Annotated in this window: 51 protein-coding genes and 1 riboswitch (1 of these 52 running past the window's edge); of the genes, 23 read left to right on the top strand and 28 right to left on the bottom strand. The window is 61.9% G+C overall.

What is annotated here, in order from left to right; translation table 11 throughout:
* Window positions 1-442: 442 nt before the first annotated feature.
* From ACE3PP_RS17770 to ACE3PP_RS17755, 4 genes are all read right to left on the bottom strand, one after another.
* Window positions 443-1,366, bottom strand: coding sequence for a DMT family transporter (locus ACE3PP_RS17770; protein ID WP_374384594.1), 924 nt, complete (start codon window positions 1,364-1,366; stop codon window positions 443-445).
* A 51-nt stretch (window positions 1,367-1,417) separates the two neighbouring features.
* A complete protein-coding gene (locus ACE3PP_RS17765) occupies window positions 1,418-1,909 on the bottom strand; it encodes a hypothetical protein (protein ID WP_374384592.1) in 492 nt (163 codons plus the stop codon).
* A gap of 104 nt (window positions 1,910-2,013) precedes the next feature.
* Window positions 2,014-2,736, bottom strand: a complete 723-nt coding sequence (phbB, locus tag ACE3PP_RS17760) for an acetoacetyl-CoA reductase (protein WP_374384590.1) — start codon at window positions 2,734-2,736, stop codon at window positions 2,014-2,016.
* 202 nt (window positions 2,737-2,938) lie between these two features.
* On the bottom strand, window positions 2,939-4,123 hold the full coding sequence (locus ACE3PP_RS17755) for an acetyl-CoA C-acetyltransferase (protein WP_374384588.1): 1,185 nt from the start codon (window positions 4,121-4,123) through the stop codon (window positions 2,939-2,941).
* Between the two features lie 228 nt (window positions 4,124-4,351).
* On the opposite strand from ACE3PP_RS17755, the gene ACE3PP_RS17750 reads away from it, so the two are divergent.
* Window positions 4,352-4,906 (top strand): hypothetical protein, encoded by a 555-nt coding sequence (locus ACE3PP_RS17750; RefSeq protein ID WP_374384586.1) that lies wholly within the window; start codon window positions 4,352-4,354, stop codon window positions 4,904-4,906.
* A 140-nt stretch (window positions 4,907-5,046) separates the two neighbouring features.
* Window positions 5,047-5,547 carry a hypothetical protein gene (locus ACE3PP_RS17745; protein ID WP_374384584.1) on the top strand — a complete coding sequence of 167 codons (501 nt, stop codon included), beginning with the start codon at window positions 5,047-5,049 and terminating at the stop codon, window positions 5,545-5,547.
* A 45-nt stretch (window positions 5,548-5,592) separates the two neighbouring features.
* On the opposite strand, the gene ACE3PP_RS17740 is transcribed toward ACE3PP_RS17745, so the two are convergent.
* The 5 genes from ACE3PP_RS17740 to ACE3PP_RS17720 form a co-directional block, all read right to left on the bottom strand.
* Window positions 5,593-6,024, bottom strand: coding sequence for a hypothetical protein (locus ACE3PP_RS17740; RefSeq protein ID WP_374384582.1), 432 nt, complete (start codon window positions 6,022-6,024; stop codon window positions 5,593-5,595).
* Between the two features lie 132 nt (window positions 6,025-6,156).
* Window positions 6,157-7,185, bottom strand: a complete 1,029-nt coding sequence (locus ACE3PP_RS17735; protein WP_374384580.1) for an aldo/keto reductase — start codon at window positions 7,183-7,185, stop codon at window positions 6,157-6,159.
* A 103-nt stretch (window positions 7,186-7,288) separates the two neighbouring features.
* Window positions 7,289-8,548 (bottom strand): pentapeptide repeat-containing protein, encoded by a 1,260-nt coding sequence (locus tag ACE3PP_RS17730; RefSeq protein WP_374384578.1) that lies wholly within the window; start codon window positions 8,546-8,548, stop codon window positions 7,289-7,291.
* 5 nt (window positions 8,549-8,553) lie between these two features.
* Window positions 8,554-8,877, bottom strand: a complete 324-nt coding sequence (locus ACE3PP_RS17725) for a hypothetical protein (RefSeq protein ID WP_374384576.1) — start codon at window positions 8,875-8,877, stop codon at window positions 8,554-8,556.
* A 142-nt stretch (window positions 8,878-9,019) separates the two neighbouring features.
* Window positions 9,020-9,820, bottom strand: a complete 801-nt coding sequence (locus ACE3PP_RS17720) for an undecaprenyl-diphosphate phosphatase (protein ID WP_374384574.1) — start codon at window positions 9,818-9,820, stop codon at window positions 9,020-9,022.
* A gap of 176 nt (window positions 9,821-9,996) precedes the next feature.
* Between ACE3PP_RS17720 and ACE3PP_RS17715 the strand changes: the two genes are divergently transcribed.
* A complete protein-coding gene (locus ACE3PP_RS17715; RefSeq protein WP_374384572.1) occupies window positions 9,997-10,251 on the top strand; it encodes a hypothetical protein in 255 nt (84 codons plus the stop codon).
* Window positions 10,252-10,316: 65 nt separating this feature from the next.
* Here ACE3PP_RS17715 and ACE3PP_RS17710 read toward each other — a convergent pair whose 3' ends face one another.
* Window positions 10,317-11,402, bottom strand: coding sequence for an alpha/beta fold hydrolase (locus ACE3PP_RS17710; protein ID WP_374384570.1), 1,086 nt, complete (start codon window positions 11,400-11,402; stop codon window positions 10,317-10,319).
* Window positions 11,347-11,946: a hypothetical protein gene (locus ACE3PP_RS17705; protein ID WP_374384568.1), complete on the bottom strand. Its 600-nt coding sequence runs from the start codon at window positions 11,944-11,946 to the stop codon at window positions 11,347-11,349. The genes ACE3PP_RS17710 and ACE3PP_RS17705 overlap by 56 nt, the downstream gene beginning before the upstream one ends.
* Window positions 11,947-12,177: 231 nt before the next feature.
* Here ACE3PP_RS17705 and phaR point away from each other — a divergent pair, with 231 nt between their 5' ends.
* The 9 genes from phaR to ACE3PP_RS17660 all read left to right on the top strand — a co-directional run bounded on the left by phaR (window position 12,178) and on the right by ACE3PP_RS17660 (window position 21,641).
* On the top strand, window positions 12,178-12,819 hold the full coding sequence (gene phaR, locus ACE3PP_RS17700) for a polyhydroxyalkanoate synthesis repressor PhaR (protein WP_374384566.1): 642 nt from the start codon (window positions 12,178-12,180) through the stop codon (window positions 12,817-12,819).
* 69 nt (window positions 12,820-12,888) lie between these two features.
* Complete coding sequence (locus ACE3PP_RS17695) at window positions 12,889-13,686, top strand: alpha/beta fold hydrolase (protein WP_374384564.1); 798 nt, start codon at window positions 12,889-12,891, stop codon at window positions 13,684-13,686.
* A 22-nt stretch (window positions 13,687-13,708) separates the two neighbouring features.
* Window positions 13,709-14,596 (top strand): DMT family transporter, encoded by an 888-nt coding sequence (locus ACE3PP_RS17690; RefSeq protein ID WP_374384562.1) that lies wholly within the window; start codon window positions 13,709-13,711, stop codon window positions 14,594-14,596.
* A complete protein-coding gene (locus tag ACE3PP_RS17685) occupies window positions 14,593-15,174 on the top strand; it encodes a gamma-glutamylcyclotransferase (RefSeq protein WP_374384560.1) in 582 nt (193 codons plus the stop codon). Before ACE3PP_RS17690 ends, ACE3PP_RS17685 begins: the two co-directional genes overlap by 4 nt.
* A 29-nt stretch (window positions 15,175-15,203) precedes the next feature.
* On the top strand, window positions 15,204-16,484 hold the full coding sequence (locus ACE3PP_RS17680) for an NAD(P)/FAD-dependent oxidoreductase (RefSeq protein ID WP_374384558.1): 1,281 nt from the start codon (window positions 15,204-15,206) through the stop codon (window positions 16,482-16,484).
* A gap of 144 nt (window positions 16,485-16,628) precedes the next feature.
* A complete protein-coding gene (locus tag ACE3PP_RS17675; RefSeq protein ID WP_374384556.1) occupies window positions 16,629-17,963 on the top strand; it encodes a DUF2325 domain-containing protein in 1,335 nt (444 codons plus the stop codon).
* 49 nt (window positions 17,964-18,012) lie between these two features.
* Window positions 18,013-19,443 carry an aldehyde dehydrogenase family protein gene (locus tag ACE3PP_RS17670; protein WP_374384554.1) on the top strand — a complete coding sequence of 477 codons (1,431 nt, stop codon included), beginning with the start codon at window positions 18,013-18,015 and terminating at the stop codon, window positions 19,441-19,443.
* Window positions 19,444-19,569: 126 nt separating this feature from the next.
* Window positions 19,570-21,000, top strand: a complete 1,431-nt coding sequence (locus ACE3PP_RS17665) for an aldehyde dehydrogenase family protein (RefSeq protein WP_374384552.1) — start codon at window positions 19,570-19,572, stop codon at window positions 20,998-21,000.
* Window positions 21,001-21,008: 8 nt separating this feature from the next.
* A complete protein-coding gene (locus ACE3PP_RS17660) occupies window positions 21,009-21,641 on the top strand; it encodes an FMN-binding negative transcriptional regulator (RefSeq protein ID WP_374384550.1) in 633 nt (210 codons plus the stop codon).
* A gap of 1 nt (window position 21,642) precedes the next feature.
* Here the strand turns inward: ACE3PP_RS17660 and ACE3PP_RS17655 are convergent, their stop codons facing one another.
* Window positions 21,643-22,527: a DUF2167 domain-containing protein gene (locus ACE3PP_RS17655; protein ID WP_374384548.1), complete on the bottom strand. Its 885-nt coding sequence runs from the start codon at window positions 22,525-22,527 to the stop codon at window positions 21,643-21,645.
* A gap of 114 nt (window positions 22,528-22,641) precedes the next feature.
* Here ACE3PP_RS17655 and ACE3PP_RS17650 point away from each other — a divergent pair, with 114 nt between their 5' ends.
* The 4 genes from ACE3PP_RS17650 (at window position 22,642) to ACE3PP_RS17635 (ending at window position 25,161) form a co-directional block, all read left to right on the top strand.
* Complete coding sequence (locus tag ACE3PP_RS17650; RefSeq protein ID WP_374384546.1) at window positions 22,642-23,586, top strand: 2-dehydropantoate 2-reductase; 945 nt, start codon at window positions 22,642-22,644, stop codon at window positions 23,584-23,586.
* Window positions 23,587-23,694: 108 nt separating this feature from the next.
* Window positions 23,695-23,910 carry a hypothetical protein gene (locus tag ACE3PP_RS17645; RefSeq protein WP_374384544.1) on the top strand — a complete coding sequence of 72 codons (216 nt, stop codon included), beginning with the start codon at window positions 23,695-23,697 and terminating at the stop codon, window positions 23,908-23,910.
* A 54-nt stretch (window positions 23,911-23,964) separates the two neighbouring features.
* On the top strand, window positions 23,965-24,186 hold the full coding sequence (locus tag ACE3PP_RS17640) for a hypothetical protein (protein WP_374384542.1): 222 nt from the start codon (window positions 23,965-23,967) through the stop codon (window positions 24,184-24,186).
* Between the two features lie 219 nt (window positions 24,187-24,405).
* Complete coding sequence (locus tag ACE3PP_RS17635; protein ID WP_374384540.1) at window positions 24,406-25,161, top strand: hypothetical protein; 756 nt, start codon at window positions 24,406-24,408, stop codon at window positions 25,159-25,161.
* Window positions 25,162-25,229: 68 nt separating this feature from the next.
* On the opposite strand, the gene ACE3PP_RS17630 is transcribed toward ACE3PP_RS17635, so the two are convergent.
* The 5 genes from ACE3PP_RS17630 to ACE3PP_RS17610 all read right to left on the bottom strand — a co-directional run bounded on the left by ACE3PP_RS17630 (window position 25,230) and on the right by ACE3PP_RS17610 (window position 29,795).
* Window positions 25,230-26,411: an iron-containing alcohol dehydrogenase gene (locus ACE3PP_RS17630; RefSeq protein WP_374384538.1), complete on the bottom strand. Its 1,182-nt coding sequence runs from the start codon at window positions 26,409-26,411 to the stop codon at window positions 25,230-25,232.
* Window positions 26,412-26,674: 263 nt separating this feature from the next.
* A complete protein-coding gene (locus ACE3PP_RS17625) occupies window positions 26,675-26,890 on the bottom strand; it encodes a DUF6434 domain-containing protein (RefSeq protein WP_374384536.1) in 216 nt (71 codons plus the stop codon).
* Window positions 26,887-27,777: a DMT family transporter gene (locus tag ACE3PP_RS17620; protein ID WP_374384534.1), complete on the bottom strand. Its 891-nt coding sequence runs from the start codon at window positions 27,775-27,777 to the stop codon at window positions 26,887-26,889. The genes ACE3PP_RS17625 and ACE3PP_RS17620 overlap by 4 nt, the downstream gene beginning before the upstream one ends.
* A gap of 28 nt (window positions 27,778-27,805) precedes the next feature.
* A complete protein-coding gene (locus tag ACE3PP_RS17615) occupies window positions 27,806-28,687 on the bottom strand; it encodes a hypothetical protein (protein WP_374384532.1) in 882 nt (293 codons plus the stop codon).
* A gap of 100 nt (window positions 28,688-28,787) precedes the next feature.
* Window positions 28,788-29,795 (bottom strand): TauD/TfdA family dioxygenase, encoded by a 1,008-nt coding sequence (locus ACE3PP_RS17610; RefSeq protein ID WP_374384530.1) that lies wholly within the window; start codon window positions 29,793-29,795, stop codon window positions 28,788-28,790.
* Window positions 29,796-29,932: 137 nt separating this feature from the next.
* Between ACE3PP_RS17610 and ACE3PP_RS17605 the strand changes: the two genes are divergently transcribed.
* Window positions 29,933-30,322 (top strand): GFA family protein, encoded by a 390-nt coding sequence (locus tag ACE3PP_RS17605; protein WP_374384528.1) that lies wholly within the window; start codon window positions 29,933-29,935, stop codon window positions 30,320-30,322.
* On the opposite strand, the gene ACE3PP_RS17600 is transcribed toward ACE3PP_RS17605, so the two are convergent.
* Window positions 30,224-31,207, bottom strand: a complete 984-nt coding sequence (locus ACE3PP_RS17600; RefSeq protein ID WP_374384526.1) for a LysR family transcriptional regulator — start codon at window positions 31,205-31,207, stop codon at window positions 30,224-30,226. The genes ACE3PP_RS17605 and ACE3PP_RS17600 overlap by 99 nt on opposite strands.
* A 124-nt stretch (window positions 31,208-31,331) precedes the next feature.
* Here ACE3PP_RS17600 and ACE3PP_RS17595 point away from each other — a divergent pair, with 124 nt between their 5' ends.
* Window positions 31,332-31,970: an FMN-dependent NADH-azoreductase gene (locus tag ACE3PP_RS17595; RefSeq protein ID WP_374384524.1), complete on the top strand. Its 639-nt coding sequence runs from the start codon at window positions 31,332-31,334 to the stop codon at window positions 31,968-31,970.
* 4 nt (window positions 31,971-31,974) lie between these two features.
* Here ACE3PP_RS17595 and ACE3PP_RS17590 read toward each other — a convergent pair whose 3' ends face one another.
* The gene (locus ACE3PP_RS17590) at window positions 31,975-34,017 is read right to left on the bottom strand and encodes an FAD-dependent oxidoreductase (RefSeq protein ID WP_374384522.1); all 2,043 of its coding nucleotides are present in this window, start codon (window positions 34,015-34,017) and stop codon (window positions 31,975-31,977) included.
* 80 nt (window positions 34,018-34,097) lie between these two features.
* The gene (locus ACE3PP_RS17585; protein WP_374384520.1) at window positions 34,098-34,583 is read right to left on the bottom strand and encodes an Lrp/AsnC family transcriptional regulator; all 486 of its coding nucleotides are present in this window, start codon (window positions 34,581-34,583) and stop codon (window positions 34,098-34,100) included.
* Between the two features lie 129 nt (window positions 34,584-34,712).
* Here ACE3PP_RS17585 and ACE3PP_RS17580 point away from each other — a divergent pair, with 129 nt between their 5' ends.
* Window positions 34,713-34,982: a DUF6356 family protein gene (locus tag ACE3PP_RS17580; RefSeq protein ID WP_374384519.1), complete on the top strand. Its 270-nt coding sequence runs from the start codon at window positions 34,713-34,715 to the stop codon at window positions 34,980-34,982.
* On the opposite strand, the gene ACE3PP_RS17575 is transcribed toward ACE3PP_RS17580, so the two are convergent.
* The 6 genes from ACE3PP_RS17575 to ACE3PP_RS17550 form a co-directional block, all read right to left on the bottom strand.
* A complete protein-coding gene (locus ACE3PP_RS17575; protein ID WP_374384599.1) occupies window positions 34,979-36,550 on the bottom strand; it encodes an acyl-CoA dehydrogenase family protein in 1,572 nt (523 codons plus the stop codon). The two genes, ACE3PP_RS17580 and ACE3PP_RS17575, sit on opposite strands and share 4 nt — an antisense overlap.
* A gap of 96 nt (window positions 36,551-36,646) precedes the next feature.
* On the bottom strand, window positions 36,647-37,939 hold the full coding sequence (gene ccrA, locus ACE3PP_RS17570) for a crotonyl-CoA carboxylase/reductase (protein ID WP_374384598.1): 1,293 nt from the start codon (window positions 37,937-37,939) through the stop codon (window positions 36,647-36,649).
* A 279-nt stretch (window positions 37,940-38,218) separates the two neighbouring features.
* Entirely contained in the window at window positions 38,219-38,626 is a 408-nt protein-coding gene (locus tag ACE3PP_RS17565) for a hypothetical protein (protein ID WP_374384517.1), read from the bottom strand.
* Window positions 38,627-38,634: 8 nt separating this feature from the next.
* Entirely contained in the window at window positions 38,635-39,714 is a 1,080-nt protein-coding gene (locus ACE3PP_RS17560) for a M48 family metallopeptidase (protein ID WP_374384515.1), read from the bottom strand.
* 49 nt (window positions 39,715-39,763) lie between these two features.
* Window positions 39,764-40,906 (bottom strand): YjgN family protein, encoded by a 1,143-nt coding sequence (locus ACE3PP_RS17555; RefSeq protein WP_374384513.1) that lies wholly within the window; start codon window positions 40,904-40,906, stop codon window positions 39,764-39,766.
* Between the two features lie 84 nt (window positions 40,907-40,990).
* Window positions 40,991-42,181 (bottom strand): YjgN family protein, encoded by a 1,191-nt coding sequence (locus ACE3PP_RS17550; RefSeq protein ID WP_374384511.1) that lies wholly within the window; start codon window positions 42,179-42,181, stop codon window positions 40,991-40,993.
* Between the two features lie 164 nt (window positions 42,182-42,345).
* A riboswitch (SAM riboswitch) is annotated at window positions 42,346-42,420 on the top strand.
* A gap of 74 nt (window positions 42,421-42,494) precedes the next feature.
* Between ACE3PP_RS17550 and metZ the strand changes: the two genes are divergently transcribed.
* From metZ to bluB, 4 genes are all read left to right on the top strand, one after another.
* A complete protein-coding gene (gene metZ / locus ACE3PP_RS17545; protein WP_374384509.1) occupies window positions 42,495-43,691 on the top strand; it encodes an O-succinylhomoserine sulfhydrylase in 1,197 nt (398 codons plus the stop codon).
* Window positions 43,692-43,741: 50 nt separating this feature from the next.
* Window positions 43,742-44,140, top strand: coding sequence for a GFA family protein (locus ACE3PP_RS17540; protein ID WP_374384507.1), 399 nt, complete (start codon window positions 43,742-43,744; stop codon window positions 44,138-44,140).
* Window positions 44,141-44,243: 103 nt separating this feature from the next.
* Complete coding sequence (locus tag ACE3PP_RS17535) at window positions 44,244-46,229, top strand: methylmalonyl-CoA mutase family protein (protein ID WP_374384505.1); 1,986 nt, start codon at window positions 44,244-44,246, stop codon at window positions 46,227-46,229.
* Window positions 46,226-46,864, top strand: coding sequence for a 5,6-dimethylbenzimidazole synthase (gene bluB, locus ACE3PP_RS17530; RefSeq protein ID WP_374384503.1), 639 nt, complete (start codon window positions 46,226-46,228; stop codon window positions 46,862-46,864). The genes ACE3PP_RS17535 and bluB overlap by 4 nt, the downstream gene beginning before the upstream one ends.
* On the opposite strand, the gene ACE3PP_RS17525 is transcribed toward bluB, so the two are convergent.
* Complete coding sequence (locus tag ACE3PP_RS17525; protein ID WP_374384501.1) at window positions 46,865-47,557, bottom strand: TIGR02281 family clan AA aspartic protease; 693 nt, start codon at window positions 47,555-47,557, stop codon at window positions 46,865-46,867.
* Between the two features lie 71 nt (window positions 47,558-47,628).
* Window positions 47,629-48,802 carry the 3' portion of a von Willebrand factor type A domain-containing protein gene (locus ACE3PP_RS17520; RefSeq protein WP_374384500.1) on the bottom strand. Its footprint extends 587 nt past the window's final position, so 1,174 of the gene's 1,761 nt are visible here — the last part of the coding sequence; its start codon lies beyond the right edge, outside the window — the gene reads right to left on this strand; its stop codon occupies window positions 47,629-47,631.

Raw genomic sequence — 48,802 nt, 5'->3', positions numbered from 1 at the left:
GGATCATCTGCAATCGCTCGGGCAGTTATGGTCGGCGTTTGGCCGCGCCGATGCGGCTGCGTCGGATTATCCTGCCGCGCCAGGTACCGGCCTTGTCCCAACCGGTCAGGGGCGAGGCATTTCCCAGGCTCGTACGGGGAAGAGGAACGAAGCCCCTCCTCTGGCCGGCATGCCTCTCCCATACGCGGCCCCGCCTTTTTGAGGTGCGGGACAACGGGGCATTGCCAGGGGACCGGGGCGAAGCGCTGCCCGGCCATGAGCGTCGAGAGGTTGCCCCCTCGAATTGGGACCGGCCTGCGCCCCATTTCTGAAGCCTGTGCCGGTGACAGCCGAGCGATTGCAGATGGTCCCGCCTGGGACCGCTTGATCGGTATTGTGCGCGCTAAGGGAATAATAGCCTACTTCATCGACAACGTCAAGAACAAAATAGGAACATAAGCGCCTATTTCTTCATATAGAGGTCGCGGGCGGCGAGGATCGCGCCGCCGACGATGGCAAGGCAGCCGAGCAGCACCGCCATCGTGGCACTCGCCTTGCCGGTGGCGATGAGGAGCAGCGTCGAGATGAGGGGCGAGGCGTAGGAGATGGCGCCGAGCGCCTTGATGTCGCCCTTCTTCACGCCGTAATCCCAGACGAAGAAGGCGGCGCCGACGGGACCCAGCCCCAAAGCGACGATGGCGATCCACTGCCAATTGTCCGTGGGCCAGACCGTCGTCTCGACCAGGAAATGGCTGATGAAGCCGAGGAGGGCGGTGACGCCGCAGAAGGCACCGACGAGATCGGTCGGCGCCGAGCCGAAGCGGCGCGAGAGCACGGAATAGATCGACCAGGTGAAGGCGCAGGCAAAGGCCGCCGCATAGCCGATGAACTCACCCGCTGGTTGGTCGGCTGCCGGCGTGCCGCGCGAGAGCAGCAGGATGATTGCCCCGCTCATGCCGATAAGGGCGCCGGCCACATGCTGCCAATAGAGTTTCTCGCCGGGCAGGAGGGCCGAGAAGAGGACGATGAGGAGCGGCCACAGATAGGCGATGAGGCTCGCCTCCACCGCCGGGGCATGATCGAGCGCCACGAAATAGAAGAGGTGGTAGAGGAAGAGGCCGCCGATGCCGATCGCATAGACCGGCCAGGGCTGGCGGAAGAACGTGAAGGCGGCGGCCCCCACCGTCAACGCGTCCCGGGCCCACTTCAAACAGCAGAAGAGGAACGCTATGCCGAAGGTCATCGCCATCAGCTGGAAGGGCGGCACGGCGCCGGTCGATGAGGTGAAGAGGGCCAGGGTCGCCCAGAGCAGGACGGCGATGGCGCCGATCATCGTGGCGCGGCGGGTGGCGGATTGGGGCGAGGCGGGAAGGGCGGTTTCAGTCATGGCCCGCCTGCTATCGCAAGCCGGGCATCAATCGTCAAGGTTCCAACAGGATCAAGTCCGGGGGGCCAGGAAGACGATGAGCAGCCAATTCCCGAGTACGATCGAGATGATCATGAAGAACAGCAGGACATAGCGGTGGAAATTCCGCTCGCGCTCGGTCACCAAGCCGCGGATGAGGCGGGTGAGGTTGGAGAAGCGCTCGGCGATGATGTTCATCTTCTCGCGTTCGGCATTCTGCCAGAATTGATAAATGATGAGCGAATAGATGGCGCCCACCGAGAGCACGAGGCTGATGATGATGCAGAGCTTGAAGAGGAAGCCGGTCTTCGAGGCATAGTCGCCCGTGAGGCCGAGGAGAACGAACAGACCCAGGGCGCCGAGGAGCGTGCCCCATTGCTGGTGCTTGGCGAAGCGGATCGTGTTGGCCGAGGCGCGGTAGAGTTCCAGCATCTCGGCATGCGTCAGTTCGTCGAGATCCGAGGGCTCGACGGTGATCGTTGTTTCGCCGCTGTCCTCGCTCTCAGCCTTGGGGGCCTTGGCCATGATCCACCTTGTCCATTACCTGCCCCATATTAGGCAGGTAATGGTTAACAAGCGGTGGACCTTCAGAAAATATCGCTAAAACAAGGCGTTAGCGGAGATTTTCCCTAGTACATATGCTGGCCGCCATTGATGGAGAGGGTCGAGCCGGTGACGAAGCCGGCATCGTCCGAGACCAGGAAAAGGACGCCGCGGGCGATTTCCGACGCCTGGCCGAGGCGACCCACGGGGATCTTGGCGACGATCTTTTCGAGGACCTGCGGCGGCACCGCGCGCACCATGTCGGTGTCGATATAGCCCGGGGCGATGGCGTTGACCGTGATGTTCTTCGCCGCGCCTTCCTGGGCCAGCGCCTTGGTGAAGCCGTGGATGCCGGACTTCGCCGCCGCATAATTCACCTGGCCGTACTGGCCGGCCTGGCCGTTGATCGACCCGATATTCACGATGCGACCGAAGTTGCGCTCGCGCATGCTGTCGATGACGCAGCGGCACATGTTGAAGCAGGAGGAGAGGTTGGTGTGGATGACGGCTTCCCATTGTTCGGGCGTCATCTTGTGCATGGTGCCGTCGCGGGTGATGCCGGCATTGTTGACGACGATATCGACCGGGCCGAGCTCCGCCGTGATCTTGGCGATGCCGTCCTTCACCTGTTTGAAATCAGAGACGTCGATCTTGTAGGCGGCGATGCCCGTCTCTTGCGTGAAGGCCTTGGCCTTCGCCTCGTCACCGCCATAGACGGCGGCCACCTTGTAGCCGGCCTTCTTCAGCGCCACGCTGATCGCCTCGCCGATGCCACGGGTGCCACCGGTCACAACTGCCACTCTTTGCATGCAATCCTCCCTGGTCGATTTTTGTGGGGTCGGTCTGATCCGGATTCATTCCGCGTGACCGATCTTCTTGCCTTTGGGCCATCCGGACTTTGCCGGGAAGGCCGTCTTTTGCTGATTTTCCGCAACTTGCTGCGGCGGGCGAATGCCCTCCCCCCTGAAGGGAGAGGGCCTCAAGCCGTTATCTCTCCACGCACCCCAAGCGTCAGCGTTCCACGCACATGGCGATGCCCATGCCGCCGCCGATGCAGAGGGTGGCGAGGCCTTTCTTGGCATCGCGCTTCTGCATTTCGTGGAGCAGCGTCACCAGAACGCGGGCACCCGAGGCGCCGATCGGATGGCCGAGCGCGATGGCGCCGCCATTGACGTTGACCTTCGACGTGTCCCAGCCGAGTTCCTTGTTGACGGCACAAGCCTGTGCCGCGAAGGCCTCGTTGGCTTCGATGAGGTCGAGGTCGCTGGCCTTCCAGCCCGCCTTGGCGAGGGCCGCTTGGCTCGCCGGGATGGGACCCGAGCCCATGATCGCCGGATCGACGCCGACCGTCGCCCAGCTGACGATGCGAGCAAGCGGCTTGAGGCCGCGCTTGGCTGCTTCGGCAGCCGACATCAGCACCGTGCCGGCGGCGCCGTCATTGATGCCGGAGGCATTGCCGGCGGTGACGGTGCCGTTCTCCCGCAAGAAGGCGGGGCGGAGCTTGGCAAGCGATTCCGCCGTGGTGCCGTGCTTGGGATATTCGTCTTCCGAGACGATGACATCGCCCTTGCGGCCGGCGATGGTGACCGGCGTGATCTCGTCCTTGAACTTGCCGGCCTTCATCGCGGCCTCGGCCTTCTGCTGGCTGGCCGCCGCGAACTGGTCCTGCTGGTCGCGCGTGATCTGCCACTTCTGCGCCACGTTCTCGGCCGTGTTGCCCATGTGATAGCCGTTGAAGGCATCCCACAACCCGTCCTTGATCATGGTGTCGACAAGATCGGTGTTGCCCATCTTGGTGCCGTTGCGCAAATGCACGCAATGCGGCGCCTGGCTCATGCTTTCCTGGCCGCCCGCGACCACGATGTTGCTGTCGCCGTTGCGGATCGCCTGGAAACCGAGCGCCACGGCGCGGAGGCCCGAGCCGCACAGCTGGTTGATGACATAGGCTGTCTTCTCATTGGGGATGCCGGCGCCGATCGCAGCCTGGCGCGCGGGGTTCTGCCCGGCGCCGGCCGCCAGCACCTGGCCCAGGATGACTTCATCAACCTCGCCCGGCGCCACCTTGGAGCGCGCGAGCAGATCCTTGATCACGGCCTGGCCCAGAACATGCGCCGGCACGCTGGAAAGCGCGCCGCTGAAGGCGCCGATCGGCGTACGGGCGGCGGCGGTAATGACGACATCATTCGGGTTGGCCATGGGTTCATCCTCCGGCGGAATTTTTACGTTTGTTGCATTGCAGCGAGAACCCTACGGGATCAATCGGGTCGGCTGCAAGCCTACTTTCGTCCACTCTGGGTCGCTGTAAGCGCAACCATCGGACGACGGACCGGCGATGCGGTCAAGCGACAAGTCAGAGAAGGGAGGCGGTTTGGGATAATGTCGACCGGATCGAACCGGACGAAAGGGGCGCGCGACGGAAGCGTGATGAAACGCCGCACCCTTTTGCAATGCCTCCTCACCGCCGCGACGCTGGGCGCCTCCGGGCGCGCGGCGTTGGCCGACGTGCCGCCGGCCCCATTCTTCGTCTGGGCCCGACGCTTCTACCGCGCGCAATTGACGGCGCGGGCGTTGCGCGAGGGGCGCGCCACGGCGGCGGAGACGGCAGGGTTCGATGCAACCCTCGGCCACCCGCTCCGCCACTATCTCACCGACGAGATGCAAAGGCTCTTCGACCAGGCGGCAGCGAAGCCACTGCCTTCCGACACACCGGAAGGCCCGATCCTCGATTTCGTCTTCGGCTGGGGCGCGCTCCCCAACCGCGAGATCGAATTGGTGAGTGTGACTGAGGCCCCCTGGTGGCAAGGCCTCGTCACCAAAAACCTGGCGCTCGTCACGATCTCCATCAACGGCAACGAACGCGACCTGACCTTGAAGGGTGAATACGTCCCCGAACTCTTCACCTGGCGCATCGCCGATATCGATTACGGCGAGGGAAGCGGGGAGAGTTTGAGGGAGAGGCTGGAACGGCACGGCAATTAGCGCATCGATAGATTTCCATTGCCGTTATGGCCCGCAAATGCGGCACATAACCATCCAAAGGCTTCACTACATCAAGCAATGTTGGTGACAATCGCGCTCGGTTGTGTATATCATGTGGGACACGCAATGAGTGTAGATGCATGACTCAATCGATCTCTCAGCGTTTCTGTCTCGCCTTGCTGCTTTTCTTTACCATCCCGCCGAGCGCTCAGGCTCAGCAAGCGATTCCAACTTTCGGCGCATGGTTGCAGTCATTCTACGAAAGCCGAACGGCGCCGCAGGGGGAATCCGTCCCCGGCACCGATCCATTTCGAAACCTGCTCTCTGCGGAAATGAGGCAACTCTATGAGGAGACCCGCCCCACTTCAACGGACGCCGCGTCTCAAGACGCTGCCGATGCACTAACGCGCGCGCTCATCTATGGTCCCGGCGCTAGGCCAGGCGCCGCGATCACACTCATCGAAGTCACAGAGCGGCCGTGGTGGTACAGCTTTGGCAACAGCGCCCGCGTTACGTTGTCCATAGACGGCGTCAAACAGATCCTGATCGTCAAAGGCTATTTTGACCGGGTCGCCTGCCGATGGTTCGTCATCGATATCGAATATGGCAGCGGCAGAACATTGAGGCGCGAACTGATCTAATCGCGGCCGATCGAGATTCGCGCCGACATTTTCTTCGGGCCAACCCTACTTCATCAAATTTGCGAACTGCGGGCAGAGGGCTTTGGCGCGCTGGGTGACTTGGGCGTGGCGTTCCGGGTTCTCGGTCTTGTCGAGCTGGAACCATTTGGCGAGCTTGGGATCTGTCGGGGCGCGGCCTTCCATCATGTCGACGAGGCGCGCGACCTCGGCTTCGGGGATATCAGCCAGCACCGACTTCATGCCGCATTCGAAGACGGCCTGGCGGTTGGGGGCCGCAATGCGCGAGGTGTTGAACATCGCGTCGGGGTCCTTGTTGAACTGCTCCTGCGCCATCGCCATGAAACGCGCCTTGGCTGGATTCTTCACCGGATCGATGATGGCGAAATCCTCGGCCGCCGCCGCGCCGATGCCCGCAACAAGCCCTGAGAAAAGGGTGGCCGAAAGCAGGAGGGCCGCCAGTATTCGTTTACGCGTCATCGATAGATCCCGATCCAAAATTTCCGCCGATATGACATCTATTATAGGACATTCATTCTATCGTGGCGTGTTTTATTGATGCGGGGCGGCAGGCGGTCACAATCGCCGGCCGCCCCGCGCGTCATGTGCGCCTTATCCCACGACCCGCGGCATGAGCTCGGGGAAGTCGCGCTGGTGCCAATAGGGGTAGACGGGGATCTTCTCGCTGGCGGCGTCGAGGCGCTTGATCTGGTCCGCTGAGAGTTTCCACCCCACGGCGCCGAGATTCTGTTTGAGCTGTTCCTCGGTGCGGGCGCCCATGACCAGGTTGCAGACGGTCGGGCGCGAGAGCAGCCAGTTGAGCGCCACCTGCGGCACGGTCTTGCCCGTTTCCTTGGCGACGGCATCGAGGGCATCGACGACCTGGAACAGGAACTCGTCCGCGACCGGCGGGCCGCCGACGGCACCGCCCTTGGCGATGCGGCCGGATTGATCGGAGGCGCCGCGGCGGATCTTGCCGGTGAGGCGGCCCCAGCCCAAGGGGCTCCAGACCATCGTGCCCACACCCTGGTCGAGGCAGAGGGGCAGGATCTCCTCCTCATAATCGCGGCCGATCAGCGAGTAATAGCCCTGATAGACGACATAGCGGGCAAGGCCGTTCTTCTCGGACGTGGCCAGGGACTTCATCACATGCCAGCCGCTGAAATTCGAGCAGCCGATATAGCGCACCTTGCCGCTGGTCACGAGAACGTCGAGAGCCGAGAGCGTTTCATCGACCGGCGTCGTCGCATCGAAACCGTGCATGAAATAGACGTCGATGTAATCGGTGCCGAGGCGCTTCAAGCTCGCCTCCGCCGCCTTCACCAGATGATGGCGCGACGAACCGCGCTCATTGGGGCCGTCGCCCATCGCGAAGGTGGCCTTGGTGGAGATGAGCGCCTGGTCGCGCTTCCCCTTCAAGGTGGCGCCGAGGATGGTCTCGGCGCGGCCCGAGGAATAGACGTCCGCCGTGTCGAAGAAATTGAGCCCGTGATCGAGGCACATCGCGACCTGACGGTCGGCGGCCTGCTGATCGACAGCACCCCATTTGTCGAAGAACTCATCACCACCGCCGAAGGTGGCGGTGCCGAAACTCAGAACGGGAACCTTGAGGCCCGAGCGGCCGAGCGAGCGATATTCCATGACGCCATGTCCTTGATCGTTTGCGAGGAACGTGGCGCGGAGCTTAGACCCTGCGGGCGGGCTTCTTCCACCACAAGCTGATTGGGGTCTTGGAAGGTCGCGGTCAGCTTTTGACGGCGAGTTCCTTCTGCGCATCGATCGCCGCCTGGATCAGGTCCATGAAATCCATGTCGGCGATGATGCCGGAGAGTTTGAAATTCTCCACCTTGATGCCGTCGGCCTTGGCATTGGTGAAATCCGTCTTGCTGAAACGGCAATCGGCGATGACGCTGGGATAGACCGCGTCCTTGTGGCCTTTGATCTTAATCACCTCAGGCGACAGATCGGCCTCGCGGAAGAGGGCACCTTCGAGAACGCTTTCGGTGAATTTGGCACCGCGCAGCTCGGCGCCCGAAAAATCGGCGCGGGTGAGGTCGGTGCTGTTGAAATTGCACAGATTGGCGCTGGCGCCTTTGAGGATCGTGCCGCGCAGCTTCGCGTTGGTGAAATTGGCGCCGGTCAGCTTGCTGCCGGAGAGGTCGAGGCCGGAGAAATCCGCCCCGGAGAAATCGGCGCGCTGGCCCTTGGCCCCGCCGGTCGCCACCCATTCGCCATGCGCGGTAATGAGGGCCTTGAGCTTCACGATCGCGTCGGGACTGTCATCGACCTGCAACGCATTTGACGCGTCGACGTAACCCTCAATGGCGGTCGAGAGGTCGACGCCGAAAAGGTTCGTGTCCTTCAAGGTCACATGGTCGAGCTTGGCACCCGCCACCTTGGCATGGTCGAGGCGCGCGCCGGAAAGATCGGCATTGGAAAGGTTGGCGCCCGAAAGATCCGCTCCCTTGAGCTGGGTCCCGGAGAGGTCGGCGCCGATCATTTCGGCCCCGCGCAGATTGGCGCCGGAGAGATCGGCGTTGCGGATGACGGCGCCGTTGATCTTGGCGCGCTCGAGATTGGCGCCGCTCAAGGTCAGCTCGTGCATCTCCGACTTGTCGCGCAGCGCCGTGGCGCCGCCATCGACCAGGAGATTGCCACTGCGGAGATCGGCACCGGAGAGCTGCGCCTTGGTGAAGTTGGCGCCTTTGAGCTGCGCACCGCGCAGATTGGTATCCTCGCAATTGGCGCCGCTCAAGTCGGTGCCGGAGAGATCGGCGCCGAAGAGATCGGCCCCGTGCAGATTGGCGCCGACGAGGTCGCAATTGACGAGCCGGGCCCCCACCATCTTCGCCTTGGCAAGGTTGACGCCGCGCAGCGACACGCCCTCGACGCTGAATTTGGAGAGATCGATCCGCCGGCCGCCTTTCTCCTTGGCAAGCCACAGGCGGTGGGCGGCGAGCGCCCCCCAAAGTTCATCTGCTGCCAGGACTGAATCGTCGGCCATGGCGGTCAGTCGATGCTCAAGATGAGGGCGAGCTTGTCTTCATGCCGCATGATTGCCTTCTTCGCCCGCTTGGCGACCGGGATCTTCGAGCGGATGCAGTGGGTGAGGAGCAGGGCGCCCAGGATCTCGCTCTTCAGTTCGACGATCCGCCCTTCCGGCTTCTCGCCGCCCTTCAGGGTGATGTTGACCTGCAGATCGTCTTCGCCGGCGATCACGATGCGGCCGAGACTCTCCTTTTCACCGATCTTATTGGTGGTCACGAGATATTGCAGAATTGCCGTCGCCAGCTCGTCCATCGAAAAGACCAGACGGCGCCATTCGGAAATCATGTTGAATCAGTCCCCCGGAATACCGCCGACGGCCGAAGGCGGCGGTCAGCGGGATCACACCCGAAGTCACGGTAACCGTTGCTGGGAATAAAGTGAAGCGCCTCGGAATATTACCGCGCTGCAATGAACGTTAATATTCGCCCTAATAAAGAAGTATCCCCAGCATCAGCAGGCCGATGACGATCCGGTAGATTGCAAAGGGGGCAAAGCCGTGCCGGCTGACAAAGCCGATCGCCAAGCGCACGACGATGAGGGCGGTGACAAAGGCCGCCGCAAAGCCGATGCCGATCAGCGACAAGCCGTCGGCCGTCAGATCATGCCGGTTTTTCCACAGATCGAAGACTGTTGCCGCCAGCATGGTTGGGATGGCGAGAAAGAATGAGAATTCAGTCGCAGTCCGGCGGTCGATCCCCATCAGCATGCCGCCCATGATGGTGGCGGCGGCGCGGCTGACGCCGGGGATCATGGCGACGCATTGGAAGAGGCCGACCGCAAGAGCACGCTTGAGGCTCACCTCCTCGGCGGCATGAAAGCGCGGGGCTGGGCGCAGCTTCTCGATCACCAGCATGGCGATGCCGCCCACGACCAGCATGCTGGAGACGATGAGCGGCGAGAACAGCACCTCCTTGATGGTCTTGTAGGCGAGGGCGCCGATGACCATCGAGGGGATGAAGGCGGTGAGGATGACGGCAGCGAAATGGCGCGCCTCCGGCCGGTCATGGAGATGGACCAGCGTGCCGATGAGTTTCTGCCGATAGACCCAGCAGACGGCGAGGATGGCGCCGAGCTGGATCACGATTTCGAACAGCTTGCCGGTCGGTCCCTCAAATCCCAGCAGATCGATGAGCAGGATAAGATGACCGGTCGAGGACACGGGCAGGAATTCGGTGAGACCTTCGACCACGCCGAGGAGGGCGGCCTCGGCAAAGTTTGTCAGATTCATGAAAGGTGGCTTCACGGGATAGGAGAGGGCTGGGAGGCCTAACCCATCCGCGCGCCCTTGTCACGACCCTGCGCGATCTAATCGGAGAAACAATTGGGGGGTGGGGCGGTTGGTCCAGTACGGTCGATGGCTCTGCCAGTCGGCCTCAATACTTCCTCAATGGAAAGGACCAGATCATGGCGAACCAGCAGAACCCGAATGAACGCGACCGCCAGAACCAGCAGCAACAGGGTCAGCGCAGCGATCGACCGGGCGCCCCCAACGAGGGCCAGCGCCAGCAGCAGCAGGGCAATCCCGACCGCAAGCCCGGCATGGGCCGCGACGATGATATGGTCGGCAAGGACACGGACGGCGACGGCAAGGTCGTACAGCCCGGCCAGAAGCCCGGCCAGAGCCACGGCACCGGCATCAAGCCGGACCAGAAGCGCTGATGCGAGAAGCGCTGAGAATTGATTTCAGCCGTTGATGAGGGGCCCGCGCCAACCGCGCGGGTCCCTTATTTTGCAACAATGCCTTCTATCCAGGCTGCAAGCGGCTGCCAGACAGCGGGCATCGCCGCGCGGCCGACCATCATGCCGATATGGCCGGCATTGGGCACGATCTCGTCAACAACGCGCAGGCGCTTGCTGAGCCCACGGGCGCTGCCCGGCGGCACGATCCGGTCGGCGCTGGGAATGACATTGAGCACCGGCCGGTCGAGGCCGGCCGGATCGACCACCTTGCCGTCGATGCGCCATTGCAGATTGCCCGGCGTGTTTTCGCCGTACCAGCTGGACAGGCACTCACGCGCCACGGGCGCCGCCAGACTGATCCCGTCATTGAGCCAATCCTCGAGCGCCACAAAGCGCCGCGCCGACGGGCTGGCCGGGTCGAGGGTGCCGAAATACTGGAACTTCTTGAGCACCTGGAACGGGTCGAGGCCGGAGAAGAACGCCTGCAGCATGTCGACCGGCAATTCTTCGAGGATCTGCAGCACCGGTTCGAGCTGACGGCCGACCTGGCCCATCATCTGGGCGTGGGCGGCGTTTTCCGCGTGAAAATCCCAGGGTGTGGCAAGGCAGACGAGGCCGGCGATATCGGCCTGCCGCCGCAAAGCAAGCGCCAGGGCAAGATCGCCGCCCATGCAATAGCCCAGGATGAAGATCGGCCCGCCCGGTTCGCGCTTCACCGCATCGAGCGCCTGTTCCAGCCGGCCGGCGATATAGTCGGTCAAGCTGAAGCTGCGTTCGACATAGCCCGGACCGTCCCAATCGACGACGAAGGGGTCAAAGCCGTTGGCGCCCAGCCAGCGCAGAAAGGACCCGTCCTTTTCCAGGTCGAGCACATAATAGCGATTGACCAGGGACGGGATGACGAGGAGGCGCGGGCGCCGTGGATCGACCGGGCCGGATTTCGGCGTGCGGTAGTCGCGCAGCTTCGTGGTGCCCTGGTCCCAGAGGACCGGCATGTCGGCGAGATCGCGCCGAGCCGGGTGGCGGCGGTAAGCCTCAATGCCGGTCAGCAACTGCCCGAAGCGGCGGCGGCCTTCAGCCTGCAGCGCCGCCATCAGTGCCGCCGGATCCGCCTTCTGGATCTGCGGCATGAGGTCGGCGAGGCTTTCTTGCAGGCCGCGCAGATCCGGCTGCGGATTTGGGTTTTGCGGCTGGCTTCCGTTTCCGTTCGGCTGACTGTTCCGCCAATTGCTCAAGGCGGCGTTCAATGCCGGCAAGGCGATGGCTGAGTTCGTCCAGGTCGCCGCCGCGAGGCTCAGATGCTGCGGCAGCGGCCGCGGCCCCAGGCGTGGTCCCTGGCGGGAACCCTGGGGCGGATCGTTCGGTCTTTGCCTCTCCATTGCCGCCGCTTGCCCCTTTCCACCAATCCTGTGCCATCCAGGCCTGGCTCATCTTGGTCCAGGATTTGGCCAGGTCGGCATTGGCGCCGTCGCCCATCTGGCCCATTTGCGAAAGCCACATGCCGGGCAGAGGCATGGCAGCCATCAGGCGTGCCGCCTGGGCAGCCAAATCCGGATTGGCGGCAATGGCGCCGAGCTGGTCCTGCCACAGGTCCAGGAGCCGCCGCGCCAGTTCCTCAAGCTCAGGTTCCTTGAGATCCGGCGTCTCCGCCTGCTTTCCCGTCTCTTCAGTCATTTAGGGACTATAACCCCAGCTTAGGCCGCATGGAAACCCGCCTTTGCTGCCGGTGCTAAGGCCGTGCTGTTATTGCGGTTTCGCGTTGCAGCGACCGCATTGCCATATGCCCCTCCTCTAGTGCTATGCTGCACCACCGCGGCGGGAATAGTTTCCGAATATCTTGCTGCAACGCGCCATGAGACCGGCGCCAAAAAGCCAGTGATTAAGAGTTTTACCGCAGGGGAGTACATGATGGCTTTGCCAGGTGAGCAGAACAAGGGCGACCAGGCCAAAACCGGCGACAAACAGGCGCCGGTGCGGATCAAGAAGTACGCCAACCGCCGTCTCTACAACACGGCCACCAGTTCCTATGTGACGCTGGACTATCTTGCGCAGATGGTGCGCGAGGGGCTCGACTTCACGGTTGAAGATGCCAAGTCCGGCGAAGACATCACGCGTTCCGTGCTGACGCAGATCATCGTCGAAGAGGAATCGAAGGGGCAGAACATGCTGCCCATCAATTTCCTGCGGCAGCTGATCAGCCTTTATGGCGACAATCTCCAATTCCTGGTGCCGGGCTATCTGGAAAAGAGCATGGAGAGCTTCGCCACCAACCAGGATCAGATCCGCCAGTATATGAAGGAGAATTTCGCCAACGTCCTGCCGCTCGACCGGCTCGAAGAGATGTCGAAGCAGAACATGGCCTTCTTCCAGCAGGCGATGAGCATGTGGAACCCGTTCAAGGTCGGCTCGACCGGCCCGTCGGCGCCGGAGCCGAAGGCCGAAGGCGGCGCCAAGGGCGGCGAGGAGCTTTCCGACCTCAAGGCCCAGATGCAGGCCCTGCAGCGGCAGCTTGAACAATTGACCAAGGCCGGCCAGAAAGCCGACTGAGTTTGAACCCGTCGCCGCCATGATCCGCCCTGGATCATGGCGGCGCTTTTTTTGAGGCGACGGCAGAGCATGCGCGCGAAGATCAACGGCACCGACTTCTTCATTTCGGTGGCCGGTGCGGAAGGAAAGCCCGCTCTCATCCTCAATCATTCCCTGGCGACCAGCCATGAAATGTGGGGGTTGCAGCTTCCGGTCTTCGCCCGTCACTTCCGCGTCGTCGCCTTCGACATGCGCGGCCACGGCGCCAGCGTGCCGACGGCAGGCGCCTATTCCATCGACCAGCTGGCCGATGACGTGGTGGGTGTCGCCGACCATCTGGGCATCCAGCGCTTCAACTTTCTCGGCCTCTCGATCGGCGGAATGATCGGGCAGAATCTGGGCTTCCGTCATGGCGGTCGGTTGGAGAAGCTCGTTCTCTCCAGCACCGTCACCGGAACGACAGGACCCGAGGTCGCCAAGATGTGGGGCGAGCGCGTCGCCGCCGTGCGTGCGAACGGCATGGGCGGGCAAATCGACGGCACCATGTCGCGTTGGCTGTCGGCGGCATTCCAGAAAGACGCGCCGGTTTCGGCGCAATGGATCCGCGACCTCATCGCCGCGACGCCGGTCGACGGTTTCATCGGCTGCGGCGAGGCGATCAAAGCCCTGGACCTGCCGGCAACGAAGCTTGCCGGCATCAAGGCGCCGACCCTGGTCATCGCCGGCGAGAAAGACCCGGGCTCGCCGCCCACCGAGGGGGCCAAGATCGCCGCCGCCATTCCGGGTGCCAAGAGTTTCGTGGTGCCGGGCGGCTATCACCTATGCAATGTCGAGTTCCCGCACGTCTTTACCGAACGGTGCCTGAGCTTCCTTCTCGACCAGAAATAAAGCTGTCCAGGCGGCGAGTATCGTGACCGTGTCTTCTTCCGTTTCGTCGCAAAATGCCGTGCTGCGCGTCGTGCCCGTGGCCTTCGTCTTGCTGTGGGCGACGGGGTTCCTGGTGGCGCGCTATGCTATTCCCTATGCGCCGCCTTTCACTCTGCTGGTGATCCGCTTTGCGCTGGCCTCGGCGATGATGGCGGGGATCGGCCTTGTCTTCGGCGCGCGCTGGCCGCGGACACTGGCCGAATTCATGCATATCGTCATCACCGGCATTCTGCTGCAGGCGGTCTATCTCGGCGGTTGCTATGGCGCGATCTATGCGGGCCTCCCCGCCGGCATGGTTGCCTTGATCGCGGGCCTGCAGCCCATCGTCACGGCGGCCCTGGCCGGACCGCTGCTGGGCGAAAGGTTGCGGCCGCTGCAATGGCTGGGGGCGGGGCTCGGCTTTATCGGGCTGACCATGGTCATCTGGCACAAGCTGGCCTTCGACAGCGGACATCTCTGGGCGCTGTTCTTCGCCTTCGTACAGCTGTTCGGCATCACGGCGGCGACGCTCTATCAGAAACGCTTCAGCCCCAATGCGGATTTGAAGGCCGGTGCCGCCATCCAATATGCCGCGGCCACGCTGGTGCTGCTGCCCGTCATGCTGTTCGTCGGCGTCGGCGAAGTCGACTGGCAGCCGCAGTTCATCGCGGCGATGGCGTGGATCGTGATCGTGCTGTCCGGCATTTCGATCGCGCTCCTCACCTGGATGATCCAGCGTGGTGCCGCTTCGAAAGTCGCCAGCCTTTTCTACCTGACGCCGCCGGGTGCTGCCCTTGGCGCGTTTTTCTGGTTTGACGAACGGCTCGACGCTCTGGCTCTCTGCGGTATGGGTGTCGTGGCTGTCGGTGTCTATCTGGTGAACCGTCGATGACCGAAGCGGAAATGATCGAGCGTCGCCGCTACCGTCCCGAGCCGGGGCAGGAACTGCGCGTCTTCGCCTACGGATCGCTGATGTGGCGGCCGGACTTTTCCTTCATCGATCTGCAGCCGGCGACGCTCTATGGCTATCACCGCGCCTTCTGCATCATCTCGACCCATTATCGCGGATCGGAAACGCATCCGGGCCTGGTCCTGGGGCTTGACCGCGGCGGGCAATGCATCGGCCGCATGTATCGGATCGCGCCAGAGGATGCCGAATCCGCCGCCGATTATCTGCATCGGCGCGAGATGATCACCGGCGTCTATATTCCACGCCTTCTCAAGGTGCGGTTGCCATCGGGCGAGGATGTGACAGCGCTGTCCTACGTGGCCGACCGGCAGCACCCGCAATATGCGGGAAAGCTCGCGGTCGAGGATGTGGTGCACCGGATCCGCGATGCCGTCGGTGTTGCCGGTCCCAATATCGATTACCTGCGCAATACCGTGCAGCATCTTGACGATCTGGGTATAAGCGATTGTGCGCTGCACCGAATTTTACGCATGCTCGACGGCGATAAAGCGGCTACATAAGGCCCCGACAGTCACAAGTCGGGGGCATCATGGGTCCGTTCGAACATCCGCAGAAATCCTATTACGCGGCGACCGCCAACAAGTTCCAGCGACTGGAACCGTTGTCGGGTACCGTCGCGGCGGATGTGTGCGTGGTGGGCGGCGGTTTCACCGGCCTGTCCGCGGCCCTTCATCTTGCCGAACGTGGTTTCAAGGTCGTGCTACTGGAACAGGCGCGCATCGGCTGGGGTGCCTCGGGCCGGAATGGCGGCCAGATCAATCTGGGCCTACGCAAGGGGCCTGAGGAACTGATCGCTGCCTTTGGCGAAGAGCGGGCCAAGCTTCTCTTCAACATGAGCGAAGAAGCACGGGCGATCATCGTCGATCGCGTGGCGAAGCATCAAATCGCCTGCGACCTGAAGCCCGGCACGCTCCATGTCGCCAGCAAGGCGCGCGATCAGCAATGGATGGAAGAGGAAGTGGCCTGCCTGGACAAGGTCTATGGCTATAAGGGGGCGACCTTCCTCGACAAGCGGCAGACCAGGGCCGAGCTCGGCTCCGACATTTTTCATGCCGGCGTCAAGGATCGCGGCGGCGGGCATCTGCATCCGCTCAACTATGCGCAAGGGCTCGCCGAGGCGGCAATCGCCGCCGGTGCCGTGCTTCATGAGCAAAGTCATGTCGTGCGCATCGACAAGGGCACTGTCAACCGCGTCGTCACCACGCAGGGCGAGGTGCAGGCCAAATATGTGGTCCTCGGCTGCAACGCCTATCTCGGCGATTTGGAGCCGCGCATTGCCGGCAAGATCATGCCGATCGCCAATTTCATCGTCGGCACCGAGCCATTGTCCGAGAACGAGGCCCGCGACGCCATCACCAACGATGTCTGCGTGTGCGACACCAAGTTCGTCGTCAGCTATTGGCGCCTTTCCGCCGACCGGCGCATCCTGTTTGGGGGCGGTGAGCGCTACAACACGCATCCGCCGGCCGATATCGGCGCCTTCGTGCAGCCCTATCTCGCCCGCGTCTATCCGCAATATGCCGAGAAGCGCATCGATTTCGGCTGGGGTGGGATGCTGGCCATCACCGCCTCGCGTCTGCCGCAGTTGGGGCGCATGGGCAACATCTTCTTCGCGCACGGCTATTCCGGGCAGGGCGTCGCGACGACGGGCCTGGCCGGCAAGCTGGTCGCCGAAGCGGTGGCGGGGACGGCGGAACGGTTCGACGTCTTCTCGGCGATCAAGCACCAGACTTTCCCCGGTGGGACCTTGCTGCGGCATCCGCTGCTGGTGGCGGCGATGCTGTGGTACGCGCTCCGCGACCGGCTCTAGGGGCGAACGCAGCCTGCTTAGGCAGGGTATAATCGCGCCTAATCAGATAGTTACCCATCAGGCGGCGAAAATACCGGACCAGCTTGCCAGTGGCGGCTGACCAGCGATATATTCAAGTGGATATAACGTTGTCCCGCGAACCGAATGACGCTGCAGGTTTTCCGCAACCAGGGTGAGGGTGGTCTTGCTTCGGCCAAAGTGAGCCGCCGCGAGCAGTTTTCGCTCGGCTCCCTGTTCGATCGTTCGACCCTGCCCGATGCCGCGATGAATTTGCGCCCTGCAGCGCAGGCGGGATCGCGGCGCGAAACGCCCGCAACGGTCCTGGCCAGCCTGACGCGGCGCCAGAAGATCTGGGAACTCGGTGCCTCGCTGCATTGCTCGATCATCGGCACCTGCCTGACGACAGCCGAGCTGCGCCAAGCGCTCACCAAAATGAACATCGCCGGTATCGAGGCGATGACGGAGCATGACCTTCACAAGCACGGCGTCACGCTCGCCGGCTATCGCGACGGCACCGCAAAGCCCTTGCAGAAGGCCCTGGACCGGAAGCATCAGCGCAGCATCGCCAAGTTCGATCTGGTGACGATGGAAGAGGAGCTGCTGCACCTCTGGCAGGACGGCGTGGCGGCCGGTGATATTCCCGGCGCCTATTGGGCCTTGCTCAGTCATGGGTCGGTCACGGAAAAGCTGACCAAGCGCGCCTTTGGCGAGGTGCATATGCTCTCGCATCTGATGGGAGCCGCCAACCGTGCCGATATCCGCCGCCTCAGCGCGATGGAGACGGAGAATGAGGCGCTCAAAGCCAAGATCGAGCGCCAGCAGGCACAGATCCACGACATCGCGGTCGCGCGCGATGCGAAGATCCGTGACCTCGACCGCCTTCTGTCCCAACGCTTGCATTCCGTCGGGACCGTGCAGGAAGCGAGTGCCGGCGGTGATGATCTGCTGGCCGTCTTGGAGCGCCGGCTGGCGTCCGAGGCGGGACGCCGGCAGAGCCTGGAAGAGAAGCTCGCTGCTGCCGATCAGCGCTGGAAGGTGGCCCAGGACAATCTGGCCAACGCCAGCGAGACGATCAGGCGACTGGAGCAGGAATTGGCGCTGGCTGAATCCGGCCTTGGCTTGGACGGGGCGGTCGAAGAACCCGTGGCATCACACCTTGCCGGGCGCACACTCCTTTACATCGGCGGCATGTCCGGTCACGTCGCGCGCCTGAAATCGATTGCCGAGCGCTTCGGTGCCGCCTTGCTGCATCATGATGGTGGGCTTGAGTCGCAGTCGACGCAGCTGCAGGCGCTGGTGGCGCAGGCGTCGCTGGTCTTCTTTCCGGTGGATTGCATCAGCCACGATGCCATGCACCAGTTGAAGAAAGCGTGCCGCCAATCGGCCAAGCCCTACATCCCCCTGCGCAGTGCCGGGCTCACATCTTTCCTTGCCGCCCTCAGGAGCTGGCAACCACAGGCGGCCGGCGCCGCCTTCTGACCGCCTTCATATTTTTCCACCATGCAAACAAACGGACGAAAGGCCCGCCATGTCGAACGCGCTCAAATTCTATATTGATGGTAAATGGGTTGATCCGGTGAAACCAGCAACGATCGACGTCATCAACCCGGCGACCGAAGAGGCCTATGTCAAGATTTCCGGCGGTTCCACTGCCGATGTCGACCGCGCCGTCGCCGCGGCCAAGCACGCCTTCAAGACCTTTACGAAGACCAGCAAGGAAGAGCGTCTGGCGCTCCTGCGCAATATCCTGGCGGTCTACAACGCCCGTGCCGAGGATCTGGCGCGCGCGGTCTCGGATGAGATGGGCGCGCCGATGAGCTGGGCGCGGGATGCCCAGGTCTGGGCCGGCCGCGTCCACCTTGAAGCCACGATCACCGCCCTGGAAGGGTTCGAGTTCGAGCATCAGCGCGGCACTTCGCGCATCGTCAAGGAAGGGATCGGCGTCGCGGCTCTCATCACGCCGTGGAACTGGCCATTGAACCAGATCGTCTGCAAGGTGGCCCCGGCCATTGCCGCCGGCTGCACGATGGTGCTGAAGCCGTCGGAAATCGCGCCCATCAGCGGTGTCATCTTCTCCGAGATCATGGCCGAAGCCGGCACGCCGGCCGGCGTCTACAACATGGTGAATGGCGACGGGCCGTCGGTGGGTCAGGTCATGTCCGGCCACAAGGATGTCGACATGGTCTCGTTCACCGGATCGACCCGCGCCGGCATCATCGTGGCGAAGACGGCGGCCGATACGGTGAAGCGCGTGGCGCAGGAACTGGGCGGCAAATCACCCAATATCATTCTGCCCGACGCCGATTTCGCTTTCGCCGTGAAGAAGGGGGTCGAAGGTTGCTTCGGCAATACCGGCCAGTCCTGCGATGCACCCACCCGCATGCTGGTCCCGCGCGGCCGTCAGGCCGAGGCTCTGTCGATTGCCAAGGCCGCTGCCGAGGCGCACAAGGTCGGCGATCCGAAATCCGCCGACACGGTGCTGGGCCCGGTCGTGTCGGAGCTTCAGTTCAACAAGATCCAGCGATTAATCGAAGCCGGTATCAAGGAAGGGGCGACCCTGGTGACGGGTGGCCTCGGTCGGCCGGAAGGGCTCAATCGCGGCTACTATGTGCGCCCGACCATCTTCGGCAATGTGACGCCCGCGATGACGATCGCGCGCGAGGAAATCTTCGGACCGGTTCTTTCCATCATGCCCTACGACTCTGAGGAACAGGCGATCGAGATCGCCAACGACACGGTCTATGGCCTTGCGGCCTATATCGCCAGCCAGGATATCGAGCATGCGCGTCGCGTGGCGCGCGAATTGCGGGCCGGTACGGTCAACATCAATTATCCGGACTGGGATACGTTCGCGCCCTTCGGCGGCTACAAGCAGTCCGGCAACGGCCGCGAATATGCCGATTGGGCGATCCACGATTTCCTGGAGATCAAGGGTGTGGTCGGCTACGGCAAAGCCTGACCGAAGAAGGGTTGCCGCCGTTTCTTTTGACACATGGCGGTCATGAAAATTCGGGACTTTGGCGGGGGCGGGGAATGCGGTATTCCACTGCCATCCGCCAAAGTTGTTTTTAGGGAAAGCGCTATCATGCCGAACAATCTGAAATTCTACATCAACGGCCAGTGGGTCGATCCGGTGAAGCCCGCCGTTCTCGACGTCATCAATCCGGCGACCGAGGAAGCCTTTACGCAGATTTCGATGGGTTCCGCTGCCGACGTGAACAAGGCGGTCGCCGCCGCCAAGGCAGCTTTCCCGAAATTTTCAGCGACCAGCAAGGCGGAGCGCCTGGCGCTGCTGAAGCGGATCCTTGAGGAATACAACAAGCGCTTCGACGACATCGCCAAGGCCGTGTCCGATGAAATGGGCGCGCCGATGTCTCTGGCGACCGATTCCCAGGCCTGGATCGGCCGCGCCCATCTCGAAGCGACCATCAAGTCGCTGGAGGAATTCTCGTTCGAGGAAAAGCGCGGCGACACGCGCATCGTCAAGGAAGGGATCGGCGTTGTCGGTCTCATCACGCCGTGGAACTGGCCACTCAACCAGATCGTCTGCAAAGTGGCCCCGGCGATTGCCGCCGGCTGCACCATGGTGCTGAAGCCCAGCGAAGTAGCACCGATCAATGCCATCATCTTCGCCGAAGTCATGGATGCAGCCGGCGTGCCGGCCGGTGTCTTCAACCTGGTCAACGGTGACGGCCCGAATGTGGGCCAGGTGATCGCCGGCCATCCGGATGTCGACATGGTCTCGTTCACCGGGTCGACCCGCGCCGGCATCATCGTCGCAAAGACCGCGGCCGATACGGTGAAGCGCGTCAGCCAGGAACTGGGCGGCAAGTCGCCGAACCTCATTCTCGAAGATGCTGATCTGGAGACGGCGGTCTACAAGGGCATCGTCAATTGCTTCAGCAACAGCGGCCAGTCCTGCAATGCGCCGACGCGCATGCTGGTACCGGCCAAGCGTCATGACGAGGCGCTGAAGATCGCCAAGAAGGCGGCCGAAGCACAGAAGGTCGGCGATCCGAAATCGACTGACACGGTGCTTGGCCCCGTGGTGAGCGAGATCCAGTTCAACAAGATCCAGGGCCTCATTGAGAAGGGCATTGCCGAAGGGGCGACCTTGGTCACGGGCGGCACCGGCCGACCGGACGGGCTCAATCGCGGCTATTACGTGCGCCCGACGGTCTTCGGCAATGTGAAGAACGACATGACCATCGCGCGTGAGGAGATTTTCGGTCCCGTCATCGCCATCATGCCCTATGAGACTGAGGAGCAGGCGATCGCGATTGCCAATGACACGGTCTATGGCCTTGCAGCCTATGTGCAGTCGAAGGATGTGAAGAAGGCACGCGATGTTGCGCGTCGCCTGCGGGCCGGCCAGGTCAAGATCAACTACCCGGCCTGGAACGCCTACACGCCTTTCGGCGGCTACAAGCAATCGGGCAATGGTCGCGAATATGCCGATTTCGGCATTCACGATTTCCTGGAGACGAAGGGAATCGGCGGCTACGGCGAAAACTGAGGCCGGGCATGTACAACCCGTCGCATTTCCGTGAAGAGCGCCTGGACGTCCTCCATGAGGCGATCACGCAGGCGCGCCTTTGCTCGCTCGTGACATTGGGCAGCGACGGGTTGGATGCCAGCCACATTCCAGTCTTGCTGGAGGCGGGGGAGGGTGCGTACGGCACCCTCTACGGCCATCTCGCCCGTGGCAATCCGCAATGGAAGCAGACTGACCGGACGATCGAGGCGCTGGCCATCTTCATGGGGCCGGACGCCTATATCTCGCCATCCTGGTACGCGGCGAAGGCCGAGCATGGCAAGGTCGTCCCGACCTGGAATTTCGTCACCGTCCATGCGCGTGGTCCGATCGAATTTTTCGACGATCGCGACCGCCTGTTGCCGCTGGTGACCAAGCTCACCGACCGGCATGAGGGGAAGCGTGCCGATCCCTGGAAAGTGAGCGATGCGCCGGCCGATTTCATTGACGGTTTCCTGAAGGCGATCGTCGGCTTTCGCCTGCCCATCGCCAAGATCGAGGGCAAGTGGAAGCTGAGCCAGAACCGATCCGAGGCCGATCAGCGCGGTGTCGTCGATGGCCTGCGGGCAGGCGGCGACAGCGCCGACGGAGCTGTCGCCGATCTGATGGCAAGGCAGCGCTGATTCAGGAGCGACGGAAGAAGCGCTTCACGCCCGCCCACAAGCCCGCTGCCAACGGCACAATCAGAATGGCCAGCTTCTTGCCGGCGACGGCGAGAATGGCGAGCGCGCCCGCCAGCAAGCCCTTGCCAAGCTTGACGCCGGCAACCGCCGCCACCAGCCCGGCAATGCCGTAAGCCGCGACTTTGTCGCCTTCTTTGACATCGATATAGCGATAACCAGCATCATAGCTGTGGCCGTCGAGGACCGATGCGAGCACCTGCTTGCCGTTCTTCCGGTATTGCTCCATGTCCCCGACCCAGATGAATTTGTGATAGCCTTCGCGCCCCAGCTTCACCGCGACCGCGTTGGGCCAGTGCTGCTGATCGTCACCCAGTTCCAGTACATAGTGCGCGACGTGTGTTGTGGCATCGTAGCTTGGCTTTTCAATCCAGCTGATGACATCGAAGGGAGCCTGGCCATGAGCTGCCCGCTCTTTATTGGCTTCCCGCTGACCCTCGATGAGTTGTTTGAGAAAGTCGTCGGGATCAATGTCCGACCAGTCATTGTCTTTGACGAAGCCTTCACGGAGAAATTCGACGGCGACCTCAACATTGTCGGCGGCGTTGAAGACAACGAATTCGGTGTTCGGAAATTCGACGCCGTTGATCAGGTACTCGTAGCGCTCTGCGTCTTTCCCCAACAAAGTTGTGAATCCTGCGGGCGGCCTGATGGTGCTGTGTGACGCCTCGATCTGGAAACTGTCCGCGCCGGACAGCCAGTTCATTTCCCTCAATTCGTTGCGAAGCGCTGCCTCGTCCTTGGGATAAGGCGCCTGATCGGCAAATGCGGCGCCCGCCGCCAGACAAAGCATTCCGGTCAATGCGGCACGCCAAACAGCGCGTTTCATCTCTATCCTCATAAGTAGTAAATCTTATAATCGAATACAACAAAAAGAGAACATTGCCAAGCCTTGGCGTCGCCGCACCGCAACAGGTAAGGTTCCGGCAAAAGGGAGAGCGTGATGAAGATTCTGATTCTCGGCGCCGGCGGCGTCGGTGGCTATTTCGGCGGACGGCTCATCGAGGCGGGGGGCGACGTGACCTTCCAGGTACGGCCGGCTCGCGCCCGGTCGCTGGCGGAGAAGGGCCTCGTTATCAAAAGCTCGCAAGGCGACGCGACTCTCCCGGTGAAGACGATCGAGGTGGCCGAGGGCAGCGGTCCCTTCGATCTCGTGCTCCTTTCCTGCAAGGCCTACGACCTTGGGACCGCCGTCGACGCGGTGGCGCCGCATGTGGCGGCAGGGGCCGTTCTGCTGCCGCTCCTCAACGGCATGCGCCATCATGACGATCTGCGCGCCCGGTTCGGCCCCGAGCCGCTCATTGCCGGTGTCGCCCAGATCGAGACGACGCTGTCGCCCACCGGCGAGATCCTGCATAAGAGCGACTTCGCGCGCATCGTCTTCGGCTCGCTCGGCGACTATCCGCCGACACCGCGCGCGCAGACTGTGCTCAGTGATTTCGCGCGCATCGCCAGCAGCGCCAATTTCTCCAGCCGCCTCATGGACCCGGTCGACCAGGCCCTGTGGGAGAAATGGATGATGATCGGCACGCTGGCCGGCATCACCTGCCTGATGCGCGGTGCTACCGGCGACGTGATGGCGGCGAAGGAGGGGCGTGAGCTCACCGAGGAATTGCTGCAGGAAGCGATTGCGGTCGCCACCGAGCACGGTTATCCGCCGAGCCCCGAATGGCTGGGCGGTGCCCGCAAATTGCTGATGACGCACGGTTCGACCTTCATGGCGTCGATGCTGCGTGACATCGAGAAGGGGAATGCGATCGAGGCCGATCATATCATCGGCGACATGTACCGCCGCGCCCATGAAGCCGGCCACGATGCCAATGTGTTGCGCCTCGTCTATTGCCATCTCCAGACCTATGAAGCGCGCCGCGCACGGAAAGGATTGTAGGGCGCTTGCGCTTCACCGACACCCGCCCCATATCGCGATGACGAGGACGGCCGGAGATTGCATTTGACGCTCTTCAGGTCAGCGCACCGCGAGAGAATTGGGGCGGCAGTGCACGAATTGTGCGCCGCGTCGGGCGATATCTTGGCGCTTTCGGCCGAGGATGTTGCCGCCGCCGCCTTGCGCCGCGGTTTGAAACGGACTTCTCGCGATCTGTTGGGCAAGCTTCTGGCGCAGGCGATCGATTGTGATATCCATCGCTTGACCGACGTTTTTCGCATGAGCGGCGGGACCGCCTTGCAGCCGGCGCGGCTGGTGGGCGATTGAGCCCTGCGGCTCGGCCTGTCGGCGCAGGAGATCGCGGAAACTACTGCCGACAGTATGGCGCCCGTGGCGCTGGCGCAGGCCTATCTTGGGATCGCTCCCATCGACGTCCCGCAGCTCGAGGCGCTGAAAGATATCGCGATGGCCTATGGTGCCCCACCAGATGCGGCCCTTGGCTGGATTGAAAAGGCAGTCAATGCCGAGATCGAGCGCCAGGTCGAATCCGTGCGTTCGCAGGGGAGCTGGTGGTGCCGGCTGGCGCGCTCATACTCCAGCTGACAGATCGCTAACGAAAACGGTCGTTTCCGGGAATATTCGATTCACCGGGAAATTTAGCTGTGCGCGCCGATTTCGGTCAGTTTTGCGAAAGCTTGGCCGGGCTATCTCAATGGCCACACGCTCTGAAAATTCAAAATCGATCGTGATGCAACGACTTGCCGGTGATGCGGCAGGGAGCGTGACCGATTGCCTGCGCGACAACCTGAACGAGGGGTCTCCATGACTGAGCTCGATAAACAGTTCCTAAGCAAGGTCCCGGCCGTGACGCTGGGCTTCTGGTTCATCAAGATCCTCGCCACCACCTTGGGCGAGACCGGCGGCGACACGCTGAGCATGACGTTCGATTTTGGCTATCTCGCCAGCACGGCCATCTTCGCCAGCATCCTCGTCGTCCTGGTCTGGCTGCAGATCCGGGCCAAGGGGTTCCACCCGATGCTTTACTGGGCGACGATCATCGCCTCGACCACGGCCGGCACGACGATGGCCGATTTCGCCGACCGCTCGCTCGGCATCGGCTATACCGGCGGCTCCTCGCTGCTGCTCGCCTGCGTGTTGATCTCGCTCTTCGTCTGGTACCGCGCGCTCGGCACCATCAATGTCGACACGGTGCGCACACCGGCCGCCGAGACCTTCTACTGGATCACCATCACCTTCTCGCAAACCCTAGGCACGGCATTGGGTGACTGGGCGGCGGATACCGGCGATCTCGGTTACATGGGCGCGGCCATCATTTTCGCCGCTCTGCTGCTGGGCGTGGTGGCGCTCTATTATGGCTCGAAAGTCAGCCGGGTCGGTCTCTTCTGGGCGGCCTTCATTCTGACGCGGCCGCTGGGTGCGGCGGTCGGCGATTTCCTCGACAAGCCGCTCGATCATGGCGGGCTGGAATTCAGCCGCCCGATCGCCTCGGCGGTGCTGGGTGCGATCATCCTCGGCAGCATCTTCTTCCTGCCGCAGCGCGCCGGTAAGCACCCCTGATACCAACTATCGGCAAACAAAAAGGCCGGGCAGCGATGCCCGGCCTTTCTGCATTTGTCGGACAGAACTTACGCCGCGAGCGTGCCGTTAAGGCCCGCAACGAAAATCTGCCCCAGTTCCTTGGCGCCGACCTTGATCGGGTTGCCACCGGCCGACGGATCGGCCTCGGCCATCTTCGCCACTTCGTCGACGCGCTTGTCGTCGACGCCGATCTCTTTCAGCGTGTGCGGAATCTTGATCTCGGCACGGAGATCGAGAATCCACTTCTGCACCGCGCCGAAGCTCGGATTGGGCAACCCCAGGAAGCGGGCAAGGCGCACCATGCGCTCGTCGATGGCCTTGCGGTTGAATTCCAGCACATAGGGCATGATCACCGCGTTGGTGAGGCCGTGATGCGTGTTGTACAAGGCACCCAGCGGATGGGCGATGGCGTGCATGCCGCCAAGGCCTTTCTGGAAGGCGGTGGCACCCATGCTGGCCGCAGCCATCATGTTGGCGCGCGCCACAAGGTTCTTGCCGTCCTTCACCGCGAGCGGCAGCGCTTCCTGGATGAGGCGCATGCCTTCAAGCGCGATGCCGTCCGCCATCGGGTGATAGCCCGGCGCGCAATAGGCCTCGAGGCAATGCGACAGCGCATCCATGCCGGTCGCCGCCGTCACGTGCGCGGGCAGGCCCACGGTCAGCTCCGGATCGTCGATGACGATCGAGGGCAGCATCTTCGGATGGAAGATGATCTTCTTCACATGGGTCTTTTCATCGGTGATGACCGCAGCGCGGCCCACTTCGGAGCCGGTGCCCGAGGTGGTCGGCACGGCGATGATCGGGGCGATGCCGGCGGGATCGGCGCGGGTCCACCAATCGCCGATATCCTCGAAATCCCAGATCGGGCGGGTCTGGCCGGTCATGAAGGCGATGGTCTTGGCCGCGTCGAGCGCCGAGCCGCCGCCGAAGGCGATGACGCCGTCATGCTTGCCGTCGCGATAGACCTTGAGGCCGTCTTCGACATTCTTCGAAATCGGGTTGCCCTGCACTTCGGAGAAGAGGCCGGTCGGGATGCCGGCGGCCTCGTTGCGGGCGATGGCGTCCTTGATCATGGGCAGGGAGGCCAAGCCCGGGTCGGTCACCAGCAGCGGCCGCTTCAGCCCCAGCGCCTTGCAATGGTCCGGCAATTCCTTGATCCGGCCGCAGCCGAACTTGACGGAGGTGGGGTAATTCCAATTGCCCTTCAGGGCGGCAGCATCCTGGCTCATAGCCTTCGTGATCCTTGGCTGGGTGGGTGACGAAATCGGCGGCATTCTAGCCGTGTTTCACGGCAGGAAAAGGGGGATTTGGGTCGCGGCGGAGGGTGTTGATAAGTCTGATGAATGGAGCGTGCGGCCTCCTCTCCCTAACCCTCCCCCACGTTGGAGGGAGGGGACTAGAGCCGGTCTGAATTTGAACTTTGCCGCGAACTCGGTCGGACTCCCTCCCCCCAACGTGGGGGAGGGGCGGGGAGAGGGGGTCTCACTGCTGCTCAGTCTATGGCCCGCCGCTTCCACTCATCCGCCACGTCGCCCATGGTCTTTGGCCTTCCATCCTTGATCCAGGCCATGAAAGGACGGTCGAATTTGAAACCAGGGCCGCAGTGGGCGATGAGGAAGCGGCGCACATTCTGCGTGTTGCGATAGCTGGAGGTGACCGGCGTCGCGCGCGTGATCTTGCCGCCATGCCAGTCGAAGGCGTCCGTCACGATCCTTTTCCCTTCCGCTCCCCCCACATGACAATGAGGCTCGACGCCACGATCATCACCGCGCCGATGATGCCGGTATGGGTGGGGAGGTCGTGCCAGACCAGATAGCCGAGGACGACCGAGGAGGCGAGGGCGGTGTATTCGGTGGGGGCGATGACCGAGGCCGGCGCGTGGCGGAAGCTCTCATAAAGCAGGTACTGGCCCGCTCCGGAGAGGAGGCCGAGCCCCACCATCAGTCCCAGGTCAAAGAGGCTCGGCGTGTGCCACAGGAAGGGCATGAAGGCCCCGCAAAGCAGTGTGAAGCCACCGTTGGTGAAGATCATCTGGTTGATGGTGGGTTCCGCATGCATGATCTTCCGAACCAGCATCGTCGCGAAGGCCCAGAAGGTCGCGGCCACAAGCACCAGCAATGCCGGCCATAGTTCTGCGCGGCCGGTTGGATTCGCGGCAATGGCGACACCGATGAAGCCGACGATGACCGACGCCCAACGCCAGGCATTCACCTTTTCATGCAGGATGAAGATCGACATCACTGTGACGATGAGTGGCGCTGCGTAATAGAGCGTCACCAGATCAGGAAGCGGCAGGTACTTTGCCGCCGTGAAATAGCAAAGCCAGGCCGAGAGCAGCAGTCCCGCCCGAAGCGCCAAGCCACCCTTGTTCGAACTGCGCAGGACACCCAGCATGCCGGTCTTCCCGCCTACGGAAAAGGCGATGATGGAAATCGTCAGGCTGCGGACGAACAGCACCTGGAAGATGACGTAATCATGCATCACCAGCCACTTGACGATGGCATCCTGCCCGGAAAAGACCGAATAGCCGGCAATCGCCAGCAGCAGGCCCCATTGCGTGTTGTCGGTGAGCTTGGTGTTGGTGGCGAGAGACAAAATCGGATCCGATTGTCAGAAAGAGTAGTTACGCGCGGCCCAGGAGCCAGTTGAAGAGATGCCAGATCACGTGCAGCAGCCAATAGCCAATTAGAGCAAGGAGCCCGGAGCAGCCGATGACCCAGCCGGCGGCATGGTAGATGAGTGGTGGTTGGATGGCGATCGCCAGAGGACCGACGGCGATGCCTGTCAGCATGGACCAGCCGAAGATCGTGGTGTCGACCCATTTGATCATGAGCCACCAGAAGAGCGCGGCGGTGAGGCACAGTCCGCCGAGCACCAGCAGTTTATGCCCGATCATCTTGGGGCGGCTAAGCGGATTATCGCTCAGATTTCCAGGCGCGATCACCGCGAAAGACGGGCCGTCAATCCCGCCGACCTCGATAGGGATCAGAAGTCCGCCTTCAGTCACCTTGGCCGCGATCGAATACGGCCTGTTGGATTCCCAGAGTCGATACGAGATCCTGTATTCGCGTCCATTGGAGGTGTACTCGATTGTCGTGCCGTTGACCTTGATGTCGGTGGCGGAATCCTCGGGTGGTGGTCCGAATTCGGCGAGGGGTTGGGCGGGCCGGTCTCCATCCTCGAGAAACTCCAGGATCTCTCCCGATACGGTCCATGGCCCCATCGTTGCGCCGGTGGCGAGCCACGTGCCGTTACCGGTATCGCGCCAGTCCTTCCCGCGACCGGCACCGGTATAGACCTCGTGCGACCGTTCGATCTTTAGCGCCTTGCCGAACTTGTACTCATCAATCGAGCGGGCAGAGCGGTCCTTTGTTTCCAGATTGCCGTGCACGAGAATGACATCGCCCGCCGTGACCTCATCAAGCGAGCTTGGCAATATATGCGCCAGCATTCCGGCTGTTTGCTCTAGTTGGGTGACATGGTTGGCGCCGACCAACGTCATCATGAAACAAGCGAGAAAGATGAAAGACAAAGCCTGTATCGGCTTGCTGAACTTGTTTGGCTCGCTACTGTGATCGTATCTCGTACGTCGGCGTCTCATTTTGTCACGCGACCTGCTCCGCATACATGCCGTCGACGCCGTAATAGCGGCGCAGGTTCGCATGGATCGGTCGCGCGTCGTGCGCCTTCAACCACAGGCGTAGCAGCAAGCGGCGGCGGTTCTCTTCGGGCCAATCCTCGAAGGCGGTTCGTGAATGCAGCGTCGTGTAATTGTTGATGAAGGAACATTCGCCCGGTTCCAGCTGGAACTCGAAGGCGATGTCGGCACGGCCGGCCACTTCGTTGAAATAGGCAAGGGCCTCGGCCTCGAGCGCGGATGGTGTCTCGCCCAATGCCTCGAACGCATCCTCGATATATTTGTAGCCGAAGCAGACGCTCAAACATCCTTGCGTCTCGCTGAGGACCGGGACGCGGTACTCGGTGATCGGCGGTTCGCCCGGTGCTTCCTCGCCGTTCCAATGCACGCGGAAGCCATCGAACAAGGGTTCCAGCAGATGCGGCTTCGTCGCCAGGATCTCGTTATAGACGCTGATCGCGCTGGAGACGCGGCTCAGGCCCCCTGTGCGCGCCTTGCGCATGCACAGCAGGCCGACGATGTCGTCGGAATCGGTATGCATCTTCAATTCGGCACTGGAGCGATAGCCGCGATTGATCTTGCCCGGCTGGGGTATGTCGGCAACGAAGCCAAGGCGATCGCCTTTGCCGCTCTGAATCACAGGCTTGCCGAAATGCTGGCCGAGCCAGCCATAGAGCAGGCCGATCTCATCGAGGCTGTATTTCTCGACGGGCCAGCCGCGCAGGAGCACGATGCCGCGCCCGTGCAGCAATTCGCGCTTCAGGGCGTCGATATCCTCGCCGATGGTCGCAAAATCGTAACGCGAAGCACCGATGGCCGGAATGCCGAGGCCTTGGCGCCGCGCTTCCAGAATGGCGGCATCGAAGGCTGCGACATGGCGCGGCCCCAAGTCAAAGGCCACATCGTCCTTCGATTTGAAATCGCTGCCCTTCCAGGCCGCCGGCCCCTCGATCGGCCGACGCAATGCGGCAACCATCGTACACTCCCTTTCCCCTGATCTCGCGGCTAGGATGGACTGCCTGTTCACCGCTTGTCGAGGCCGCGCATGAGAAGCCGCGCGCAATCCAGACCTGCGGCTAGGACATAAAGGTTATGGCAAACGGGGAGATGGATATGTCCCATCAGTATGAAGGTGGCTGCGAATGCGGTGCCCTGCGCTACCGTGTGACGGGTGAGGCCCACGATACCGGCTATTGCCACTGCCGCATCTGCCAGCGCACCAGCGGCGCGCCATTGCAGGCCTTTGCCCGCATCAAGGCTGATCAGTTCACCTATATCCAGGGCAAGCCCCAGATCTATTTCTCCAGCGAAAAGGGCCAGCGGGAATTCTGCGCCGCGTGCGGCAGCCAGCTGCTCTATCGCGGGCGTGAGGCGCCCTTCGATGTCGCCTTCAATACGCCAACCTTAGATGACCCGTCCGCCTTTCCGCCGCGGCGGCATGTCTGGTGTCGCAGCCGTCTCAATTGGTTCGAGACCGCCGACACATTGCCGCGCCAAGACTAGGATCTCCGCATCAAGGAAATCGAGAAAGGCCCGGACCGCCGGCAATTGCCCGCGGCGGGAGGTGAAGACGGCGTGAAAGTCGCCGATGGGCGGCGCATGATCCGGCAGGATGACTTCCAACAGGCCGGAATTGATCTCCGCGCGGCAGAAATATTCCGGAATGAGAGAAATGCCGATTCCGGCGACCGCCGCTGTTTTCAGCGTCTCGAAATCATCGATCATCAGGCGCGGCTGCACCTCAACCTGTTCTGTTTCGCCATCTGGCGACAGCAATTGCCAAAATTGGCGGCCTTCCTCCGGCGCATGTGTCAGCGTTGGAAAACGAGCGAGGTCCTCAACTGATTTGGGACGCCCCAATCGGTCGAGCAGGGTGGGCGCCGCCACCATCACTGCCGATTTGGCGCCAAAGCGATGCACGATGAGATTGGAATCGTCGAGTGGCGGTTGCCGCACGCGCAGCGCGATATCAAGCCCTTCGCGGATGACATCAACCCGTCGGTTGGTCGACAGGATGGCGAGGCGCACCTTGGGATAACGGGTGAGAAATTTGGGGATCACCGGCGACAGCACCGCTTGGGTCATGGCGGTCGGGCAGCTGAGGCGCACCAGCCCTTGCGGTTCGGCATGGGCGCGTTCGATCGCTTCCTGCGCCGCCTGCGCTTCGGCGATCATGGCTTGGCAGTGTTTCAGATAGACCTCGCCCATTTGCGTCAAAGCGAGCTTGCGGGTCGAGCGCTGCAACAGGCGCGTGTCGAGCTTCCGTTCCAGTTCGGCAATACGGCGCGACAGCTTGGATTTAGGGATGCCGAGGGCCCGGCCGGCAGCGGCAAACCCGCCCTGTTCAACGACTTGGGCGAAATAGAACAGATCATTAAGGTTCTGCATGAGCCAAATTGTCCTGAAAATGGAACAATGAAATCCAAAAACCACATCTAATCAGATTCTCGTTCTTATTTTACATGCAATGCAACAGGCCGCAACGGGCGGTCCAGCAGTTGGAGGCATTGTCATGAAAGTCCTGCAGATCGATTCCAGCCCCTTGGGCGAAGCTTCAGCCTCGCGCCAGCTGACCGCGGCGATCACCGACGGCCTGCGCAAGACGAAGGCGAACGTGTCGGTCGCGCACCGTGATCTCAGCATCACGACGCCGGCTCATCTCTCCGGTGAGATTCTCGCGGCCTTCGGTGGCGCGGATACGTCGGGCAATGCCGAACTGCAAAAGCAGCTGGCGCTGGGCGAAGAATTGCTGACCGAATTCCTTGATGCCGACGTCGTCGTCATCGGTGCGCCGATGTACAATTTCTCGATCCCCAGCCAGCTCAAGGCCTGGATCGACCGTATTGCCCGTGCCGGCCGCACCTTCCGCTACACCGAGAAAGGCCCGGTCGGGCTCGTCACCGGCAAGCGTGTCATCATCGCGTCGTCACGCGGGAGTATCTTCGCCGGCGATACGCCGCACGAAGATGGCTGGCGCCATGCGATGGATTTCCAGGAGGATTATCTGAAGCGCGTGCTCGGCTTCCTCGGCTTGACCGATGTCGAGATCGTGCGCGCCGAAGGCCTTGGCCTGTCACCAGCCGCACGCGAGGAATCGATCGCCAAGGCACGCCGCCAGATCGAGCAACGCTTTGAAGCCGTGGCTGCCTGATCTTTCACTCCGCTGCAGCCAGCACCGTACCGGCACCGCGATCCCGTCGGATCGCGGTGCCGCTTTTTCCCTGGCCGAGCAGCTTTCCGCAACGATGGCCGGCATAGACGGCATGGGCGATGAGGCCCGGCGCCTCGGCATCGCCGATGCGCATGAGCGTCTTGAGCCCCTCTGCCCGGGTGCTGAGGGCGTCGAATAGATCCGTGTTCGGCTGGCGCGATGTCACCGGCACAAGCGTCGCGACCGCCAGGGTCATCGCCTCGCCCCCATAGATGCCGCCCAGTTCCAATCTACCCGGCGCGAAGCTCAGCAACGACCTGTTGAAGTGGCAGTGGATCCGTTGCGCAACGATATGCGCGTGGGTCGCCGCCTGGTCGCCGGTATAGGAGCCCCAGGGATTCACAATGCCGGCGCTGCTCACATAATGCACCTCGCAGCCGGCTTGCCGCAGCTTGTCGGCGATGGCAGGTGCCAGATAGAAGCCGTCATCGTCATAGACGGCGACCGGCCCCTTCGGCACCACACCGCGCATCACATCCTCCGGCGCAAGAATATCGGGATGAGGAGCCAGCACGGGCAGGTGCGATGTGCGCCCACGCCCGTCCAGGCGCCAGGCGCTGCCCGTGGCGCAGATCACATGCGCGGCGCCGAAATCGAGCACATCATCGGCGTTCATTTCGCTTTCCAGGAACAGCTCGACATTGGCCATCTTGGCGAGCTGCGTCAGGCGCCAATCGCGGACACGGGCCCATTCGGTCAGGCCCGGGAGTTTCGATTCCAGGTTCACCCGACCGCCGGCCTCACGGGCTTTCTCGGCCAAGGCCACGTCATAACCACGGGCGGCCAGCACGCGCGCCGCTTCCAAGCCGGCGGGACCGGCGCCGACGATCAGAACACGGTCGGCCGGCGCATCGCGCGTGATGATCTCAGGATGCCAGTTGTTGCGGAATTCCTCGCCCATGGTGGGGTTCTGTGTGCATCGGATGGGCACGCCGTGTGAATTGTGCGCATAGCAGATGTTGCAGCCGATGCACTCACGCACATCGTCGAAACGGCCCTCTTTGATCTTATTGGGCAGGAACGGATCGGCGATCGACGGCCGCGCGGCGCCCACGAAATCGGCAATGCCGGACTTCACCAGCCGCAGCATCGATTCCGGTGACGTATAGCGCCCAACCGTCACGACGCCGCCGCTTACGAGCCGGCGGATAGTGGCGACCTGTTCCTCAAGCGCGCCTTCCTTCACGAAGCGCGAAGGTCCCATCTCCAAACTATAGTCATTGACGGTAACGTCCCAGAGATCCGGCAGTCCGCTGAGGCTCTGGGTCATCTCGAACCATTCGTCCTGCTCTTCCGCATGGGCGGCATTCGACGCCCAGCGCAACGCCACCGCGCATTTGTGGCCGACCGTATCTTTCACCGCCTCGAGAAGCTCACGCACGAGGCGCACGCGGTTGAGCGCCGATCCACCATATTCGTCGCGTCGCGCATTTTCATGGCCATTGAGGAACGAATGCAGCAGGTAATGGTGGCAGGCATAGACATAGACGATGTCGAAGCCGGCCGTGACGGCGCGCTTGGCGGCGTCGATGTGCCAGCGCCTGATGTCGGCGATATCCTGCCGGTCGAGCGCCTTGGTCTGCAGCGGATCGCCGGTCAGGATCGGCATGCTCTCGATGCCCATCGGCGGCAGGCGCGACCCCAGGTTCGCCATGCGCTGTCCGCCCAGGAACAGCTCGACACCCGCCAGCGATCCGTGGGCGTGCACCGCCTCGGTCATCAGCCGGTGCTGCTTGATATCCTCATCGTCCCACAGCGTCTGGATCGGGTAGGGCGCATCGTCCGAGCTCGGGTGGATCGTGCAATATTCCGTGTTGACGATGCCCCAGCCGCCCTCGGCCTTCACCCCGCGCATCGCCGCCAGCGTATGCGGTCGCTCGTGCCCCATCCCCGAACAATGCGGCACTTGGTAGAAGCGGTTCGGCGCTGTCACCGGACCCAGCCGAAAAGGGGTGAAAAGGAGACCGAAACGAGCATCGTCCGACATGCAATCTGGCTCTTATGGCTGAATAAGCATTCAAGAATTGAATGATCGTTCAGTCGCGGGGCCGGTGTCAACCAGCCTGCCTACCCGACCTGCCGGACCGGCAGCGCCGTTGTGTATTTCATCTGCTCCATCGCGAAGCTGGAACTGACGTCGGTGAGCTTCACCAGTGAGATGAGGCGTTTGTAGACGCGGTCATAATGGGCGATGTCGGCGACGACCACCTTCATCAGGTAATCGACCTCGCCGCTCATGCGATAGAGCTCGACGATCTCGGGAATCTGCGCCACCGCCGCATTGAATTTCTGCAGCCAGGCATCGTTGTGCTCATTGGTGCGGATGGTGACGAAGACGGTGACGCCGAGATTGAGCTTCATTGCATCGAGAAGGGCGACGCGGCCGCGAATGATGCCGAGCTCCTCCAACCGCTTGATCCGGCGCCAGCAGGCGTTGGCGGAAAGGCCAACTGTTTCGGAGAGCTCGGCGATCGCCTGATCGGAATCGGCCTGGAGGGCCGTCAGGAGGCGAACGTCGATGCGATCCAGGTCGCTGATGGTGTTTTTTTCCATATATGGACAGTAATGTGGGATAATTTTGCTCAACGATAGCACATAGACGCAAATAATAGGAAAAATTCTCACGAGTCCTGCGATAAGATCCCTCTGCGTCCAAGAGCCGCAGCCGCAGGAGCCAAGTCCATGATCGACAAGCTGTTTATCGAGCATCCGAAATCGGTCGGCGAGAGCTATTGGGAGCATCTCTACATGGCGAGCTGCTTCAGCGGCCGGATGTTCCTGGGCGCCGCGGCTTGTTTCATCCATGCCCTGATCCCCGGTCTCTGCGTGAAAACCGGCAGCAACACGATCCGGGAGCTTCACGACCGCATGGTGGTCAACCGCATGCGCCATGCGCCGACGGTCAACCACCAGGCAGTTGAGGCACCGATGACGGAGATGCGGTCGGCTTAGTTCCGACCGCTCAGCAATCCACGGGCCACGACCTGGGCCTGGATTTCAGCCGCACCTTCGAAAATGTTGAGGATGCGGGCGTCGCAGAGAACGCGGCTGATCTTGTATTCCTGCGCATAGCCGTTGCCGCCGTGGGTCTGCAGCGCGTTGTCGGCATTCGACCACGCGACACGGGCCCCCAACAGCTTCGCCATGCCGGCTGGAATGTCGCAGCGCCGATCGCTGTCCTTTTCGCGCGCGGCGAAATAGGTGAGTTGGCGAGCGATCATCGTTTCCACGGCCATCCAGGCGAGCTTGCCGTGAATGCGCGGGAAGCTGTAGATGGGCGCCCCGAACTGCACGCGTTCACGCGCATATTTGAGGCCGAGCTCCATCGCGCATTGCGCAACGCCGACGGCACGTGCCGCCGTCTGAATGCGCGCCGATTCGAAGGTCGCCATCAGCTGCTTGAAGCCTTCGCCCTCCTTGCCGCCGAGGAGATTGCCCGCCTTCACTTCGAAGCCATCGAAGCCGAGCTCGTATTCCTTCATGCCGCGATAGCCGAGGACATGAATCTCTCCGCCGCTCATGCCCTTCGCGGGGAAGGGATTGTCCGTGGTTCCGCGCGGCTTTTCAGCGAGGAACATGGAGAGGCCGCGATAGTCGGTCGAGTTCGGGTCCGTCCGTGCCAGCAGCGTCATGACGTCGGTACGGCTGGCATGGGTGATCCAGGTTTTGTTGCCGGTCACGCGGTAGACGTCGCCATCCTTCACAGCGCGCGTGCGCAAGGATCCGAGGTCGGAGCCGGTATTGGGCTCGGTGAAGACGGCGGTCGGCAGGATCTCGCCGCTCGCGATCTTCGGCAGCCATTTCTGCTTCTGCTCTTCGGTGCCGCCGAGGCGAATGAGCTCGGCCGCAATCTCCGAACGCGTGCCGAGAGAGCCGAGACCGATATAGCCGCGCGAAAGTTCTTCGGTAACGACGCACATCGCCAGCTTGCCCATGCCGGACCCGCCGAATTCCTCGGGGACCGTCAGGCCGAAAACGCCCATGTCGGCGAGCTGCTGGATGATCTCCAGCGGGATGAGCTCGTCCTTGAGATGCCAATGATGGGCATCTTCGACATGATCGCTGGCGAAGGCGTGAAACTGGTCGCGGACGATGGCGAGTGCTTCGTCATCGAGCGCTGCTTCGCCGAATTCGCCATCGGCGATGAGATCGGCGAGACGCGCACGGGCGGCGGCGCTGTTGCCATTGCCCATCAGCGTTTCGTCGAACTTCGCCGCGTTGGGATCGAGGCCGAAATCGGCGAGACGCACGATCTCGCCCTGGCTCATCGGCCAGCCGCCCTTGATCTGCGAGAGATATTCGCCGAAGGCGATCTGCAGGATGAGCTGCTCGCGCTCGCCAAAGCGACCCGAGCTTTCGAGCCGCTCGGCCCAGGCCAGCATCTGTTCGAGCGCCGTTACATAAGTGGCAAGCCAGGAATAGCCGTGGGCGATGAATTGCTGGGCATCGAGCGCCTTGGCATCCACCTTGCCGCCAGCCGTGACGCGGCCGATCAACCGGCCGCGCGCTTCCTCGACCATCACTTGGGCGCCGGTCAGACTCTTCCGGGCGCGGACAAGCAGATCGGTGAGGAGCGGCGAGGCCGCCGCTCCTTCTTCACGTAGCACGGCGGACACTTAATCCTCCATGCAGTCTTCGAGCGTGCGGCGACCGGGCCGCTTGGCCTGCACCAGCACGGCCATGTTGCCGGGCTTGTGCTGGTTCTTCCACATCTTGGTATGAGCGGCGGGGATATCGTCCCAGCCGAACACTTCGGACATGCAGGGGTCGATGCGGCGCTCGACCACCAGATTGTTGGCCTGGCTCGCCTGCAGCAGGTTGGCGAAATGGCTGCCCTGAATTCGCTTCTGGCGCATCCAGACGAAGCGTGCGTCGAAGGTGAGGTTGTAGCCGGTGGTGCCGGCGCAGAAGACCACCATGCCGCCGCGCTTCACGACGAAGCAGGAGACCGGGAAGGTCTGCTCACCCGGGTGTTCGAAGACGAAATCGACATCGTTGCCCTTGCCGGTGATGTCCCAGATCGCCTTGCCGAAGGCGCGGCACTTCTTCATGTACTCATTGTAGCCGGCGGTGTCGTCGACATCGGGGAGCTGGCCCCAGCAATCGAAATCGTTGCGGTTGATGACGCCCTTGGCACCGAGCGACAGCACGAAGTCGCGCTTGGATTCGTCGGAAATGATGCCGATGGCGTTGGCACCTGCCGTGGCACAGAGCTGCACCGCCATCGAACCGAGGCCGCCCGAGGCGCCCCAGATGAGGACGTTATGGCCCGGGCGCAGGATGTGCGGGCGATGGCCGAACAGCATGCGATAGGCGGTGGCGAGGGTCAGCGTATAGCAGGCGCTCTCTTCCCACGTAAGATGCTTGGCACGTGGCATCAGCTGGCGGCCCTGCACCTTGCAGAACTGGGCGAAGGAACCGTCCGGCGTCTCATAGCCCCAGATGCGCTGGCTGGGCGAGAACATCGGATCGCCGCCATTGCATTCTTCGTCGTCGCCGTCGTCCTGGTTGCAGTGAACCACGACTTCGTCGCCAACCTTCCAGCGCTTTACCTTGGAGCCAACGGCCCAGACGATGCCGGCGGCATCGGACCCGGCGATGTGATATTCGGCTTTGTGCACATCGAAGGGCGAGATCGGCTTGCCGAGACCCGCCCAGACGCCGTTGTAGTTCACGCCGGCGGCCATCACCATGACGATGACTTCATCCTGGTCGGGCTGCGGGGTTTCGACGGCCTCGATCTGCATCGCCTGTTCGGGCGGGCCGTGGCGGTCGCGGCGGATGGCCCAGGCATACATTTGCGGCGGCAGGTAGCCGAGCGGCGGAATTTCGCCGATCTCGTAGATGCTCTTGCCCGTCGGCTGCGCTGCCTTGGGGGCAGCGGCCTTGTCGGTCGATTTCGGTTCCATCGCCACGATTTTCGCGGTCTCACTCATGATTCGTCTTCCCATCCTTTGCTGGCGCTGCGGCCTGGCCTCTTTTGTGGGCATTTAGCCATTGCAGCATCAACCGCATCCTGCCTTCGCGGTTGCAGCACAGTCAATAGTCTGATGATAGAAAACTACGTTAACGACACAAAATCGGTACGAAAATGGCCCAGTTATCAAAATATTGCGAAATTATATTATAAATCGCGACCGTGCGCCGCGAAAAAGAAGGTACTGAAATGGCTGGGTTTTCGGTGAAGCTTAGGATGGGAATATCCATAGATACAGCTGCCGGCCGGCCCAAACGATCGTGAGGACGATCCCGATCCATAACGCGCCGGCCGCTTGATCGGGTACCCCACGCCAAATGCGCCACCACGCTGTGGCGGTCGCCTCCCGCTTCGTCTTGCGGGCCTGAGGCGCACGCTCAACGATTCGGTTCCATAATTCGCTGTCTGGGACTTGCAAGATACTTTGCGGGTCATGCGCAACGACGAAGGGGCCTTCGTCGCGTAATTCAGTCTCCTTAAGGAGATCAACCACGCTATAGGCCCAGATTGCGATCGGCTCGCCGGTACCGCTCACAATCTCAATACCGGAATCTATGAGGTTGATCGTCACCTCGCGATCGGTGTTGCGCATCGTGTTGAAGAGGATGGCATTGCCCATTCGAGAACTCACCGCACCTTGCAGACATCCTTGAGCGCCTGCCATTCGCTGTCGGTCATGGCAGTGGTGCCGCTCGTATCGGCCTTGGTGTAGTCGGCACGTTCGTCGAGGCCGGGATGGCTGGCGAGCCAGTCGGGGATGAGGCTGTGCCCGTCCTTCTCGAACTTTTCCTTCATCACCTTGAAGAACGCAGCCATGCCATCGGCGCGGAGGCCTGCTTGCTTGAGGAGATCGAGGCCGCGAATGTCGGCCTCATGTTCCATCTTGCGGGAATAAGAGAGGATCGTGAGCAATGTCGCCACGTCGCCGACGCCGGAGCCGCCCAGGATGATGCTGGCGGTGGCGCTGATGCCGAGATTGCTGATGGCGCTTTGCGTCGGGTGGCGCAGGTCGAGATGCCCGATTTCATGCGCGACCACGCCGGAAACCATGTCGGGTGAGGTCGCGATATCGATGAGCCCGCTTGTTACCATGATATGATCGCCCGGCAAGGCGAAGGCATTGGGCAGCTTCATGTCGACGACATCGACGGTGATGCCCTCCTGCTTCTTGCCAGCGTCCTTCTGCAATTCGGGCGGCGCCAACCGATCCACCAGCTGGCGCAAAGCGGCCTTGCCGCCGTTGCCCTCGCAGATCGTGAGATTCTTGGTGATCGCCTTGTAGATGTGGGCGCCGAGCTTCTGCTCCCAAGGTTTCGGGACAAAGCGCGCCAGGTAGGCACTGCCGTCGCGCCAGCCGAAATAGAATAGGGTGGCGATGGCAAGGCCGGCCACCGTCCAAGCGAGGCCCACCGACCAACCGTGCTTGGCGGCGCGCGATCTCCATTCCTTCAAATGCGGATTGGCGTCGAGCAGTTGCTGCCGCTGTGGTGATTCATGGAGCACGAGGCGTGGCGCCGGATCGCTGACACGGCCGAAATTCAGCGCCCCCGTCACCTTGTTGGCATCGATGACGCGCATGTCCTCGATTGGCCAACGTGCCAGCGCCGGGTCCCCAGTCGACGCAATGAGCAGGGTGTTGCCCAACGGTGTCACGGTTACGCGATGGGCGGTTGCGGTCTGGCCATCGTAATAGCGGTCGTCGGTCAAGGCGGTCCTCAAATTTGAATGGTTCCAACGCCCGTCCTGGAGCGCCGCCTCACAATATCCCCGGGTCCAGGGCTTCGAGCAATCCTTCGCTGGTTTTTGGCATGGCCTCGGTTGCCTGCCGCAGCGCCGCAGGATCCAATTTACCGCCGACCCGTAGATTGTCGGCCGAAAATTTGAGCCAGCGATGCATGACCAGTGGGAAGCCGAGGCCGAGCGTCGGCACGAGAATCAGAAGAGCCGTGAACATCTGCCATAGAACGCCACCCGCCGTGATCGAACTGGCGAACCGAAGGTAGCCTGCATCCTTGTCAAAGAATGAGAGGTTGTTGAAAATCTCGTGCTGGACGCTGGCGTAATAAGGGGCAAAGGCAAAGGGCAGGACGAGAAGTAGAGCCACCAAGGGCAAGATAAATTGTAGCGCCTCGGCAAGACGCGCGTTCTCGACAGTCGGCACCACGTCGAGCACCAGGTAGCCGACCATTGTATTGGTGACGCCGACGATCAACGAGCCAAGCATGAAGGTCCAGAAACAGACCGAGCGGCCCGGCTCGAGATTGGCGCGCATGCTGCCGAAACGGCTGGCACTGATGCGCAGTTCCAGACAAGTCATCCGCCACCACGGAATAAGGAGGCCGATCAGCAGAGCCGAGACGATAAAGAGGCCACCGGTCTTGAAGGCGTACGGCCAGGCGGAACCTTCCATGCTGCCGCGAATGCCACACCAGGCGGTTCGCGTCAGTCGATAACGCTGCGCGGAAAACTGCGCCGCAAGAAATAGAAAACCGAAGGCAGCGCTGGTGCCCAAAGCGATTCCGACCACCCAAAAGCCGGTCGGATCGACGAACTCCGGACCGAACTGGCGGACGATTACCAGTATCGCCACAAAGGCGGCGGTTTTGAGGAAGCCCAGCAACAGCTCGCGGCCGGTGCCAAGATATTCCAGCCGTTCGCCAAGGATTTCGAATTGCGACCAGACATATCGCCGGATATGCGTCTTGCCCCAGAAGCGGTAGATCCCGAGGGTCAGCAGGCTCAATGCCAAATTCGTATAGAATAGCCTGGCAAGTGGGCCGAGTTCGCCCTGGTAGTGGATCGGCTGTGCTTCGGCACGCAGCCGCTTTTCAATCTCCTGATGCTGAGCCGAGCCATACGACACCGACGGCGACAGCCGCATCGAATTGTCCGCGCGCAAGCGAATACCCCTTCATCTGCTATCCGCACCTTTAAGTAGCAGACGGCTTGAATTGTCTCAAGCTGGGGTTATTTCAGAGCGCCTTTAGAGAATCCCAGGGTCGAAAGCTTCGAGCAGGCCCTCGCCGAATTTCGGGCGTGGCAGGTCGGCGCGGGTGATTTCCGAGCCTTCGATCTCACCCAGTACTTCGATGTTCCGGCTGAGGAACTGCATCGTGCGATGAACGGCGATGGGGAAGCCGAGGCCCAGCGTGAAGACGATGATGAGGATATTCCAGACATATCGATTGATCAGCGCGCTGGGTGTCAGCGGCGTCGCGAAGCGCAGGCCGCCCAGTTCAAGCTTCGAGGCGATCTGGCGCGCCATCGCAACATAGAACCAACTCATCGCTACGGCACCGATGAGGATTAGACCGAAGTAACCAACGAAGAACATCCAAAGAAGGGTCGGCCACCAATGGAAAGATATCTGTAGTTCAGGTGGCTCTGTCGGAAGCGGGGCGCCCATGCCAGTTATAAAAGCATCCCAGTTGCCGTATCGGACTCTGCTGTAGATGGCAAGAAAGCCAAAGATGATCGTGGCAGTACCCAACAACGTGCAGAGGATCCCAGTTAGATACGGTGCGTAGAGAGGCTTGGAGCTGGTGGTGATGCTGGCCTTGGCGTCACCGAAATAGGAATTGTTGAGGCGGTCATCGATCAGGCGCATCTGCGCCCAGGGCCAAGCGAGCGTCAGCGAAAGCAGCGAGAGCAGCGAGAACCACATGCCCTTGAGTCCCCAGGACCAGGCGGAACCGGTCATGCCGCCGCTGATACCGCGCCACAGCGTGCGCGTCAGGCGATAGCGCTGGGCCGCATATTGGGCGACGAAGGTGAGATAGAGGATAAGAAAGGCGGCGCACATCTGGATCGCGATCAATACGGGCGATTCCGGCTCGACGAAGATGCCAAGGATCTGGATGCCGATCGAGCCGATCACATAGGCGATCATGACGATGATGAAGCCGACGAAAAGTTCGCCACCGGTGCCGGTATATTCGAAGCGATCGCCGTCGAGACTGGTATGCGCCCAGAGATAGCGGCGGACGCGTGTCTTGCCCCAGAAGCGGAAGATGCTGAGCGTGACGATGGTCAGCAGGAAATTGACGATGAAGATCCCATAGAGTTCGCCGAGGCGCCCGTCATAGACGAAATGACTGCGGACCGGCTCAGCGGGGCGTCGGCCAAAACCTGCCGGCGCCCGCTGTCCGCCGTGATCCGGTGTCTGATCGGTCATTCGTTCCCCCATCCATCAACATCATTTATCAAACCCATCCGCCACCCTTATTGATAGTGGAGCCGATATGCTCGGACAAGGGCCGGCCATGCCCCAAATGCGTGCCGGGCGTGCTTGACAGGCAGGGTAAGAAATGGCTTAACAAGCGTCGACCCGGTGCTGATGCTCGGGGCCGTGGTGATTTGTGCCGGATTGCGGCCACGTAAAACCAATCGCTAAAAGGTCCAGGAATGCGTTCGTTCGCGTCACCTCGGCCTTCATCGGTCGGGGTTTTTTTGTGCCCGCGTAATGGGCACCAGACGGAGTGACGAGCATGACGGTAAAGCGTGACATCAAGGCGAACTGGAAGGCGGCGACCAAGCTGGTCCATGCCGGACAGCTCAGGAGCCAGTTCAAGGAGACGGCCGAGGCGATCTACATGTCGTCCGGCTATGTCTATCAGAGCGCCGAGGAAGCCGAGGCTGCCTTCGACAACAGTCAGCCGCGCTTTGTCTATTCGCGCTTCGGCAACCCGACCGTTTCGATGTTCGAAGGCCGCATGGCGGCGCTTGAGGGCGCCGAAGCGGCGCGTGCCACATCTTCCGGGATGGCGGCCGTCTTTGCAGCCCTGGCGTCGCTGGTGAAGTCCGGCGACCGGGTGGTGGCGTCGGATGCGCTGTTCGGTTCGTGCCAATTCATCCTTGCCGAAATCCTGCCGAAATGGGGCGTCGAGACGGTGTTCGTCGACGGGCGCGAGATCGAGCAATGGAAGAAGGCGCTGTCCAAGCCGACCAAGGCGGTGTTCCTGGAAAGCCCCAGCAATCCCGGCCTGCGCCTGGTCGACCTCAAAGCCGTCGCCGACCTGGCGCACCAGGCAGGCGCCACGGTCGTGGTCGACAATGTGTTCGCCACACCCTTGCTGCAGCAACCGCTTCAACTCGGCGCAGACGTCGTCGTCTATTCGGCGACCAAGCATATCGACGGGCAGGGTCGGTGTCTGGGCGGTGTCATCCTCGGCACCGAGAAGTACGTCAATGAGACGCTGCAGCCCTTCATTCGCCATACCGGCCCCAGCCTCAGCCCGATGAATGCCTGGACGCTGTTGAAGGGTTTGGAAACATTGGACCTGCGCGTGACCAAGCAATGCGACAGCGCCTTGAAGATCGCACAGGCGCTTAAAGGCCACGGCAAGCTTTCGGACGTCAGCTATCCGACCCTGGAAGGTTTCGCCCAGTTGGAGCTCGCGCGGAAGCAGATGAGCGCCGGCGGTACCATGCTGTCGCTTTCGCTTGCCGGCGGCAAAGCGGCGGCGTTCAAGTTCCTCAACGCGCTGGAACTAGTGCTCATTTCCAACAATCTCGGCGATTCCAAATCGCTCGCCACGCATCCGGCGACGACCACACACCAGCGTCTCTCGCCCGAGCAGAAGGAAACGCAGGGCATTGGCGCCGGGCTCATCCGCCTCTCCGTGGGGCTCGAGGATCCGGCGGACCTGATCGACGATCTCATGACGGCGCTGAAGGCCGTCTGAGGCAATTCGTGCTAGTGTCATCCCACGAACGATCGAGGGATGACACGCACATGCTGACCGGACAATGCCTTTGCGGCGCGCTGCGCTTTCGCTTTGATCCCAAGGGCGCCGTGACCGACTACTGCCATTGCAAGATGTGCCAGCGCTGGAGCGGGGCGCCCGTGACCGCCTGGGCGCAGATCCCCGAGAGCCAGTTCGAGATCACCAGCGGCTCGGCGCGGACTTATCAATCCTCAAGCCGCGGCATCCGACATTTCTGCGATCGGTGTGGCTCCGCCGTCTTCATGACCGATCCGGCTGGGGACAGCGTCGGCATCATGCTGGGGACGGTGGACGACCCCACGAGCTTGGCGCCGACGGGACATGGTTGGGTCAGCGATCAAGTGAAGTGGTTGAAAATCGACGATCATTTGCCCCGTTGGGAACGGGATGCGCCCTACGACAGGTAATAATATTATAAATCTATCGCTGCTTCCGGCCTGATCTTGCGCAGTGCGGCAAAAGGCATCTATATTGCGCCGCACAAAAACAAGTTCTGGGATGGAAACGACCATGAGTGCGGCGCCGAAGAAAGAGCAACCCTGGCTTTTCAGGACCTATTCCGGCCATAGCTCGGCCAAGGCTTCGAACGAGCTTTACCGCACCAATTTGAAGCGCGGGCAGACGGGCCTCAGCGTCGCTTTCGACCTGCCGACCCAGACCGGCTACGATTCCGATCATCCGCTGGCGAAGGGCGAAGTGGGAAAGGTCGGCGTGCCGATCAGCCATTTGGGTGACATGACGGCGCTCTTCGACGGATTGCCGCTCGCCGAGATGAACACGTCGATGACGATCAATGCGACGGCACCCTGGCTGCTGGCGCTCTATATCGCCGCGGCCGAGAAGCAGGGTGCCGCCCGGTCGGCTCTGCAGGGGACCGTGCAGAACGACATCATCAAGGAATATCTCTCGCGCGGGACCTATATCTTTCCGCCTGAGCCCTCATTGCGGCTGATTACCGACGTGATCAGCTTCACCTATCGCGAGGTTCCGAAATGGAACCCGACCAATGTCTGCTCGTACCACCTTCAGGAAGCCGGTGCGACACCGGTGCAGGAGCTGGCCTATGCGCTGGCGACCGCCATTGCCGTGCTGGATCACGTGAAGGCATCGGGCCAAGTGCCGGCCGCCGATTTCCCGCAAGTCGTGGGACGCATCAGCTTCTTCGTCAATGCCGGTCTGCGCTTCGTCACCGAGATCTGCAAGATGCGCGCCTTCACCGAGATGTGGGACGATATCTGCCGCGAGCGGTACGGCGTCGAGGATGCGAAGCTCCGCCGTTTCCGCTATGGCGTGCAGGTGAACAGCTTAGGCCTCACCGAGCAGCAGCCGGAGAACAATGTCTATCGCATTCTCCTGGAGATGCTGGCGGTGACGCTGTCGAAGAATGCGCGCGCCCGCGCTGTGCAGTTGCCTGCCTGGAATGAGGCGTTGGGCCTGCCGCGTCCCTGGGATCAGCAATGGTCGCTGCGCCTGCAGCAGATCGTGGCCTTCGAGACGGATCTCCTTGAATTTGGCGATATCTTTGACGGGTCGACGGAGATAACGAAGAAGGTCGAGGCACTGAAGGCCGAGGCGCGCGAGGAACTGGCCCGCATCGAGCAGATGGGTGGTGCTGTCGCAGCTGTTGAGTCGAGCTATATGAAGCAGCGCCTGGTCGAATCCAACGCGCGGCGCCTCACCGCGATCGAGACGGGCGATCAGGTCGTGGTCGGCGTCAACAAATATACCGAGAGCGCGCCGTCGCCCCTTCTTTCCGGTGGTGATGGCGGCTTCATGTCGGTTGATGACAAGGCCGAGCATGATCAGGTTGAAGCGCTGAAGGCTTGGCGCGCGGCACGCGACAGCAACGCGGTCGCAAAGGCGCTGGCGGCGCTCGAGGCCGATGCCCGGTCCGGGAAGAACATCATGGAAGCCTCGATCGCCTGCGCCCATGCCGGCGTGACGACTGGCGAGTGGGGCGAGGCCCTGCGCAAGGTGTTCGGTGAATTCCGCGCGCCCACGGGTGTTGCCAGGGCCGCGATCGACCAGGGCAGCATTGCCATCGCCACGGTGCGGGAACAGGTGAATGCCGCCTCGGCCCGGCTTGGCCGGCGCATTAAGATCCTGGTGGGGAAGCCCGGCCTCGACGGTCATTCCAACGGGGCCGAGCAGATCGCCGTCCGCGCTCGCGACGCCGGCATGGAAGTGGTCTATGAGGGGATCCGCCTGACACCGGCCCAGATCGTTAATGCCGCGGTCGAGGAAAGCGTGCATGTGGTGGGGCTTTCCATCCTGTCCGGCTCCCATATCGCCCTGGTGGGCGATGTCATGAACCGGATGCGGGCGGCGGGCCTTGCCGACGTGCCGGTGGTCGTCGGCGGCATCATTCCGCCCGAGGATGAAAAAAGGTTATTGGAATTCGGTGTCGCGCGGGTCTATACGCCCAAGGATTACGATCTCAACGCCATCATGGCGGGGATCGTGACCCTGGTGGACCAACGCTCGCAGGCGGCATGACGCAACGCAACTTCGGCCCGGATTTCTGCCAAGAGTTCGAGGAATTGCTGGCATGGCGCCGGGACGTGCGCCATTTCAGGACCGATCCGATTCCAATCGAGATCGTCGAGCATCTGCTCGACCTCACCTCGCTGGCGCCGTCGGTCGGCAATGCGCAGCCTTGGCGCTTTGTCAGCGTCGACGATCCGGCACGGCGCGCGGCGATCATCGCCAATTTCCAGCAGGCCAATGAGGCAGCACTTTCCTGCTATGAGGGTGAGAAGGCGGAGCTTTATGCCAAGCTGAAGCTGGCGGGCCTCAAGGAAGCACCACGGCATTTCGCCGTCTTTTGCGATGAGGCAACGCCGCAGGGTGCGGGCCTCGGCCGCCAGACCATGCCGGAGACGCTGCGCTATTCAAGCGTGCTGGCCATCCATACGTTGTGGCTGGCCGCCCGGGCAAAAGGGCTGGGCCTCGGCTGGGTCTCGATCATCGATCCTGATGCCGCAACGGCCGCGCTCGACGTTCCGCAAGGCTGGCGCTTCGTCGCCTATCTCTGTCTCGGCTATCCGGCCGAGGATCATGTCGAACCGGAACTGCAGCGCAAGGGCTGGCAGGCACGTGAGAAAGCCTGCCGGCAGGTCTTGCCGCGCTGATCACTGTTCAAGCGTCAATCGCTCGCCGTCGACACGCCAGGATTTGAGCCGCTTCAGGAACGCCATGCCGAGCAACGAATAAGACATATCCACTTCGTTCACCGTCGCAGGCAAATCATGCATGACGATGTTGCCGACCTGGAACTCGCCAATCACAATCGGTGCGCCGCGGACATAGCCATTCACGGACTCCGTCACCTTGTTATATTGCAGGCGACTAAGGTCATAGCCCATCCTCTGTGCTGCAGCCGGCGTCAGCACGATGTCGGTGGCGCCTGTATCAATCAGGAAATCAAGCGGCGTCCCATCGGCCTTCGCGGCGACCCTGAAATGTCCAATCTCGGCCAGCGGATAGCTCATGATATGCGGGCCTTCGACCCGGCCGTCGCGTGGCATCAACTCGCCTGACAGCCGCGCACCCAACATGCTGAACTCACCTCGAAACGAATAGAGAAGAATCAGGCCTGAGAATATCGCAACCCAGATTCCGAATTGCGCCACGGTACGATTCGTGTCGAAGCGCAGCCGAGCTGCCAATCCGCCGCCGAATGATGCCAACAGGCAGATCAAGTAGATCAGGCGCAGTTTGTTGTCATCGTTGGCAAAGGTGTCGGGATTGGCGCGATAGAGAAGAACGAGGCCGGCAACAATGGCCAGCCCCAAGAACGGCCACAAGAAACGCTGATTCCGCATATATCCACGATCCGCCTTGCTCGGTCTCGACGAAGTCAATGCATAGCTGAACCGATCGCCGGCATTGTTGTCTACTTGTTTTGTGACGGGGCCAGTGCGTCCGTCAGTTCAACCAAATTGATGAACTCGGCACGTTCGCCGCGTGCATCTTCACCGCGGCCGGCCCGAGCGAGACTTGCAATCTGGCCGAGATCATATTGACCGAGCCGGTCGCCGCCTCTCAGATACTGCCCAAAAGCTGCAACGGCGGCGGCAAAATTATCGTCGGCGTCGGGTTCTCTATCCCCGTCCAGCCATACGGTCCGGAGTGGTGTCTCGATGAGCTTGGAAACGTCACCCTCTGGCTCCTTGTAGCGCAAGCGCAGCAGGGCGAATTCATCAGTTCTCACGCCGGTGGACGCATTGCCATCGTCCTGATAGCGCAAGGGGTCGACAGTCTGACCTTTCGATCCGACAAGCGAAATTTCGTAGAGCGCGGTCACGGTATGGCCGGCGCCGATCTCGCCGGCATCTTTCTTGTCGTTGTTGAAATCCTCGCGCGCAAGGGCGCGGTTTTCGTAGCCGATCAGTCGATACTCGGCGACGATGGCCGGATTGAACTCAATCTGGATCTTCACGTCCTTGGCGATGGTCATCAAATTGGCCTGCAGTCCGTCGACCAGTTGACGCTTCGCCTCGTTGAGTGAATCGATGTAGCCGTAATTGCCGTTGCCGACATCGGCGATCTGTTCCATCAGCGCATCGTTGTAATTGCCTTCGCCAAAGCCGAGCGTTGAGAGTGCGATGCCTGATTTTCGGTTCTCCTCGATCATCGATTTGAGCGCGTCTATATCGGTGACGCCGACATTGAAATCGCCATCGGTGGCCAGCAGGATACGGTTGATCCCACCATCGATCTTCGCTGCACGTGCCTTGGCATAGGCAAGCGCGATGCCTTCTCCACCGGCGGTGCTGCCACCGGCCTCCAGTCCGTCGATGGCGGCATGAATGGCCTCTTTTTCATCACCTGCGGTAGGTGGCAGAACAAGTCCGGCGTTGCCGGCGTAGGTAACGATGGTGACTTTGTCCTCTGCATTCAGTCGATCTACCAGCATCTTCATGCCAGCCTTGAGCAGCGGCAGCTTGTCCGGATCCTGCATCGAGCCTGACACGTCGATGAGAAAGACAAGATTGGCAGCGGGTCGATGATCGAGCGGTGGTTGATACCCTTTGATGGCGATGCGGAGCAGCTTGGTGTCGGGATTC

The organism is Dongia sp. (assembly GCF_041910485.1).
Taxonomy (GTDB): domain Bacteria; phylum Pseudomonadota; class Alphaproteobacteria; order Dongiales; family Dongiaceae; genus Dongia.
This window is presented reverse-complemented; position numbering and strand designations above follow the sequence as displayed.

What these genes read in the sequence shown, in the direction of transcription:
- ACE3PP_RS17610 (WP_374384530.1), bottom strand. Translation starts at nt 29,795, where the DNA reads ATGGTTGCCGCATTGCGTCGGCCGATCGAGGGGCCGGCGGCCTGGAAG.
- ACE3PP_RS17575 (WP_374384599.1), bottom strand. Translation starts at nt 36,550, where the DNA reads ATGGTCGAGGAAGCGCGCGGCCGGTTGATCGGCCGCGTCACGGCTGGC.
- ACE3PP_RS17665 (WP_374384552.1), top strand. Translation starts at nt 19,570, where the DNA reads ATGCCGAACAATCTGAAATTCTACATCAACGGCCAGTGGGTCGATCCG.
- ACE3PP_RS17630 (WP_374384538.1), bottom strand. Translation starts at nt 26,411, where the DNA reads ATGAGCCAGGATGCTGCCGCCCTGAAGGGCAATTGGAATTACCCCACC.
- ACE3PP_RS17600 (WP_374384526.1), bottom strand. Translation starts at nt 31,207, where the DNA reads ATGCAGAACCTTAATGATCTGTTCTATTTCGCCCAAGTCGTTGAACAG.
- ACE3PP_RS17750 (WP_374384586.1), top strand. Translation starts at nt 4,352, where the DNA reads ATGAAACGCCGCACCCTTTTGCAATGCCTCCTCACCGCCGCGACGCTG.
- ACE3PP_RS17675 (WP_374384556.1), top strand. Translation starts at nt 16,629, where the DNA reads ATGACGCTGCAGGTTTTCCGCAACCAGGGTGAGGGTGGTCTTGCTTCG.
- ACE3PP_RS17635 (WP_374384540.1), top strand. Translation starts at nt 24,406, where the DNA reads ATGACTGAGCTCGATAAACAGTTCCTAAGCAAGGTCCCGGCCGTGACG.
- ACE3PP_RS17725 (WP_374384576.1), bottom strand. Translation starts at nt 8,877, where the DNA reads ATGATTTCCGAATGGCGCCGTCTGGTCTTTTCGATGGACGAGCTGGCG.
- ACE3PP_RS17740 (WP_374384582.1), bottom strand. Translation starts at nt 6,024, where the DNA reads ATGACGCGTAAACGAATACTGGCGGCCCTCCTGCTTTCGGCCACCCTT.
- ACE3PP_RS17715 (WP_374384572.1), top strand. Translation starts at nt 9,997, where the DNA reads ATGGCGAACCAGCAGAACCCGAATGAACGCGACCGCCAGAACCAGCAG.
- ACE3PP_RS17770 (WP_374384594.1), bottom strand. Translation starts at nt 1,366, where the DNA reads ATGACTGAAACCGCCCTTCCCGCCTCGCCCCAATCCGCCACCCGCCGC.
- ACE3PP_RS17525 (WP_374384501.1), bottom strand. Translation starts at nt 47,557, where the DNA reads ATGCGGAATCAGCGTTTCTTGTGGCCGTTCTTGGGGCTGGCCATTGTT.
- ACE3PP_RS17730 (WP_374384578.1), bottom strand. Translation starts at nt 8,548, where the DNA reads ATGGCCGACGATTCAGTCCTGGCAGCAGATGAACTTTGGGGGGCGCTC.
- ACE3PP_RS17680 (WP_374384558.1), top strand. Translation starts at nt 15,204, where the DNA reads ATGGGTCCGTTCGAACATCCGCAGAAATCCTATTACGCGGCGACCGCC.
- ACE3PP_RS17565 (WP_374384517.1), bottom strand. Translation starts at nt 38,626, where the DNA reads ATGGGCAATGCCATCCTCTTCAACACGATGCGCAACACCGATCGCGAG.
- phbB (WP_374384590.1), bottom strand. Translation starts at nt 2,736, where the DNA reads ATGCAAAGAGTGGCAGTTGTGACCGGTGGCACCCGTGGCATCGGCGAG.
- metZ (WP_374384509.1), top strand. Translation starts at nt 42,495, where the DNA reads ATGACGGTAAAGCGTGACATCAAGGCGAACTGGAAGGCGGCGACCAAG.
- ACE3PP_RS17660 (WP_374384550.1), top strand. Translation starts at nt 21,009, where the DNA reads ATGTACAACCCGTCGCATTTCCGTGAAGAGCGCCTGGACGTCCTCCAT.
- ACE3PP_RS17535 (WP_374384505.1), top strand. Translation starts at nt 44,244, where the DNA reads ATGAGTGCGGCGCCGAAGAAAGAGCAACCCTGGCTTTTCAGGACCTAT.
- ACE3PP_RS17705 (WP_374384568.1), bottom strand. Translation starts at nt 11,946, where the DNA reads ATGACTGAAGAGACGGGAAAGCAGGCGGAGACGCCGGATCTCAAGGAA.
- ACE3PP_RS17595 (WP_374384524.1), top strand. Translation starts at nt 31,332, where the DNA reads ATGAAAGTCCTGCAGATCGATTCCAGCCCCTTGGGCGAAGCTTCAGCC.
- ACE3PP_RS17720 (WP_374384574.1), bottom strand. Translation starts at nt 9,820, where the DNA reads ATGAATCTGACAAACTTTGCCGAGGCCGCCCTCCTCGGCGTGGTCGAA.
- ACE3PP_RS17685 (WP_374384560.1), top strand. Translation starts at nt 14,593, where the DNA reads ATGACCGAAGCGGAAATGATCGAGCGTCGCCGCTACCGTCCCGAGCCG.
- ACE3PP_RS17540 (WP_374384507.1), top strand. Translation starts at nt 43,742, where the DNA reads ATGCTGACCGGACAATGCCTTTGCGGCGCGCTGCGCTTTCGCTTTGAT.
- ccrA (WP_374384598.1), bottom strand. Translation starts at nt 37,939, where the DNA reads ATGGAACCGAAATCGACCGACAAGGCCGCTGCCCCCAAGGCAGCGCAG.
- ACE3PP_RS17590 (WP_374384522.1), bottom strand. Translation starts at nt 34,017, where the DNA reads ATGTCGGACGATGCTCGTTTCGGTCTCCTTTTCACCCCTTTTCGGCTG.
- ACE3PP_RS17670 (WP_374384554.1), top strand. Translation starts at nt 18,013, where the DNA reads ATGTCGAACGCGCTCAAATTCTATATTGATGGTAAATGGGTTGATCCG.
- ACE3PP_RS17640 (WP_374384542.1), top strand. Translation starts at nt 23,965, where the DNA reads ATGGCGCCCGTGGCGCTGGCGCAGGCCTATCTTGGGATCGCTCCCATC.
- ACE3PP_RS17745 (WP_374384584.1), top strand. Translation starts at nt 5,047, where the DNA reads ATGACTCAATCGATCTCTCAGCGTTTCTGTCTCGCCTTGCTGCTTTTC.
- ACE3PP_RS17710 (WP_374384570.1), bottom strand. Translation starts at nt 11,402, where the DNA reads ATGCCGCAGATCCAGAAGGCGGATCCGGCGGCACTGATGGCGGCGCTG.
- phaR (WP_374384566.1), top strand. Translation starts at nt 12,178, where the DNA reads ATGATGGCTTTGCCAGGTGAGCAGAACAAGGGCGACCAGGCCAAAACC.
- ACE3PP_RS17695 (WP_374384564.1), top strand. Translation starts at nt 12,889, where the DNA reads ATGCGCGCGAAGATCAACGGCACCGACTTCTTCATTTCGGTGGCCGGT.
- bluB (WP_374384503.1), top strand. Translation starts at nt 46,226, where the DNA reads ATGACGCAACGCAACTTCGGCCCGGATTTCTGCCAAGAGTTCGAGGAA.
- ACE3PP_RS17650 (WP_374384546.1), top strand. Translation starts at nt 22,642, where the DNA reads ATGAAGATTCTGATTCTCGGCGCCGGCGGCGTCGGTGGCTATTTCGGC.
- ACE3PP_RS17765 (WP_374384592.1), bottom strand. Translation starts at nt 1,909, where the DNA reads ATGGCCAAGGCCCCCAAGGCTGAGAGCGAGGACAGCGGCGAAACAACG.
- ACE3PP_RS17550 (WP_374384511.1), bottom strand. Translation starts at nt 42,181, where the DNA reads ATGACCGATCAGACACCGGATCACGGCGGACAGCGGGCGCCGGCAGGT.
- ACE3PP_RS17605 (WP_374384528.1), top strand. Translation starts at nt 29,933, where the DNA reads ATGTCCCATCAGTATGAAGGTGGCTGCGAATGCGGTGCCCTGCGCTAC.
- ACE3PP_RS17755 (WP_374384588.1), bottom strand. Translation starts at nt 4,123, where the DNA reads ATGGCCAACCCGAATGATGTCGTCATTACCGCCGCCGCCCGTACGCCG.
- ACE3PP_RS17735 (WP_374384580.1), bottom strand. Translation starts at nt 7,185, where the DNA reads ATGGAATATCGCTCGCTCGGCCGCTCGGGCCTCAAGGTTCCCGTTCTG.
- ACE3PP_RS17585 (WP_374384520.1), bottom strand. Translation starts at nt 34,583, where the DNA reads ATGGAAAAAAACACCATCAGCGACCTGGATCGCATCGACGTTCGCCTC.
- ACE3PP_RS17655 (WP_374384548.1), bottom strand. Translation starts at nt 22,527, where the DNA reads ATGAAACGCGCTGTTTGGCGTGCCGCATTGACCGGAATGCTTTGTCTG.
- ACE3PP_RS17615 (WP_374384532.1), bottom strand. Translation starts at nt 28,687, where the DNA reads ATGATGACGTTGGTCGGCGCCAACCATGTCACCCAACTAGAGCAAACA.
- ACE3PP_RS17580 (WP_374384519.1), top strand. Translation starts at nt 34,713, where the DNA reads ATGATCGACAAGCTGTTTATCGAGCATCCGAAATCGGTCGGCGAGAGC.